The organism is Streptomyces aurantiaciflavus, assembly GCF_049808595.1.
Taxonomy (GTDB): domain Bacteria; phylum Actinomycetota; class Actinomycetes; order Streptomycetales; family Streptomycetaceae; genus Streptomyces.
This window is the reverse complement of sequence record NZ_JBNCAQ010000002.1, coordinates 181,767-234,475: the sequence shown is the minus strand read 5'-3', so window position 1 is coordinate 234,475 and position 52,709 is coordinate 181,767. Positions and strand designations below refer to the sequence as shown.

Below are 52,709 nucleotides of genomic sequence, written 5' to 3'. Positions count from 1 at the left end.
CCCCCCGGCGGCTGCCCCCCCCCCCCGGCGGGGGGGGGGGGGGGGCCCCCCCCCCCCCCCCCCCCCCCCCGCCGGTCGGATCAGCCCCGGTACAGCACGAGCGTGCTGCGCGGGCCCAGCTTCGGGCGTACGCCGGCGCCGATCGTCTTCCCCGTGGCGAGGTCGCGGGCCGGGCCGAAGTCCTGGCGGGCGGGCAGGGTGACCGTCTTGTCGGTGCTGGTGTTCATGGCGACGAGGTAGTCGCCGTACTCGCACAGGTAGAAGGGCGCACGGCCGACGAGCATGGTCTCGACGCCGTCGAAGTAAACACCGAGGGTGGGGTCGGGGATGTCGTCGGGGACGGGGGCGAGGCGGTAGACGTCGCCCGCCAGGGCCTGGTGGAGGGTGTCGCCGGGCGGCGGGAAGCCGCCGGGCGGGATGTGGGAGGCGCCGGGGTCGTTGATGGCGTAGTCCCACAGGACCCAGTCGCGGGCCGTGAAGGTGTTGTCGGTGGTTCCGGCGGAGCGCTCCCGGATGGTGGCCGAGCGCTGGTCGACGGGGGTGACGTGGTGGACGCGGGCGTAGTTGTTCACGCCCTGACGGGAGCGGAAGTAGAGGGAGGCGAACAGGAGTTCCTTGCCGTTCTTGACGGCCACGCAGCCGTTCTCCTCGTCGGTGAGGACGAAGTCGGGCTGGTCCCAGTCGGTGGGGATGCGGCCGGGGCGGGCGGCCAGGGACCGGAACTCGTCCCAGTCGCGGGAGAGGAACCGCAGGGCGTTCAGGCCCACGCGGGTCCAGGTGTGGGTGGCCTGGAGGTGGAGCTGCGGGTAGAGCTGGCCGTCGGCGACCATCTCCTGCGTCCAGCCGACGATGTCGGGGTCCTTGAAGACGGCGGCGGACATCACGGGGTTGGAGTCCCAGGCGGTGCGGGAGGCGTAGGCGGTCTCGCCGGGGTAGACCTCGTTGCGCCAGCCGATGACGGTCTCGATGCGGGAGATCCGGCAGTGGTCCCGGTCGACGTCGATGACCCGGAACTTCCCGCGCGCCTTGGTCATCCTGACCATGTGGTCGCGCAGTTCGGGGGCTTCCTGGCCGCCGTATCCCCTGGTGACGGACTCGTACATCATCACCAGCCAGTCGATGACCTCGCCGTAGCTGCCGACGTAGCCGAGTTCGCGGGTCAGGCCCGCCCTGGTGACCTGGTAGTAGTCGTCGCCGAGCGGCTTGGTGGGGTTGCCGTCGGCGTCCTCCGGACCGAGGTAGGGCACCATGCCGATCGACTGGTACAGGTAGTCGCGGGCCCTGTCCTCGGGCAGGGCCAACTCCGGGGCGAGGAGCCTCAGGCCGCGGTTGGTCTGGTAGAGGCCGATGGCGCAGATCTGTGCCTGGTTGCTGTAGTGCGGGAAGTGCTGCCGCCAGTAGTCCCGGCTGGACTTCAGCATGTCGACGTACGCGTCCTTGCGCACCGGCGGCACGGGGGTGGTCGTGTCGGCGGGGGCCACGAGGGTGACGTCGTCGAACCAGGCGGTGCCGGGGCCGTTGAGCCGCAGGTGCATCTCCATCTGGGTCGCGCCGGCCGGGGTGTCGAAGACGAACCTGACGAACTCCCAGTCGTGGGTGCCCTTGCTCGCGTACACCTTGTGGTCGCTGCCGACCAGCTTGCCGTTCGCGTCGTAGAACAGCGGGTCGATGTGGGCGCCGAGACCGGTGACACCGTCGGTCCTGATCCAGGCTCCGTAGGTGTAGGTGCCGGAGCCGATCCGCACCCTGACGCCGGAGTTGACGTAGCTGTAACCGTTCGTGGTGGCGACCTGGAGCTTGAGGGAGGCGGAGCCGGAGCGGGAGACGGTGGTGTCGCGGGCCCAGGTGCCGCCGCCGGCGGTGGCCCAGCCGGGCATCTGCCAGGCGGTGGGCGTGTCGGCGCCCGCCTCGAAGCCGGGGTTGGCGATGGCGTACGGCGAGCCGGTGACCCGCTCGTTCAGGCGGTCGCCGAGATGCTCCCACAGCAGGGCCAGTACGAGGCCGACCCGGCCGAAGCCCTGCCACTGCTGGTCGGAGCCGGTCATCACGGTGGAGTCGGACTTCCAGGCCATGTACCGGCCGTCGATGGCCTGCAGCACCCGGTCCACCGCCTGCGGGTTCCGGTAGGCGGGGCTGCCGGACCAGAGGTAGCCCTCGGCCAGCGACTGCATCGCCCAGCCGTCCAGGGTGGACGGGTTCGCGGTGGTGAGGAGGTTCTTCTGGTCCTTCTGCACCCGCGCCTTGATGGCGTCGAGGACCTCCTCGCCGCCCGTGCGGGCCTTGGCCTCGGGCGCGGTGCCCTGGACCTCGCCCTTGGGCGGCACGAAGTAGGGGTCGGTGTGGGTGTAGAGGCGGTAGATGCCGCGCGACGGCGTGGTCATGTTGTAGTACAGCTGGGCCTGGTTCTGGCCGTAGGACCAGATGCGGCCCATGGCACGGATCTCCAGCGTCACCTTGTCCTTGCCGGCGGTCGTCTTCTCCGGCAGCGGCAGGGTGTGGAAGAAGAAGCGGCCCGGGGTGCGCGGGGCGGTGTCGAGGATGTCGAGGCTGTCGACGGCGCCCTGGTCCTGGTAGCCGACCTGCTTGCCCTCGCAGAAGAGCTGCAGCCGCCACATGCCGGTGCCGGACGCGGCCTCCTCGGAGGTGTCGTCGTGGTCGTCGCCCCACAGCCGGACGGTGACGTACGTGGTGCCGGTCGGGCAGACGGCGACGTCGAACTTCAGCGTGCCGCCCCAGTACGACGCCGGAGTGGTCGGGTTGAGGACCCGGGCGCTCTGGCCGAGTCCGCCGGTGACCGTGTCGGAGAGGGTGGCGGTGAGGCGGTGCGCGGCCTCGGAGTCCGCGTCGCCGAAGACAACGATGTCCAGGGGGGCCGGTTCGCGTCTTCCGGGAGAGTCCTCGGCGGCGACGGCCGACGGCGCGGACGGCAGGCCGAGGACGGCGACGGCGGCACCGGCCGTCCCGGCGTACTTGAGCACGTCACGGCGTGCGGGGGCGTGGGACACGGCTCTGAGTCCTTTACTTGAGGCTGCCCATGAGGATTCCGCTGCGCCAGTACTTCTGGAGCGCGAACATGAAGACCGCGAGAGGAACGATCGACAGCAGTGATCCGGTGAGGACGAGGGTGTTCATGTCGCGCGAGGTCTGCGCCTGCTGCACCCAGGAGAAGAGCCCCAGGGTCACGGGGAAGCTGCGCTCGCCGTTGAGCATGAACAGCGGCAGGAAGAAGTTGTTCCAGATGTTGATGAAGTCGAGCATGAAGATCGTGACGCCGCCGGTGCGCATCAGCCGCAGCGCGATCGAGGCGAAGATCCGCAGCTCGGTGGCGCCGTCGATGCGGGCCGCCTCGATCAGCTCGGCCGGTACCGAGGTGTCGGCGTAGACCTTGCCGAGATAGACCCCGAACGGGTTGATGAAGTACGGGACCAGCACGGCCCAGACGGTGTTCGTCAGGCCGATCTCGGCGAAGACCAGGTACAGCGGGAACGCCAGCAGGGTGCTCGGCAGCAGTGAGGCGCCGACGATGACCCCGAACAGGGCGCCGCGGCCGCGGAACTCGTACTTGGCGAGGCCGTACCCGGCGGCGAGGGAGATCAGTGTGGAACCCGCGGCGCCGACGGTCGAGTAGAGGACGGAATTGAGGATCCAGCGGCCGAAGACACCGTCGTGGTAGTCCCAGACCGCCCGCATGTTGCCGGCGAAGTGGTTCGAGGAGAACCACAGGCCGAACGTGGAGTACAGGTCGCTCTGGCTCTTGGTCGACGCGACGAGCAGGAACCAGGTGGGGGCCAGGGAGTAGAGCAGGAAGACGATCAGCAGGCCGGTGGTCAGGGCGATCGCGCGGCGGCTCGGGCGCACACCGCCTCCCGAGGCGCCGGTGGCCTTGGTGGGGCGTGCGGATGTGGTGGCGCTGCTCATGACATCTTCCTGTTCGTGACGCGGTAGAAGACGAAGGCGAGGATGCCGGTGACCACCGCGAGGACCAGCGACTCGGCGGCGGCGTACTGGTAGTCGCCGGTCTTGAACGCCCGGTCGAAGATCTCCAGCATCGGCGTGAAGTTCGTGCTGATCGACTCCGGTGCCACATACCGAAGGAACAGCGGCTCGGCGAACAGCTGGAGCCGGCCGATGAGGGAGAACATGCCGGTCAGCACCAGGATCCCGGTGATGTTCGGCACCTTGATCGACCAGGCGATCCGCCACTCCTTCGCCCCGTCGAGGCGGGCCGCCTCGTACAGCTCGCGGGGCAGCGCCTGCAGGGAGGCGGAGATCAGGATCATGTTGAAGCCGATGCCCTGCCAGGTGAGCAGATTGCCCAGCGAGAGGTAGGTGTTGAGGCCGCCGAAGAAGGTGAAGTGCGCGCCTGCCCTGTCGGCCACGTCCAGGATCGGGCTGGCGGTCGGGCTGTACAGGAACAGCCAGATCAGCGTCGCGACCACACCCGGAATGACGTACGGGACGAGGAGACCCGCGCGGAAGAAGCGGACCGCCCGTGCCGCGACGCCGTCCAGCAGCAGGGCCAGCAGCAGCGAGATGCCGAGCATGACCACGATCTGCACACCGCCGAAGAGCAGTGTGCGCAGCACGCCGGCCCAGAAGGTGTCGTCCGAGAGGATCGCCGAGAAGTTGGCGAAGCCCGTGAAGACGACCTTGGTCGGACCGAAGCCGATACCGCTGCTCTTCTTCTCGTGCAGGCTCTGGCCGAAGGCGTAGGCGATCGGCAGGACGTAGGTGGCCAGGAAGCCGATCAGGAAGGGCAGCATGAACAGCAGGCCCTTGTAGGCTCCCCGCTTCCCGGCCCGGCGGGGGGAGGTCCGCCGGGCCGGGGCGTCGGTGGCGACCGCGGGCGGTCGCGTCAGGGTGGACACGGGTGTCTCTCCAGGTGGGGTGCTGGGCGGGTCCGCGGCTGGGTGTGGGGCGGGTCCCCGGGCACGCGGGGCGGATCCCCTGCCGGGCAGGGGACGGATCACCACCGGACGCGGGGCGGATCACCGCCGCACGCGGGTCGGATCCGGGGGCGCGGGGCGGATCCCCTCCCGGGCAAGGGACGGATCACCACCGCACGCGGGTCGGGTCACCGCCGGACGCGGGTCGGGTCAGCCGGCGGCGACGGCCTTGACGCCCTTCTTCTTCAGGTCGGCGAGCACCCAGTCCTGAAGGTGCGTCAGCATCTCCTTGACGGTGAGCTGCTTCTTCATGACCTGGCCCCACTGCTTCTGCATCTCGGAGTACATGGCCGCGTAGTCCGGCCCGTACTGCCACTGGTCACCGACCCGGGAGGCAGCGGTCGTGATCACCTGGGCGCTGTCGGACTTCCCGTTGAACATCTCGGTCGGGATGATCTTGTCGACGTACGGCGACACGTCCTTGACCGCCGGGAAGAGACCGGACTTGGACTTGGGGTCGGTGAGCGCGGTCAGCGACTCCTTGCTGCTGGACAGCCAGGCGGCGAACTGGGCGGCGCGGTCGGGGTACTCGCAGCCCTTGAGTACGGCGGTGACGTCGAAGTTGCTGGAGGTCTGCGGCTTGGCCGGGTCGAAGACCGGGGCGTCGGCCAGCTGCCACCGGCCCTTGGACTTCGGGAAGTTGGTGTCGTAGATCGGCAGCTGCCAGGTCGACGTCGTCATCATGATCGTCTTGCCGAGGTCCCAGGTCTTGAAGACGCCCGGGTCCTGGTAGGAGGCGTTCGAGGCGAGGTCATTGTCGACGAGCTGCTGCACGATGTCGCCCGCCTCGAGCGCCTCGGGCGAGGTGAAGCCGATCTCCCAGTGGTCGCCGGCCATCCGGTACCACTGGGCTCCGGCCTGCCAGGACAGGTCGACGAGGGTGCTGGGGTCCTCACCGGCCATGTTGAAGATCTTGACCTTCTTGTCCTTCTTCTGCACGGCCTTGCCGGCGGCGATCACGTCGTCCCAGGTCTTGGGCGCCTGGATGCCGTACTTCTGGAACAGGTCGGCTCGGTAGGCGGTGAACAGCGGCGAGGAACCGGTGGGGATGCCGTAGGTGAGGCCGCCGGGGCTCACGGAGTTCCAGGCGGGGGTGGTGTAGCGGGACCTGTACGGGGCGGCGACCTTCGTGATGTCGGTGAGCAGGCCGTCGGCGGCGAAGTTCGCCAGGTTCATCCCGTCCATCTTGGACAGACAGGGAGCGTTGCCGGAGGTGATCGCGGCGCGCAGCTTCTGGTAGACGGTGTCGCCGGCCGCGTTGACGAACTTCACCTGGGTCTCGGGGTGTTCCTTGTTCCACACCGCGACCTGGTCCGAGATGCCCTCGGTCCAGCTCCAGAACTCCAGGGTGACGTCGCCCTTCCTGGTCCTGCCCGCCGAGTCGGTGTCGTCACCGCCGCCGCAGGCTGCCAGGACGAGGGACAGGGAGAGGGCGGCAGCCGCGCCGGCCAGGGCTCTCTTGGGGATGGTGCTCATCGGTCCTCCGGAAAAGGCGGGACAGCGCCTGCGGTGGGGAGAAGCGCGCGGGCGGCAGGAGTGAGGAAGCGAGGGGACGGTCATCTGTTGTGTAACCGTTTGCTGTGGGACCGTAGGACTCCGGGGCTGCTTTCCGCAAGAGGGACGGAGTCGCGTGTTTCCGCAAGCTTTCGCCGACGTAACCGGCCCCCGCCGTCTACCTGGGTTTTTCCGTATGTGTCGATTTGAGGGAGCCGAGGACGACAGACAGGTTCACCTTGCGAGAGCATTGACCGGCCGACAGGACAGTCCTTAGCGTGGAATACGGTTACTGAGCTTTTTCCTCCTCAGTTGGAGATCACCGCCCATGCCGCAGCCGCCCCGCGCCGTGTTCGCCATGAACCCGGTGCACCTTCCCGAACTCTTCCCGCCCCCGCTCATGACCCGGCTCCGGTCGCTGGCCCGGATCGATCCCGCGCTGGTCGTACGGGACTTCGCCGATCCAGGAGTGGCCGAGGTCCTGGCGGAGGCGGAGGTGCTGATCACCGGCTGGGGCTGCCCTCGCGTCGACACGGACGCGCTGACGGCCGCGCCCGGGCTGCGGGCCCTGCTGCACGCCGGCGGCAGCGTGCGCGGCTGGGTCGGCGACGCGGTCTGGGAGCGCGGGATCGCCGTCTCCAGCGCGGTCGACGCCAACGCGCTGCCGGTCGCGGAGTACACGCTCGCCGCGATCCTGTTCGCCGGCAAGGACGTGTTCGGCCTCAGGGAGCGGTTCCGGAACGAGCGCACCTTCCCGACCCCCGGCGACTACGCGACCGTCGGCAACCTCGGCCGACGGGTCGGGATCATCGGCGCCTCCCGGGTCGGCCGGCGGGTCCTGGAGCTGCTGCGCCCCTTCGACTTCACGGTCACGCTGCACGACCCCTACGTCGACGACGCCGAGGCCGCCGCGCTGGGCGCCGCGCCCCTGCCGTTGGACGAGTTGCTGCGCACCGCCGACATCGTCAGCCTGCACGCGCCCGACACCCCCGAGACCTACCGCATGCTCGACCGCCGGCGGCTCGCGCTGATCCCGGACGGCGGGGTCCTCGTCAACACATCGCGGGGCGCGCTCGTCGAACACGGCGCGCTCCAGGACGAGTTGGTCGGCGGGCGGATCAGCGCGGTGCTCGACGTGACGGAACCGGAGCCGCTGCCCGCGACCTCGCCCCTGTACGCACTGCCCAACGTCTTCCTGACCCCGCACCTCGCCGGCTCGCTCGGCAACGAGCTGGAGCGGCTCGGACGCACCGTCGTGGACGAGCTGACGCTGCTCCGCGCGGGATCACCGCTCACCCATACCGTGCGCCAGGCCGATCTGGTCAACAGCGCCTGATCCGGGCCGGGCGCGGTGGCACCGGTCGGCGGCCGGGCGACCACAAGGGCGCCGCTTCTCGTGTTCAGCGGTCTGTGGCCTCTGACCTGCGCCCATGGCCTGCTCCGGCCGACCACGGGCGGGGGTACGGGCCTCGCTACGGCGCCGGGGTGAACGTTGTGGCAGCAGCGTCTGCCGCGCAGCGGGAGGCGAGGGCAGAAATCGTTTACTGAGCGGGTAGCCCGCGTTTCTCACCCGCGGGCTCGCAGGACAGACTCGATGCAGTAACGTCGTGGCCGTGACAGACGAGGAAGAAGGCCCGTCCGGCGGGCCAGCCGTGAAGAGGGCGAGGAGGAAGGGAAGGGCGGCCGACCGGCCGAGCACCATCCGCGACGTCGCCGCGAAGGCCGGTGTCTCCGTAGCAACCGTTTCCCGGACTCTGGCGGGCAACTACCCGGTGTCCGCGGAAACGAGGGAGCGGGTCATGGCCGCCGTCGACTCCCTCCACTACGTCGTGAACGTCCATGCCAAGGCGCTCTCCGGGCGCGTCGCCGGCCCCGTCGCCCTCGTCCTCAGGGACATCACGGGCCCGTCGCTCGCCCACGTGGCCGCGGGAGTGGAGCAGGAGGCCGGCAGCCGGGGTCGCCTCAGCCTGGTCTGCTCCACCCAGGGCGACACGGAGCGGGAGGACGATCTCGTCCAGCTCATGCGGGAACAGCACGCGGCGGCGGTCATCCTCGTCGGCGGCACCGTGACGGACGACGCCTACCACCGCCGGATGGCCGGCTACGCCACGGCTCTGGACTCCGCGGGATCCCGGCTGGTGCTGTGCGGTCGGCCGCCACTGCCCGGCGGCGTCCCGGCGACGGTCGTGGACTACGACAACCGCGGCGGCGCCTTCCAGGCCACCGCGCACCTGCTGACGGCCGGACACCGGCGCGTCCTCTTCCTCGGCGGCTCCCCCGGCTTCAGCAGCGCGGAGGAGCGCCGCCTCGGCCACCGTGACGCCCTGCGCGCCCACGGCACGCCGTACGAGCAGGAGCTGGACACCTTCGGGGACTACACCCGGAAGTCGGGCTACCTGCGCACCCGGGAGGCGCTGCACGCCGGAGTGGAGTTCACGGCGGTCTTCGCGGGGTCCGACATGGTCGCCCTGGGGGCGCTGGCCGCCCTGCGCGAGGCCGGTCTGCGCGTCCCGCGCGACGTGTCCCTGGTCGGCTTCGACGACGTCCCGTTCGCCGCCGACCTGACTCCGGCCCTCACCACGATCCGCGTCCCGTACGAGGAGCTGGGCCGCACCGCCGTACGCCTGGCCCTGGAACGGGAGGTGGGTTTCGCCTCCGACGACCACGTCGTGCTGAGCACGCAGCTCGTGATCCGGGATTCGGTGCGTCCGGTGAACGCGTGACGCGGCTCCGTCGGTTTCCAGGGGCTTTTCCGGGACCTTCTGCACGGCGCCACGGGGTCGGAACACGGCGTGGCCGGCGTCGGCGCGCAGGCGAGTGAGGACGGCGAAACCGCCCACCGAAGTCGCCGCTCGCCGTAGTACGAGGCGCGAGGGGCAGGCCGGTCCGCCCGTCCGCGGTGTCGCCCTGGCCGCGCAGGTCTCTCCCCCCGTCGCCAGGGCCTTCGCCTCCGTGGCCCATCTGGCGAAGCCGCCGACGCCGCTCTTCCGCTCTTCCGCTCTTCCACCGTCGACGGTCGCGCGCGTCGCGGTGGCGGCCTCCGCTCCCGGACGTGGTGCATGCGGCGCCGGCAGGGCGCCGTTCAGTCGGCGGCACGGGTACGGGCGCCGCGCCCGCTCCTGCCGACGAAGAAACTCAGGAGTGCGGTGACCTCGCTCGCCACCGCCAACCGAACGCTCCACTCGCCCACGAACCCCCGGCCGACCTCGGCGAGTCCGGGCAGGCCGAGGAGCGCGGTGCTGAGCGGATAGGTGGCCAGACAGACGATCAGCACCATCCAGAACGGCGGCTCATTGGACATCGACAAGGCCGAGGAGGCGAAGATCACGACGATGCTGAGCGCGATGACGAGTGAGGTGAAGGTCATGACCACCAGCATTCCGGCGGCCGTGCGCCCCCTCATCGGCCGTCGGCAGGAAAGGCGTCTCTACCCGAAGGTGGACCCCGGTGCCGATCCGCGCCGAACCGGGCTCGCTTTCGGGTGGGTACACCCGCACCGGCGGGAGGTCGGCAGAGCGCGGGAGCCCGCTCACGAGATTTCCTGACAATACGAAGAGGTCGCAGTACGGTCGCTGACCGCTACACGACCGATACGCTCTGTCGATGTCGAGCCGGCGCATCGCCGATGTGCTGGGCCGCACCGTGCCGGGAGGGGAAACCGGTGGTCACCGATGAGGCCGACCCGCTGCGGGTGGCGACCCGGACGGCGGCGGGCACACCGCGCGGGCAGGGTGTGCGGAAGCTGCCGAGGACTCTGGAGCGGGACGCGGAACTGGCCACCGCCCAGGCCGCGTTGGATGCCGTGATCGGTCGCTCGACGGCGCGGACGGCGATTCCCTCGGAGCGGTGCGGCGGACTGCTGGCCTTCACGGGACCCGCCGGAGGGGGCAAGACGACCCTGCTGAACGAGGTGCGCCGCCGCGCGGCCGAACGGGAGTGCACGGGACTGTCCGCCAAGGGCGTCGAGCAGGAACAGAGCCTCGCGTTCCATGTGGTGCGCCAGTTGTTCCAGCCGCTGCTGGCCTCGTACTCCGAGAGCGAGCGCCGCGAGGCGCTGGGCGACTGGTACGGCATCGTGGGCCCGTGTGTCGGGCTGTGCCCTCCCGCGACGGAGGGTGCGGCGCCCGATCCGCAGGGTGTGCGGGACGGCCTGGACTGGATCGTCACCCATGTCGCCGTCCAGCGCGGGCCGTTGGTCCTCACCGTGGACGACCTCCACTGGGCGGACGCGGAATCGGTGGCGTGGCTCACCTCCTTCGCGAGGCGGGTGGAGGAGCTGCCGGTGCTGATGGTGGTCGCCTACCGCCCGGACGAACTCGGCGAGGAGGCGGCCGAGTTCATCGAGACGGCCGAGCGGAGCCGGGTCCGTCCGCTGGACCTGGCGCCGCTCAGCCCCAGCGCCGTCGCGGACCTCCTGCGCAAGGGCCTGGACACGGAGGTCGAGGACGACTTCTGCCAGGAGGCCTGGCTGGTGACCGGCGGCAACCCGTTCGAGACGGTGGAGCTGGTGGCGATGGTCGGCGACCGCCGTCTGGCTCCGGTCCGGGAGAACGCGCACGCGTTGCGGGATCTCGCCGCCGAGACCTGGGGCGGCGGCCTGGTGGACCGGCTGCACGATCTGGGCCAGGCCGCGATCCGGCTGTCCTGGGCGGTGGCCGTCCTCGGTTCGGAGGCGACCGGATGCCTCGCCGCGTCTCTGGCGGCGCTCGGCCAGGCCGAGTTCACCCAGGCCGCGGACGTACTGCGGGCCGAGCGGATCCTGACGTACGGCCCGACGCTGGAGTTCGTGCATCCGCTCATCGCGACGGCGATCTACCGGGGCATTCCCACCCCGACGCGCGTGGCCCTGCACGGCAAGGCCGCCTGGGAGCTCGTCGAGGCGGGGCAGGGCCCGGCCGCGGCGGCGCGGCATCTGCTGGAGACGCAGCCGGAGGGGGACACCTGGGCCGCGGAGCAACTGCACGAAGCGGCACGGGAGTACCTGCGCCGTGGCGCTCCGGACGCCGCCCGGCGCTGTCTGGTCCGCGCCCTGTGCGAGCCTCCGCCCGCGGAGCTGCGGGCCACCGTGCTGTACGAACTCGGCTCCCCGGCGCTGATGCAGGACCCGACCACGACGGTGAACCATCTGCGGGCCGCGCTGGAGGAGCCCGATCTGCCGTCGGCTCTGCGGCAGAGCATCGTGATCCGCCTCATGCGGGCGCTGGCCCACTGCGACCGGCTGACCGAGGCGTCGGACGCGGCGACCCGGGAGGCCGGCAGGGCCACCGACTCGCGTATGCGGCTGCGCATGTTCATGGAGCACTTCATGGTGGCGGGGATCACCTCGCACAGCCGGGAAGTCCCCGTCCTGTCCCGGCGGCTCGCCCAGCTCACCCGGCGGTTGTCCGGCCGCAGCCGGACCGAGCGCTACCTGTTCGGGCTGCGGGCGTGGAACGCGATGGTGCGCGGCGAGCCGGCGGAGACCGCCGTGCGGTACGCCGAACGGGCGCTGGGGTCCGAGGGGATGCACTGGACGGACGAGGAGTGGGGCTTCGAGGTCCCGTCGCTGGTGGCTCTCACCTTCCTGTACTGCGACCGGCCGCATCGGGCCGAGGAGCTGTACGCGGGTGCCATCGCTGAGTACGAGCACCAGGGCTGGCGCGGGGTGCACCTCGCGCTCGGCTACAGCCTGCTGGGCTACATCCGGTTCCGGACGGGCCGGCTCACCGACGCCGAGGACTTCGTGCGTGCCGGGCTTCAGCTGGCCGAACGGCTGGGACCGGCGGGTGTCCACGCGCAGTGGTACGCGCTCGCGGGCCTGATCGAGATCCTGATCGCGCGGGGCGATTCCGCGGCCGCCGAGGAGCTGGCCGTGAGCCGCCGGTTCGGCAAGCCGTTCCCGTCGGTGGTGACGCTTCCCGACGTCCAGGCCGTCCACGGCGAGCTGCTGCTGGCACGCGGCAGGGAGAAGGAGGCGGCCGAGGAGCTGACCGAGGTGGGACACCGCCTCGACCTGCGCGGCATGCGCAACCCGGCGTGGTGTCCGTGGCTGCCCCAGCTGGCGCTCGCCTCGCGCCGGACGGAGCCCGCCCAGGCGCTGGAACTCGCCCGGGACGCGCTCAGGCGCGCCGAGCGGTTCGGTACGGCGACAGCGGTCGGACAGGCGATGCGTGTGCTCGCCAGGGTGACCGAGGGGCCCGAGGGCATCGCCCTGCTGGGGCGGGCCGCCGGCGTGCTGGAGACGGCGCCGTCGTCGTACGAGCGCGCGAGCGCCCTGGTCGAACTCGGAACGGCGCTGCGTCGCGCCGGGCATGTCACGGAGGCCGCGGGACCGCTGTACCGGGGTGTGGAACTCGCCGGCCGGTGCGGCGCCGGAGGCGTGGCGGCGCAGGCCCGTGACGAACTCGTCGCGGCCGGGCTGAGTCCGCGCCGCCTGGACGTGCCGCCGCACGAGGCGCCGTAGCCGGAAGAACCCGGAAGAAGCCGGAAGAAGCCGGAAGAACCGGGAAGAAGCCCGAAGAAGCCGAAGAACGCGGAAGAACACCGTCCGCCGTAGCGGAAGGCAGCCCTCCCGGGAGTGAACGGCGCACGTGCGGACGTGCGCGCGGGACCGTGCGCCAGTTGGTGGGGCCTGACGTGCCGTGGGCCGCCGTGTTCGGTTTCTTCGAGCGGCGAGCCGCGCAGTATCCCTCACGCGCGACAGTCACGGGAGCGTCCGCTCCCCACCCCCCATGGTCCTGGTCTCGCTCCCCGGGAGGGGAAATGCTCATCGCTGCGACGGGTACGGACGGCTGCTGCCCGCCCGCCCTCACCGACACCGCACCGGCCCTTCGGGACGTCCGGCAGGCGGTCGACGCGGTACTCGCGGAAACACTCGCGGTCAAACGGCACTCGGCGGCACCCGCCTTGCGAGAACTCATCGACACCCTGCACGGATTCCTCTTCGCCGGCGGCAAACGCATCCGGCCGCTGATGTGTCTGTGCGGTTGGTACGCCGCGGGCGGCCGGGGAGACCCGGAGCCGGTGGTACGGGCGGCGGCGTCGCTCGAGCTGTTCCACACCTTCGCCCTCGTCCATGACGACGTCATGGACGACAGCGATCTGCGCCGGGGGCGTCCGACCGTCCACCGGTCGCTGGCGGACCTTCACCGAAGCCGCGGCGGCCCCGGCGACGCCGACCGGTTCGGGCGCAACGCGGCCGTCCTGCTCGGCGACCTCGCCCTGACCCTGTCCGACGAACTGCTGCACACGTCGCTCACGCCCGAGCAGATGCGGGCGGCCCTCCCGGTGATCGACACGATGCGTACGGAGGTCGTGTTCGGCCAGTACCTGGACCTCCTCGGCATCGGCAGGCCGGTCGGCGATCTCGCCCACGCCCTGCGGCTCATCCGCTTCAAGACGGCGAAGTACACCGTCGAGCGCCCGCTGCACCTCGGCGGCGCGCTGGCGGGCGGCTCCACCGCGGTCGCCGACGCCTGCACCGCCTACGCCCTCCCGGTCGGGGAGGCCTTCCAGCTGCGCGACGACCTGCTGGGAGCCTTCGGCGACCCGGCGACGACGGGGAAGCCGGCCATCGACGACTTCCGGGAAGGGAAGTGCACCGTTCTGCTGGCGCTCGCCGTCGCACGGGCCGATCAGGGGCAACTGCGGCTGCTGCGGTCTCTGGTGGGCCGCCCCGACCTCACCGAGGAGCAGGCCGACGCCGTGCGGGGCGTGCTGGAGGCCACGGGCGCCCGCGCAGCGGTCGAGCGCATGATCGCCCGCCGCTGCCGCCGTGCGCTGGCCGCCCTCGACCGCGCCGCCTTCCCCGAGGCCGCCACCGCGGTTCTGCGCCGGCTCACCTTCGCACTCTCGGCGAGGACGTCATGACCGAGTTCTATCTGCCCGAGCTGCCCCGGCTGCTCCCCGTGGCCTACCACCCCAAGGCCGCCCAGATCGAGTTCCGGTCCAACGGCTGGGTGCGCCGCCTGCTCGGCGGCTGCTTCGTCGGCGAGGACGATCTGCTCTCCTTCCTCCGTCAACGCAACGGTCTGTACGGGCCCCTGACCGTGCCGGACGCCGACGAGCGGCGGGCGCTGGACGTCACCGACTGGTACCAGTACGTCACCGTCATAGACAGTGCCGTGTCGGACCGTTCGGCGCTGGGAGCCGACGAGTCCGGCGCCCGCGCGGTGTTCGCCGGCATCATGACCGACTTCCACGGAGGCCGGGGCGGCGGCGAGCGGCTCCCGTACGCTCGCGCGGGCCAGGAGCTCTGGCGGCGCATCGGTCCGGGGCTCTCCCCCGCGCAGGTCCGGCGGTTCGCCGACGCGCTGGAGGCGTTTCTGCACGGGTGCGCCACCGAGATCGGTTTCAAGCTGACGGACCGCGTGCCGGACTACGAGACCTGTATGGCCGTGCGCCTGGACAGTTTCGGCTGCGACTTCATCCGGCTGATGACCGAGTACGCGGCCGAGGTCGACATGACCGCCCACGACGGGCTGCTCGGGGACGTCCACACGCACGCGATGCGGCAGATGATCATCGTCAACGATCTGCTGTCGTGGCGCAAGGAGCATGCCCAGGGGGACAAGATGACGCTGGTCCGCGTGCTCATCGAGCGTGAGGGGCTCGGTCTGCAGCAGTCGGTGGACCAGCTGTGCGGGTGGGTCGAGCACCATGAGAAGGCGTATCTCGCGGCACGGGACCGGCTGCTGGACGGGCCGCACGGCTCCCGCCCGGACCTCCGCGCCTACCTGCGGGCACTGGACCACTGCATCGGTGGCAGCCAGGAGTTCGAGTACCTCACGCCCCGCTACTTCGGCGACGGCTACGTCTGGGACGGCTCCACGTCGGGCTGGCTCAGCCTCACCGCGCCCGTGACCCGGTTCCGGCCGCACCGCGGCCCTGCCCCCGATGCCGACGCCTCGCTCGCGGGCGGCACCCGGCGGTCCGCGCCGTCCATGACGAGGAGCTGAAGTGACAGCGATCCGACACCCCTGGCCGGGCTCCCGGCGGCGGGCCCGGGCCGGCGCCGCGCCGACGACGGCCGCCACCGCGCCCGGCCCGCTCCCCCTTCTCGGCCACGCGATCCCCCTCCTGCGCCGGCCGCTGCGGTTCCTCACCTCCCTGCCGGCCCACGGCGACCTGGTCGAGGTGCGTCTCGGCCCGCTGCGGGCGTACCTGGTCTGCCGGCCCGAGCTCGTCCAGCAGGTCCTGCTGGACCCGCGGACGTTCGACAAGGGCGGCCCGCTGTTCGACGCGGCCCGGCTGCTGGTGGGCAACGGCCTGGTCACCTCGGGCTGGGCGGAGCACCGCGTCCAGCGCCGGCTCGTGCAACCCGCCTTCCACCCCGGCCGGATGGCGTCGTACGCCCGTGTGATGTGCGAGGAGGTCGACGCCGTGCTCTCGGCGTGGAAGGAGGACCGCGTCGTCGACCTCAATGCCGCGCTGCACGCCCTCACGATCCGCGTCACCATGCGCACGCTGCTCTCCACGACGATGGACAGCCGGGCCGTCGCCGAGGTGCAGCACTGTCTGCCCGTCATCTTCGAAGGCGTCTACCGGCGCATGATCGCGCCGATCGGGCCGCTGCACCGGCTCCCCACCCCGGAGAACAGGCGGTTCGACCACGCGCGTGCGAGGCTGTGCGCGGTCATCGACGAGACCGTCCGGGCCCGCCGCAGCGCCGGGGCGGAGTACGACGACGTCCTGTCGATCCTGCTCGGCGCCCGGGACGACGAGAGCAGCAGGCGCTTCACCGACGACGAGATCCGCGACCAGGTCATGACGATGCTGATCGGCGGAACGGAGACGACCGCCAACGCCCTGGGCTGGGCCCTGCATCTGCTGAGCCGGCACCCGCAGGCGGAACGGGCGGTGCAGGAAGAGGTCGACCGTGTCCTCGACGGACGGCTGATGCCCGCCTTCCCCGACCTGCCCGAGCTCGACTGCGCCCGGCGCGCCGTCACCGAGGCGCTGCGTCTGTATCCGCCCGCCTGGATCCTCACCCGGACGACCACCGCCGCGACCGAGCTGGCCGGACAGCCGCTCGCCCCCGGCACGATCGTCCTGTTCAGCCCCTACGTCCTCGGCCGCGACCCCGGTGTGTTCCGCGCCCCGGGGCGCTTCGACCCCGACCGCTGGCTGCCCGAGCGTGTGTCGCCGGCGCAGCGCTCCGCGCTGCTGCCCTTCAGCGCGGGAAGCCGCAAATGCATCGGTGACGCCTTCGGCATGGCCGAGGCGACACTCGCGCTGGCCGCCGTCTGCGCGCGCTGGCAGCTGCGGCCCGTGCCCGGCACGACGATCCGGCCGACGCCGAAGGCGTCCCTGGGCCCCGGCCCGCTCCTCATGCTCCCCCGGCGACGTCAGCCGACATCGGGCTCCTCCGGGAGGCCCGAGTCGGAGGCCTCTCGGGACGCCAGGTGATGGTCCACGGTGGCGATCGCCGTCAGGACCGCCGCCACCATGGTCATCGGGTGTGAGTAGTTGCGGTACAGGAAATCCCGGTGGCAGAGCCGAACCAGGCCGGATCAGCACGTCCTCACCCCGCATGCTGGTACCGGTCCACGACCGGGCGGCGCTGCTCCGAGTCCGCCCACACCTCGGCAGGCTGACAGCGGCGTGCCGTCGGTACGGGCTCCTCGGCTGTTTCGTGTACGTACCGCCGGTGGGCGACCGACCGGGTGCGGCGCGGATGTTCGCGCCGGCGATCGGTGTCGACGAGGACGTCGCCAACGCCAACAGCACCGGCTGCCTGGCCGCCCACCTGCTCGACACGACAGGGGCGCAGACGGTCGCGATCGAGGTGGAGCAGGGTGACACCCTCGGTCGACCGGCCAGCGTGCTCGCTTCGGCCCGACGCGGGCCGGCGGGCATCACGACCCGGGTCGGCGGGTTGGCGGTGGTCCGCGACGGACACTGAGGCGACGACTGGACCGTCCTCTTCTGCGATCCGCGCATGGGGCTGGGGCTGTCCGCTGCGGTCAAGCCGACGAGTCGAGTGTCCCTGCGGCTCCGGCGCCGTCGAGGAACTCGGCGATGAGCGGCGGTTCCGGGGAGGTGCTCCTTGCCGGGGCGAGCCGGTGCTACCGGACGGAGTCGCTGTACTCCGCCTCGCGGTCCTGCGCCGCCGGCTCCTGCGGCCGCTGCTCGCCGGCGCCGCGGCGGCCGGGCAGTACGGCGAGGACGATCAGCGTCCCGACGGCCATGATGATCCCGCCGACGAGGCTGGTCCGGGCGACGCCGTGGGCGAAGGACTCGTGCACCGCGTCGATCAGGGCCTGTGCCTGCTGGGCACCGCCGGCGGGGTTCTTCGCGACCTCCTCGGCGACCGCGAGGCCGCCGCCCACCGAGTCCTTGGCCGTTTCCAGCGCGGCGGCCGGGAGGTTGCCTCCGACCAGGCCGGTGAGCTTGTCGCGGTAGGCGGTGCCCAGCAGTGAGCCGAGGATCGCGATGCCGAGGGCGCCGCCCAGCTCCAGCGCGGTGTCGTTGGCGCCGCCGCCCACACCCAGCTCGGACTCGGGGAAGGAGCCCATGATGGTGTCCGTGGCCGGGGACACGCTCAGCCCGATCGCGAAGCCCAGCATCATCAGCGGCGCCAGGAAGTCGGTGTAGGTGGAGCCCTTGTCGATCTGTGTGAGGAGGAGGACGCCGGCGGTGCCGATCACCATTCCGGCGCCGACCATGGCCCGCACGCCGAGCTTCGGGGTCAGCCGGCCGGTGACGGCGGCGCCGGCGAAGACCGCGCCGGCCAGCGGCAGCAGTCGTATGCCGGTCTCCAGCGGACCGTAGCCGAGGACGAACTGCAGGTACTGGGTGGCGTAGTAGAGCGCGCCGAAGGTGCCGAAGAAGAAGAACAGCACCGCGAGCATGGAGCCGCCGAACGGCCGCTGGGCGAACCTGCGCACGTCCAGCATGGGGTGCGGATGGCGCAGCTCCCAGGCGACGAAGGCCAGCAGGCCGGCGCCGGCGACGACGGCGGCGGCGATCGGGCCGGCGTCCCAGCCGAAGTGCGGGCCCTCGATCGTCGCGTAGACCAGGGAGCCGACGGAGACGATGGACAGCAGGCCGCCGGCGTAGTCGATCCGGCCCATGCCCGCCGCCCTGGACGGCGGCACCAGGGCCAGTGCGCCGACGACGGCCAGGACGGCGATGGGGACGTTGATCAGGAAGGTCGTGCCCCAGGCGTGGTCCTCCAGCAGCCAGCCGGCGACCAGCGGGCCGACCGCGATGGCGAGACCGGAGGTGGCGGTCCAGGCCGTGATGGCCCTGGCGCGCTCCGCCCTCGGGAAGATGGCGACCAGCAGCGACAGCGTGGCCGGCATGACCACGGCCGCGCCGACGCCCATGATCGCGCGTGCCGTGATGACCAGCGCGGTCTCCTCGACCAGGCTGCCCATCACCGAGCCGCCCGCGAAGATCACCAGTCCCGTGACGAGCGCGCCGCGACGGCTGTACTTGTCGCCGATCGAGCCCAGCACCAGCATCAGCGCGGCGTACGGGACGGTGTAGCCGTCGATGACCCACTGCAGGTCACTGCTGCTCAGGCCCAGGTCCTTGGTCATGTCGGGCGCGGCCACGATCAGCGAGGTGTTCGCCATGACGACGATCAGCAGGCTCAGGCAGAGCACGAGCAGGGCGAACCAGCGGCGTGAGTACGGGCCGGTCATCTTCTCGACGGGTGTGTTCGCGAGCAAGGGCATCGCAGGCTCCAGGGGGATACGAAGGACGAGTTAATTGCCCATCGATGTGCAGAGTAGTTTGTTGCTCAGCGGTGTGCAAATATCTCGGCTCTCCCTTCCAGCCCGGCCCCTCGGCGTCATGAGCCCCGGTGTCCCGCTCGTCCCCGTCCCGCTCGTTCCGGCCACAGGGTCCCCAGGTAACCCGGGGAGGAGGGTTCACGCTCCGCGCGCCCGCTGCCCGGCGGAACGGCAGAAAAAAGACCCCGGCGCCTCGCGCCGGGGTCCTGTCGTGGCCCTTGTGGCGGGCCGCGCCGTGCCACGGGTCAACCGTCGGCGGCGGTCCCCTCGGCAACCGTGGAGACGACGGCGTCGACCACGGCGCACGCCTGCTGCTCGGGCACACCGGCCGCGATGAGCGTGGCGACGGCCGCCCGGGTCCCGTCGTCCTCCAGCGCCCCGGTGTTGACCTCCTCCAGCAGGGCGATCGTCATCGCCTCGAGGCCGGCGCTGAGCACCACGGGCGGCAGGTGCGTGTGGAAGACGCCGTCGCGCTGGCCTCGCTCCAGGATGGCCGTGACCTCGTTTCGGGCCGGCTCGATGATCTCGGCGACGCGTTCCGCGCCCAGGTCGTGCCGGGCCAGCGCCAGGAGCATCCGGTAGCGGTCGCCCACGGGCCAGATCGACAACGAGAAGTACGCGAGGGCCCGCTCGGCCGGCTCCGACGGCTTCACCCCGGCCGCCACCGCGCCCCGCAGGCTCTCGGAGGCCTCCTCGGCCAGCGCCTCCAGCAGCGCCGCCCGTCCGGGGAAGTGCCCGAAGAGGGTGCGCCGCACGACACCGGAGGCCCGCGCCAGCTCTTTCAGGGTGATGTCCGGGTTCCGCCCCAGTTCCCGGCGGGCCGTGGCCAGGATGCGCGCCCGGTTGGAGCGCGAATTGCGTCGCTGCGGCTCGCGGGCGACGGGCTTGGTCACGGACGTACCTCGATGGATCACGACGGCGAACGACAGTACGGAACGCTCGGCGTCCCCATTCTGACACGCGGGACCACCGCGCTGTCCGGAGCCGGACGGGCCTCGCAGGCAGGCGTCATCGCGGTGCCGGTGCCCGGTCGTCGGGGACGCCCGCGCCGCTGAGGGCGGGGACGGTCCGCTCCGGGCGGGCGAGGGAGCGGGCGCCGAGGCGGAACTGGTCGAGTTTGTCGATGATCGTCCGGCCGACCGGCCGGTGGCCCCAGACGCTGATGCCCTGGTGGGTGCTGGGCTCCCAGGTGCTCTCGTCGATGACGACGGGGTTCCAGCCGACCTCCCACTCGAAGCCCGAGGGGGTGCGGGCGTAGTACGACAGCTCCCTGTCGTTGGTGTGCTGCCCCACGGACAGGGCCATGTCGAAGCCGAGTTCGTGCACGCGCTCGTAGCTGCGGGCGAGGTCGTCCAGCGTGGCCGTCTGGATGTTGAGGTGCTGGACGCGGGTGCGGACCGGGTCGATCGGCAGGCCTCGGACGGCGGCGACGGCGACGGAGTGGTGGCGTTCGTTGACGCGCAGGAAGCGGATCCTGAGCTTGACGCCGCTGATGGTCTCGTCGATGTAGTCGGTGAGGCGGGCGTCGAAGACCGTGGTGAAGTAGCCGTGCGTCAGGGCCGGCTTCGCCGTGGTGATCGCGACATGGCCCAGGCCGAAGTCGCCGGTGACCCATCCGGAGGCGAGCATCCGCAGGGGTTCGGGCGAGACGGCCGGGGTGGCGCAGATCTCCTGGGCGATGCCCTTGGGGCCGGGGAAGCGCAGCAGGCGTTCGACGCCGCGCGTCCGCGCCTCCTCGGCCGTGCCCTCGACGACGGGAACGCCGTGGGCGCGGACGCGCGCCTCGATCTGCTCGAAGGTGGCGTGGTCGTCGACGTGCCAGCCGGTCGCGACGACGTCCTCGGCGGGTCCGCGCCGCAGCAGGAAGCGGCATTCCCGGTCGTCGAGACGGAAGCGCATCAGGCCGGTGTCGAGGTCGTCGTGGTGCATGCCGACGGCGTCGGTGCCGAAGCGGCGCCAGTCGGTGAAGCGGTTGGTCTCGATGACGATGTGGCCGAGGTGGACGGCGCCGAAGACCGATGCGTTCTCGAACGTGGTCATCGGCGGCCTGCCAGGAAGTCCGCGCACAGCCGGTTGAACAGCCCGGCTCGCTCGAACTGGACCCAGTGCCCGGTGTTGGCGACCTCGTACAGGTCGCAGTTGGGCATGCGCCGGGCGAGCATCCGTCCGCCGGACGGCCGGTTGACCTTGTCGGCGGCGCCCCACAGCACCAGGGTCGGCACGGGCAGACGGGACAGCCGCGCATCGCGGGTGAAGTCCATCCTCCACAGCGTGCGCAGCGCGTTCGGGCCGGACGGGCGGCGCAGCGGCGGAGCCGCGACGACCTCCGGGTCGATGCTCGCCTCGTAACGGGCGTCGATCACCGAGTCGGGGACGTCGGCGGCGTTGAAGACGAGGTGGGTGCGGATGAACTTCTCCAGCTTCAGCCTCGAAGGGCCGTCCCCGGAGTAGTAGCCGAGCAGGCTGTTGAGACCCGGGGTGGGCAGCGCCCGGGTGGTTCCGATGCCGCCGGGGCCCATCAGCACCATGCGGTCGACCCGGCCGGGCGTGTCCAGGGCGAGGCGCAGGGCGCAGGCACCGCCGTAGGAGTTGCCGACCAGGTGGGCCTTGTCCAGGCCGAGTACGTCGAGCAGGCCGCGGATGGCGTCGGCGAGGTACCCGAACGGGTCGGCGCCGTCGACGCCCTTGGTGCTGCGGCCGTAGCCGGGCAGGTCGGGGACGACGACCCGGTACTCCTTCGCCAGCTCGGCGATGTTCCTGGAGTAGTTGGAGACGCCGGAAGCGCCGGGGCCGCCGCCGTGCAGCAGCAGGACGGGCGGGCCGTCGCCGGTCTCCGCGACGAAGATCCTCTTGCCGGCGACGTCGAGCAGCGACTCCCGCATCGGCGGGGGTGCGATGTGCGTGGTCATGGTGGTCCTCACGAGGTGATCGAGACGGCTTCGCGCGGCGCGGGGGCGAACCCGGGCGGGGGCGGCGGCAGGGGGGCGCCCTGGGGCGCGGCGGCGTACACATAGGCGTCCGGGCGCAGGGCGAGGGCGGCCGCGCGGTGTTCGGCCAGCCAGGCCAGGAGCACGCCGTCGCTGTCGACGACCGCGCCCTCGGCCGGGGGTGCGCCCGCCGGCAGAACGGCCAGCGAGGGGACGCCGGCGCGGGCCCACGCGGGCTGCGGGGTGGGCGGTCCGCCGTGCAGGAGCAGCCAGCGGCCGTCGAGTACGTCGTCCAGGCGGACCCGGGTGCCGTCGGGGCCGGTCACCCAGGGCTGGGGGATCTGGTGTCCGGACGCCCTGGTGCGCGGGCGGGCCTGCAGGCCGTCGGCGTAGTGGGCGACGGGTATCCAGTTCGCGTCCTGCAGCCACGTGCCGAAACCCGGTATGCGGTTGAGGACCGGCAGTACGGAGTCACGGACCCGGGTGACCGCCCGCCGTCGTTCGGTGATGATCCGCCCGACGAACACCGCCCGCCTGGTGACCTCCTTGACGTGCGGCTTGCGCTCGGCCTCGTAGGAGTCCAGGACCGACTCGGGCAGCTCCCCGCGCACCACGGCGGCGAGCTTCCAGCACAGGTTGGCCGCGTCGCGCACCCCGGCGGCCATGCCCTGTCCGATCCACGGCGGCATCGCGTGGGCGGCGTCCCCGGCCAGGAAGACCCGGCCCACGCGGAAACGGGCGGCGAAGCGGACGTGGTGGCTGTAGACCGTGGCCCGCAGGATCTCGATGCTGTCCCTGCCGATGCCGTACCGGGACACCATCGCGTGGATCGCGTCGTCGGTGGTCAGCTGTTTCTCGTCGTCGCCCGGGAGGATCGGGAACTCCCACCGGTGGTGCCCCAGCGGGGTCGGGCAGTCCACCGCCGGCCGCTTCGGGTCGCAGCGGAAGCGCAGCCGGTCGTGGTCCGGCCAGGGCTTGAGCATCTTGGTGTCGACGACCACCCAGCGGTCCTCGTACGTCCGTCCCTCGTAGCCCACGTTGAGCTGCGCACGGGTGAGGCTGGAGCCGCCGTCGGCCGCGACGACGTACGCCGCGCGCAGTCGTCGTACGCGGTCGTCGGCGGCGCCGGCCACCGTCAGTTCCACCCCGTCGGCGTCCTGGCGCAGCCGCAGGCACTCGTGCCGCAGCAGCACCTCCACGTTCGGGTAACGGCCGGCCCCGTCGCGCAGGACCTGCTCCAGCGCGGGCTGGTAGATGAACATCTGCGGCGGATGGCCGTGACCGCGCGGGGTGGGGCACGCGCTGAGGAAGGTGCGGCCGTGCGCGTCGACGAAGTCGAGCGGCCGCTCGGCCAGCATGTCCCGCTTGAGGCGGTCGGCCAGGCCCACGCGCTGCCAGATCCGTACCACCTCCTCGTCCGTGGAGATCGCCCGGGCGCGGGAGAAGACCTCCGCGTCGCGTTCGATCACCACGACCCGAAGGCCCAGCGCGCCCAGCAGGTTCGCGGCGGTCACCCCGGTGGGCCCGTAGCCGATCACCGCCACGTCATAGGCGCTGTCCCCGGCTCTGCCCTGGGCTCCGACCTCGGCACTGTCTTCACTCACCAGGCCACCTCGTCTGTCGTCCCGGTCGTCTTCGACGCTTGCTGTAGCGTTCACTCCAATTGGAATGGCCGCTACGGTAAGCTCGGGTCCGGAGACGGTCAAGTGCCGGCACGACAGGAGGGCGGATCGGATGACCAGGCCGCAGACGACGCGGAAGAAGCGCGCGAACGGAGTGGAGTCGCGGCAGCGCATCCTCGACGCCGCCGTGGAGATCGCGGGCGAGCGCGGGTACGAGGGCACCTCCATCGCGGCCGTCAGCGCCAAGTGCGGGCTGCCCGCCAGCTCGATCTACTGGCACTTCAAGGACAAGGACGACCTGATCGCCGCGGTCATCGAGCGCAGCTTCGAGACCTGGCTGGCGGCCGTCGAGCTGCCGGGCGAGGAGAGCGGCACACCCCTGGAGCGGACCGTCGCCATGGCGGCGAACGTCGCGAAGTCCCTGGTCGACGCGCCGGACTTCCTGCGCCTCGGCCTCATGCTCGCGCTGGAGCGGCGGCCCGCCGAGCCCCGGGGCCGCACGGTGTTCCTCCAGGTCCGCGACATCACCCACCAGAAGATCACCGAGACGATCCGGGTCCTGTTCCCCGACCTGGACGACGAGGCCGTGCGCACCCTCACCACCTACGCGATCGCGGGCGCCGACGGCCTGTTCGTGCACCGGGAGATCCACGGTGACGCCGTCGACCTGGTGTCGATGTTCGAGCTCCACGCCCGACTGGTCTTCGACGCGGCCACGCGCATGGCGGCGGGGAGCGGGGCATGACCCCGACCGCCGCACCGCGCCGGATCGACGTCCACCAGCATCTCGTCCCCTCCTTCTACCGGGGCCTCCTCGCCAAGGCGGGCATCGCCGAGGCCGGCGGCCGGGAACTGCCCGACTGGAGCCCCGAGGCGGCGCTGGAGCTGATGGACCTGCTGGGTACCGCCACCGCGATCGTCTCCGTCTCCACTCCCGGCACCGGTTTCCTCACCGACCCGGGCGAGGCCGCCGGCCTGGCCCGCCGGCTCAACGACTTCTCCGCCGGCCTCGCCGCCGAACACCCGGGCCGCTTCGGGTACTTCGCCACCCTGCCCATGCCCGACACCGCCGCCTCGGCCGCCGAGGCGCGGCGGGCGCTGGTCGAACTGGGCGCCGACGGGATCACCCTGCTGGCCAACAACCAAGGGGTCTACCTGGGCGCGGACGGCCAGGACACCCTGTGGCGGACCCTGAACGAACACGCAGCGGTCGTCCTCGTCCACCCGGCCGACCTCCCGGCGCCGCCCGTCGAGGGCATCCCGCCGTTCGCCGCCGACTTCCTCCTCGACACCACCCGGGCCGCCTACCTCCTCGTCCGCAACGGCGTCGTGCGCACGTACCCGGACATCCGGTTCATCCTCAGCCACGCCGGCGGCTTCGTCCCCTACGCCTCCCACCGCATGGCCGTCGCCATCGCCGGCGACACCGGGCGCAGCCCCCTCGACGTCCTGGACGACTTCCGCTCCTTCTACTTCGACACCGCCCTCTCCTCCAGCCCGGCCGCCCTGCCCACCCTGCTCGCCTTCGCCCGCCCCGGGCACGTCCTGTTCGGCAGCGACTGGCCCTTCGCTCCCACGGTCGCCGGCCAGTACTTCGCGAACGGCCTCGACACCGGCGTCGACCCGGCCGCCCTCCAGGCCGTCAACCGCAGCAACGCCGAAGCCCTCTTCCCCCGCCTGGGCGGGACCCCCGTCCCGGCCCCTCCCCTCCGTCTGCGGCAGTCCGCCCGGCGGGCCGCCGCCCGTCTCCTCTTCCGACTGGTCCAGCCCGGCACCGGCTGAGGGACCCCATGGCCACCACGCAGGGCAGGACCTTCGTCAGCCGCCTTTGCGCAGAACGCGGGACAGTCCCAGGGCCGCCGTCCGGACGGCGGGGGCGAGCTGGGCGGGGCTGAAGCGTGAGCGCGGGACGGCCACCGAGAGGGCGGCGACCGCGGCGCCGCCGGCGAACACGGGAGCCGCGATACAGCTCACGCCGAGCGCCGCCTCCTGCTCCTCGTAGGCGAGGCCCGAGACCTGGATCTTCTCCAGGGCCATGCGCAGGCGCGCCGGGTCGGTGATCGAGTGGGGCGTGAGGCTCGGCAGCGGGCCGGACAGCGCCGCCTCGGTCAGCTCGGGGCCCGAGAAGGCGAGCAGCGCCTTGCCCACGGCGGTGCAGCTCAGCGGGAGGCTGCCGCCGATACGGGAGGGCAGCTGGAGGGCCTCATGGCCGTGGATGCGTTCGAGGTAGACGACCTGCGTGCCCTCGCGCACGCCGAGGTGGACGGTCTCACGCGTGGCCTCGAACAGGTCCTGCAGGAAGGGCAGGGCCGTCTCGCGCAGATCGAGCCGGTGCGGGACGAGCGAGCCGAGCTCGAACAGCTTCGCGCCGAGCCGGTACCGGGGGCCCGAGCGCTCCAGCCAGCCGAGCCGGACCAGGTCCGCCGCCAGGCGGTGCACCGTCGGCTTGGGCAGGCCGGTGCGCTCCGAAAGTTCCGCGAGGCGGAACAGCCCGCCGGCCGGCTTGAAGGATTCGAGGATGAGAGCCGCCTTGTCCAGCATGCTGGCGCGGGGGTTGTTCCGTGTCACGGAACAAACTTTGTCGCCTTGAGGGCTCGGCGTCTATACCGGAGTCGGGCGGCGCCTCGCGAGCCGCCGCTCCCCTCACTCCCCCGTGGGACTCCCCCCTTGCCCCCCGTTGAACTCCCCTTTGGAGGCAATCCGTGTCGACCGTGCTCGACGGCGCCCGCCCGGACGCCGTTCCACCGGCCGTGGTCAGGGCCGCCGACCTGCTGGCGGAGGCGGCCCGCACCGGGGCCCCCTGCCCGCCGGTGCGTGACCTGTTCGACGACGGCGGCGACCTGGCGACGGCGTACGCCGTGCAGCAGCTGAACGTCCGGCGCGGCCTGGAGGCGGGCCGCCGGATCGTCGGCCGCAAGATCGGCCTGACCTCGCCGGCCGTGCAGCGCCAACTCCGTGTGGACCAGCCCGACTTCGGCGCGCTGTTCGCCGACATGGCCGTGCCGGACGGCGGCGAGGCGCCCGCCGGGCGGCTGCTGCAGCCGAAGGTGGAGGCCGAGGTCGCGCTCGTCCTCGGGCGGGATCTGCCGCACCGCGCGTGCACGGTCGTCGACGTCCTGCGCGCCGTCGACTTCGCGCTGCCCGCGCTGGAGATCGTCGACAGCCGGGTGCGGGGATGGGACATCTCCCTCGTCGACACCGTCGCCGACAACGCCTCCTGCGGCCTGTACGTCCTGGGCGGCACGCCCGTACCGCTCACCGCCGTCGACCTGCGGACCGTGACGATGACCATGACCCGGGGCGGCGAGACCGTCTCCGAGGGCAGCGGCGCCGACTGCCTCGGCAGCCCCCTCAACGCGGCGGTCTGGCTCGCCTCGGCGCTCGCCGAGCGGGGCGACCCGCTTCGTGCCGGCGACCTCGTGCTGACCGGGGCCTTGGGACCGATGGCCGTGGCCACCCCGGGAGACGTGTTCGAGGCCCGTATCTCCGGTCTGGGCTCCGTGCGGGTCGGCTTCGCGAAGGAAGGGAGCGAGCTGTGAGCACCAAGGTCGCCGTCATCGGCTCCGGCAACATCGGAACCGACCTCATGATCAAGATCCTGCGGTTGTCGGAGAGCCTGGAGATCGTCGCGATGGCCGGCATCGACCCGGACTCCGACGGCCTGGCCCGCGCCCGCCGCCTGAAGGTGGCCACGACCCACGAGGGCGTCGAGGGGCTGGTCGCCCTGGAGGAGTTCGCCGACATCGGCATCGTCTTCGACGCGACCTCCGCCGGCGCCCACCGCCACCACGACGAGGTGCTGCGCCCGCTCGGCCGCACCCTCGTCGACCTCACCCCGGCCGCCCTCGGCCCGTACGTCGTCCCACCGGTCAACGGCGACACCCACCTCGGCGCCCCCAACGTCAACATGGTCACCTGCGGCGGCCAGGCGACCATCCCGATCGTCGCCGCCGTCAACGCCGTCACCCCGGTCCACCACGGCGAGATCGTCGCCTCCATCGCCTCCCGATCCGCCGGCCCAGGCACCCGCGCGAACATCGACGAGTTCACCGAGACCACCTCCTCCGCCGTCGAGCGGGTCGGCGGCGCCGCCCACGGCAAGGCGATCATCATCCTCAACCCGGCCGAACCCCCGCTGATCATGCGGGACACCGTGCACTGCCTGGTCTCCGACTGCGCCACCGAAGCCGTCACCGCCTCGGTCGAGGAGATGGTCGCCCGGGTCCAGGCGTACGTGCCCGGCTACCGCCTCAAGCAGAAGGTGCAGTACGAGAAGGTGGCAGCCGACGACCCGCTGCGCACCCTCGCCCCCAGCCCGGGTGAGGCACTGAAGGTCTCCGTCTTCCTCGAGGTCGAGGGCGCCGCCCACTACCTCCCGGCCTACGCCGGAAACCTCGACATCATGACCTCGGCCGCGCTGCGCACCGCGGAACGCATGGCCTCGAGCGGGGGGACCCCTATGAGCGGGGGGACCCCCATCGCCACGGAGGTGGCCTCCCGATGACCCGTCTCCACGTCCAGGACGTGACCCTCCGGGATGGCATGCACGCCGTCCGCCACCGCTACACCGTCGAGCAGGCCCGCGCCGTCGCAGCGGCCCTGGACGCCGCCGGCGCCGCCGCGATCGAGATCGCCCACGGCGACGGGCTGGCCGGCTCCAGCATCACCTACGGCGTCGGCGCCCACACCGACTGGGAATGGATCGAGGCCGTGGTGGACGCCACCCGGCACGCCGTCCCCACCACACTGCTGCTGCCCGGCATCGGCACCCTGCACGACCTCAGGCAGGCCCACACCCTGGGCATCCGCTCGGTCCGCGTCGCCACCCACTGCACCGAGGCCGACATCTCCGCCCAGCACATCGCCGCCGCCCGCGAGCTCGGCATGGACGTCGCCGGGTTCCTGATGATGTCCCACATGGCCGAGCCGGCCGAACTCGCCCGCCAGGCCAAGCTGATGGAGTCCTACGGCGCCACGTGCGTCTACGTCACCGACTCCGGCGGCCGCCTCACCATGGACGGCGTCCGTGACCGCTTCCGCGCCTACCGCGACGTCCTCGACCCGGCCACCGAACTCGGCATCCACGCCCACCACAACCTCGCCCTCGGCGTCGCCAACACCGTCGTGGCCGTCGAGAACGGCGTCACCCGTGTCGACGCCTCCCTGGCCGGGCAGGGCGCGGGCGCCGGGAACTGCCCGCTGGAGGCGTTCGTCGCGGTCGCCGACCTCATGGGCTGGCAGCACGGCTGCGACCTGTTCCCGCTGATGGACGCCGCCGACGATCTCGTACGACCGCTGCAGGACCGTGCGGTGCGCGTGGACCGCGAGACGCTCAGCCTCGGCTACGCGGGCGTGTACTCCAGCTTCCTGCGCCACGCCGAGACCGCCGCTGCCCGGTACGGCCTGGACACCCGCACCATCCTGGTCGAGGTCGGCCGCCGGGGCCTGGTCGGCGGTCAGGAGGACATGATCACCGACATCGCGCTGGACCTGACCGCCCGCGCGTAGCGGGGGCCGGCGGGCGGGTCACGCCTTCGCCGCGTCGTACGCCTCGCGTGCCTTCTGGACCGCCGCCATCCGCTGCTCCACCCACAGCGCGAGACCGCGGACCTGTTCGGCGGCCTCCCGGCCGAGGTCGGTGAGGGAGTAGTCCACGCGGGGCGGGATGACGGGCTTGGCGTCGCGGTGGACCAGGCCGTCGCGCTCCAGGGTCTGCAGGGTCTGGGTCAGCATCTTCTCGCTGACCGTGCCGATCTGCCGGCGCAGTTCACTGAAGCGGTACGAGCGGTCCAGCAGCGTGATCAGGACGAGGGCGCCCCAGCGACTGGTGACGTGCTCCAGGACCAGGCGCTCGGGGCACATCGCGTCACTGCCGGTGCCGCTGTTCCCCACGCGGTCCACGAGCGTCGTGTCACTTACTCCCATGCCAGTACCTTACAGAGAAGGGGGCACTTTCGGTGAGTCAGCGCACGTCCGCGCCGGTGCGCTGCGGGGCTCAGCTCCGGGCCGGGGTGAGCACCACGAAGTCGGCGTCCGACGGGTCGAGGCAGACGGCCAGCCGGCCGATGCCCTCCGCGTCGTCCGGTCCCATCTGCACCCTGCCGCCGTTCTCGGTGACCGCGGCGACCGCGGCGTCGCAGTCGGTGACGTCGAAGACCGGGTGCCAGTACGGCCGCCCGTCCGCCAGGGCGAGGGCCTCCTCGGGGACCTCCATGAGGCCGCCCTGCATGCGCTCCTCGGACAGGCCGGCGGGGGTGATGAGGGTGTACGTGCCCCCGCCGCCCGGCAGCTCCATGTCGCTGAACTGCCAGCCGAAGACCCCGCCGTAGAACTCCTTCGCGGCAGCGGCGTCACTCGTGTACAGCTCGGTCCAGGACAGTGAGCCGGGCTCGTCGACCAGTTCGACGCCCGTGTCCGTCCCCGGCTGCCAAGCGGCGAACTGGCCTCCCAGCGGGTCGGTGTACTGCGCCATGCGGCCCCATTCGCCGAGGTCTCTCGGCGCCACCCGCACCGTGCCGCCGGCGCGCTCCACGGCCTGCGTCGTGGCGTCCGCGTCGGTGACGGTGTAGTAGATCATCCAGGCCGAGCGCGCGCCCTCCTCGGTGAGTCTGCCGAGCCCGGCGACGGTCTTGCCGTCCTTGCGGAACATCCCGCCTTCCATGTCCTCGGCGTCCTCGGCCTCGCCCATGGGCTCGTACTCCCAGCCGAGCACCGCGCCGTAGAAGGACGCGGCGGCCCGGACGTCGGGGGCGCCGAGGTCGAGCCAGCAGGGGGAGCCGGGAGTGGGGTCAGTGGTGATCACGGCGCGTCCCTTCGCAGGTCCATTGACATCAGCGTGACACCCGGCACGGACAATCGCGCGTCGGCCGGGCCCGAGCCCGGTGTCACGCCGAGAGGTTGTCCTCGTTGACGACCGCTTCCTGGGTGATCGGCTGCATGGAGTTGAAGGCGTGCCGCCTGGTCTCGGGAGACAGGCTGTCGTCGCGGTAGACCCCCACCAGCTCTTCCTGGAGCGCCGGCCTGAGCGCGGGTTCGCGGGCCAGGCGCACACCCAGGTTGACCAGGATCTCCTGCTCCGACCGCAGGAGCGTGCTGATGAACTGCACGCCGTCGTGCCGGTTGCGGACCCGGTCGAGGATCGTGGTCAGCCAGTAGTGGTACATGTCGGCGACCTTGTCGAGCAGCAGATCCTGCTCCTTGTACTGCCGGTTGTCGAAGTCCGCCACCTCCCGCAGGGCCGAGGCGGCGTCCAGGAAGGACTGCCACGTCAGGAGCTCGACCACGCCGTCCTGGAGGTCGGTGGACTCGGACTTCCTGGACGGCTGGGGCGCGAGGGACGCCGTCGCGTCGCGGCGCGCCTCCTGGGTGCGTTCCTCATGGTTGCGCTGGATGCGCGACAGCCTGTCGCGCACGCTCACGATGTCGCCGGACATCTCGTAGGTCAGCTTGAAGCGCCTGTCCTGCAGGCTCGCGAGCAGTTCGACGGTCGGTCCGCCGCTGCGGATCCGGTCGGTGGGCGTGAGGTTGACGGACAGCCAGCTGTCCTTGGTCCTGAGGTTCAGCTCGGGATCCGGCACGCTCTTCTTCCGGTGCTCCCGTTCTTCGACCTGACGATATTGCATCGCTGTCTCCTACGGCCGCGGGGTGGCGGGCCCGAGATCGAAGTCAGGTGGATTGTCGTCGTCGGGGGATTCGACGTCCTCGGGTGGGTTGTCCTCTTCTCGACGATGCACAGGTCCGAGATCGAAGTCCAGCGGAACCTCGGCATTGGTCATGCGGTTCGCCGCCTCGTCCCAGAGCCGTAGGAGATCGGCGTAGGTCAGCAGGGGCTGTCGGTCGGTGTCCGTGTTCTCGGAGGCCCGGGCGGCGATCTCCGAAACGATCATCCTTCGCCACAGGTCCAGCGCGTCGTGCAGCCAGTCCAGGGGTGCCGCGCTGTCGGCCCTGCACTGGTCGATCATCCGCTCCGCCAGATCCATCACGTCGACCGGGGTGAACTCGGCCAGGGGCGGGCCGGCCGTCGTGTGCACGTACTTGACGACGGTCTTCTGGTCCAGATGGCTGTCGGCGAATACGGACATGATGCAGGTTTCGTCGTAGGGAGGCAGGGCGCCCTGAAGTTCTCCCGCCGCCTGCGCCGGAAGGAACAGCACGATGTGCGACGTGGGATCACCCGACGGGTTCCGCGGTTGCGTGCCGGGGCCGTTCCAGCGCTGGGAGTACGACAACAGACTGCTCAGCCACGTCCGGTCGGCCGTTCCGTCACCGTTGAGCTGGCCGACGAACCAGACATGGTCGTCGAGCGCGGACATCGTGGTGGCCAGTCGGCCCAGGACCGAGATGTCGCTGTCGGTGCGTACGAAGACGTCGCGGCCCTTTCCGCTCAGTTCGGCCGTGAGCCACTCGAAGCAGCGCCGCCGGGTCAGTTCGCCGTCGACCCCGATGTAACTGATCCGGTGCTGCTGGACGTTGGCGACCAACTGTTTGAGGAGTTCGTCGGAGAGCAACGGACGGGGCGCCGCGGTCGGCGCGGGCACCCGGGCCGGTTCGGCCCCGGACGGTCGGGGGGCGGCCGGAAGCGGGGCCTTCTCGTCGTCGAAGAGCTCCTCGGCCAGCCGGTGGAGTATGTCGGTGGTCGCCTCCTCGAGCGGACCGTCGCACTCGACGACGTCGTAGTCGGTGGTGATCTTGAGGGCGTCCTCCGTGGTGTCGTACCAGCCCAGGACCTTGAGGGTCTCGTTGGTGTTGGAGAAGACCGAGTCGAGCTGGTGGTTGATGTTGCTCCAGCCCCAGCAGTACACGGCGTCGAACTCGTCCAGATACGACTTGAGAGCCTTGTGCATCCTGCCGATGTGCTCGGCGTCGTTGCCGCGGACGTCCGGCTCGCAGCCGTAGAGCAGGAACTCCCCGGCGTTGATGAAGAGGGGATCGGCGCCCTTGGCCTTGGCCGGCAGCACGTTGGGCAGGTTCTCGCTGCACTCGTACTTCGCCATCTTCACGCCGAGCTGGCCCAGGGACTCGTAGAAGACGCCCGCGTTGTCCGTGGCGACGATCGAGTGGACGTATCCGTCCCGGACCAGCCGCGCGATGCACCACAGGGCCTCGAGGTCCGGCTCCCCGTCCGGCGGCGAGGTGTGTTCGATCATCCACTGGCTCCGGTGGCTGTCGTCCGGCAGGACGCTGCGCCAGGCCGCGTTGACCTTGCGGTACACCCGAAGCAGCAGGTCGTTCTTGAAGACCTGGGGTCGCTTGTGGTTGAGGAGGGCGGCGCCTCCGTCGAATCCGACGACGAGCGCCGTCCGCCACGTGTTGCCCTTCCGGTTGTGCAGCTTCATGATCATGCCGAGCTGCGCGACCTTGATGTCGCTCATGGCATGAGTCCCTCCTCCAACGCGGCGACGAACCCGCCGAAGGAGCCGAGGTCGCCGTCGACGAACCACGCCGACTTCGGGTTCCTGGCCGACATGAGCGACAGCACCATGGGCGCGTCCGGGAACCGCAGGTTGGCGTACACCATGTAGGAGCCCGTGCGGCTGAACGCCTCCAGGACGTTGAGGTGGAAGAAGGAGTAGCCGCACACCACCGCGGGCTGTCCGGACCAGGTCTCCACGGCCTTGCGGATGGCCTCCGGGTACTGGGTGATCTCGGTGCTGGTCATGAAGTTGACGCCCCAGCGGTAGTCGCCGTGCAGTTTCACGATCCGCAGACGCGGACCGTACCGCGGGGAGATCCGGCGGGCGACGACGTCCGGTACCAGCTCCGGTACCAGGACCACCTCGTAGTCCTCCCGCTCGCGCAACCCGGCCGCCTGGAAGGCCTGTTCCAGCAGGTCGTCGATGTTGAAGGTGAAGACCACGTCGGCGTATCCGGCCCGCATCAGCCGGGTGAGACCGTGGTAGGGCGAGTCGGGGCGCAGGGTCCGTCTGACGTGCGGGGCGAGGAAGTCGGCCCGGTCCGCGCCGAGGTTGTCGCAGAAGACGTCGAACCGGTACTGGGGGCTGCCCCAGGTGCCCCGGTCCTCGGGCATGGCCAGGCGCAGCAGTTCGGCGTTGAGGGGAACGCCGTCGTGGGCCGAGCAGCCGGCGCCCAGCCAGAACACCGGCTTGCCCTCGCGGGGCTGGTCGGAACGGGCCGCCTTCAGGTGATCGACGAGGAAGCCGACCGTGTCCTGTGAACTCACTGTCATCTCCGGATTTCGCGCATGAGGCTGAGGTCGAAGTGGGGCTGTTCGGTCCAGGCGTCCTCCGGTACGAACCGCCAGGCGGGCGTCCCCGAGCCCGTGTCCTGCACCAGCGCGTCGAAGTCGGCGACGAACGGGCCGTACGTCCGCTCGACCTGCTCCGCCATGGCGTCGAGGTGGTTGCTGCGCAGCGCGGCGACCGACTGGCGCACCCACTCCTGGACGTGCATGGGCTGGCTGTACGCGCGCAGCACCCGCACCAGGGATTCCTGGGTGAGCCGCTGCGCGCCGTCGCCCTGGCCCAGCAGTTCCTGGGAGGCGCGGTTGACCACCTGCTGGATGTCCCCGGGGGTCAGTCCGTGCGACCGTTCCGCCAGGAGTTGCAGGTCGACCGACTCGGGCCGCACCCGGGCGCTGAGCCGGCCGAGGTAGAGCTCGAAGACCTGGGAGCGCACCTCGGGGCCGGGGAGTTCCACCGGCAGCTTCTGGTCGAAGCGGCGCAGCATCGCCGGGTCGATGCCCCAGATGCGGTTGGTGCAGCCGAAGAACAGGACCGCGGCACCGGACTCGCGGAGCCGGTCGACCTCCTGGATCCAGTGCGCCGCCAGATGGATGCGCCAGTCCTGGCTGTCCTCGCGGGACATGCCGATGGCGTCCACCTCGTCGGCGAAGAGAATGGCCGGCTGGACGTCAATGACCTGGTCGATCAGGTTCGTCAGGGCCTTCTGGTCGTCGCCGACGTACCGGTTGAGGACCTCGTTGAGGCGGATCCGGACGATGGGCAGGTCCAGGTGGTGCCGGGCCCGGTACTCCCCGGCGAGGGCCCGGATGATGTGCGTCTTGCCGCACCCCGACGGGCCGAACATCAGCAGGGACTGGGTCGGTGACTGCCCGTACTCCGCGAGCCTGCGGCGCAGGGCCTCGATGTCGGGTGAGGCGAAGTAGGTCTCGAACAGCTGCTTGACGGTGCTGGTGAAGCTGCCCGGATGGTCCAGGCCGCCCACCGCGGCGAAGGTCGGTTCGGAGGTGACGGGCTTCGGCGCGACGGAACCCGTGGACGTGCCCTTGGCGTTGCCGTCGGCGGCCATGGGATGGTCCGGCGCGAGCCGGGCGAGGGTGTCGACGTCCGCCTGGTAGTCCTGGAGGCGCCCCGCCGCGCGGTGGCAGTGGGCCCGGGTGGCGATCACCTCGGCCAGCAGCTCGTCGGCGCGCTTCGCCGGCAGGGGCGCGGCCTGCACCAGCCGTACCAGCCGCTCGCAGCTGTCGAGCGCGGTCTCCGTCTCGGTCTCGGCCTCCAGATCGTCCAGCAGGATCGCCAGTTCCTCGCAGATCCCCTGCTCGACGAGGCTGGGCCTGCTGCTGCGGCCGAGGGCGTGCAGATAGTGCTCGAGGGCCTGTTCGTGGTGGTCGCGGCGTGCCGCGATCTCCCCGCGCAACGCGGTGGCGTCGGCCCCGGCTCCGAACTCCTCCACGGCGCGCGTGAGATCGTCCTCCGCCTGGTCCAGCAGGGGATCGGCTCCGCCCCGCGCGGACCTCACCGTGACCCAGGCACGGGCGTAGTACGCCTCCCAGCGGTCGGCGCCGGCCTCGACGGCCTTGTCGAAGAGCGCCCGCGCCTCCTCCGACCGCTCCTCCCGCAGCGCCTCGACGCCCTGCTCGTAGTGGATCCGCCAGTCGTGCGAGTGCGGCATGGTCATCCCTCCCTTCCGATCGCGGTACGGGGCCACAGCACCAGCCGTGCGGAGCGGGCGGCTCCCGGGCCGGCGCACCGCACCAGGCAGGCGTCGGTGTCCTCGGCGCCGGCCGCGGGCGGCAGCCGGACACCGGCGCCCACCTCGAACGCCGTACGCAGCTCCGCGTCGCGGTGGAGGGACTCGCCCACCAGGAACGTGCCGTAGCGCGCCGCCGTCCGCAGTTCGACGGGTGCGACGGAGGCGCTCGCGACGACCAGGCCGTGTTCGTGTGCCGCCCCGTCGGCACAGAACCAGTCGAGGAGCGGGGCCGGTACGGTCGCCAGGCTCCCGGACACCAGTACGCACACCGGTCGCCAGTCGTGCGGAAGGATCATCCGCCGCTCCTCCCAGGCCGAGGGGAGTTCGGCGCGGGCGGCGTAGTCGGTGGCGTCGTCGGGCGGCCGGTCGAACCAGGGGGCGGTGTCCTGGGGCGCCTCGGGCGCGGCGGCCGGAGACTGTGACGGGGTGGTGGTGTCGGGGGTGTCGCCTGCGGTGTCCGTCCCGGTCTCCCCTGTCTCCCCGGTCTCGTCCGTGGTGTCCCGCGGCTGGATGACGAGGTCGAGTCCCTCCGGCCAGACGTCGGTCGCGGCGGCCGGGGCGCTGTCGCCGCCCCGTACGGCCTCGGCGGTCCGGATCAGGGATCCCGTGACCAGGGCGAGTGCCACGGCCGCGGCGGTCGGGTCGTCCTTGGGGAGTTCCAGGAGCACCGCGCGCGGCGCGGTCGGCGCCGGGCGGCGGGGTTCCTCCCAGCTCATGGAGATGGCCTCGCGCAGGGACTCGGCGGCCCTGGTGGTGCGTTCCAGGAGCAGGGCCGTGCGCCGGAGCGCGTCGGGGCCGGAGTAACTGATGCGGGCCCGGGCCTCGACCACCCGGGCGGCGAGCCGGCGCAGGGTCTGGCTGCCGCCCTCGGACAGTTCGTCCGCCCCCTCGTCGTAGCAGACCGCGTCGAGCAGTCCGCTCAGGCAGTCGTCGCCCGCCGGGTCGGGGCACGGGCCCGCACCGGCGATCAGGCGGTCGAGGACCGCGGCACGGGTGCCGGGGTTCTTGATCTCGGTCGTCCAGGAGTGCGCTCGCCGCCCCCAGTAGCCGCCGTCGGCGAGCCGGTGCCAGCTGTCGGTGACGCCCTGCGCGGGGTCCTCGGGCCCGGGCAGCCGGGCCCACAGCACCGGGATGCCGGCGGCCACCAGTTCGGCCGCGAGGTGTCCGGTCAGCTGCGGGTCGCCGGCGCTGCCGAGCAGCAACGCGGGGCTGCCCGGTGTGATCTCCAGAACCTGGTCGCCGCCGTCCGGCCCGAGGCCGACCACCGTACGCAGCAGTGCGGGGTCCGGGGGCGCGGGGAGAAGCCGGGCCGGAGCCTCGCGTAGTTCCGGGAGCAGGGTCTCGGGCCGGTCCAGTGGCAGGGTCTCGCGCAGGTCCGGGCGCAGGGTCTCGGGCAGGTTCGGGGGCGGGGTCTTCGGCGGGTGCTGGGGCAGGGTCTCGGACAGGTCCGGTGGCGGGGTCTTCGGCGGGTGCGGCGGCAGGTCCTCGGACAGGGTCTCGGGCAGGTCCGGTGGCGGGCTCTTCGGCGGGTGCGGCGGCAGGTCCTCGGACAGGGTCTCGGACAGGTTCGGTGGCGGGCTCTTCGGCGGGTGCGGCGGCAGGTCCTCGGACAGGGTCTCGGACAGGTTCGGGGGCGGGCTCTTCGGCGGGTGCGGGGGCAGGTCCTCGGGGGCGGGTCGGGTGTGTCCGGGGGCGGTGCCCGCGCCGGCGCGTGTCTGTCCCCGCAGGGCGCGGACGCCGCCGCGGAGGGAGGCCCGCGGCGGGGCCGCGGTGACCGGCGCCGCCGTGTCCGGCAGGTCCGGGACGGAAGCCATCGGGTCGGTCAGGGGCAGGAACCACCGGTTGCGCCGGGCGATGCCTTCGAGCTGACGGCGCAGCGTGCGGTGCCGGCCGCGCATCGGCCCGGCGCACAGGTTCCGCACGTGCGGACCGGCCAGCAGTTCTTCCTGCAGGCCCTCCCGCTCCAGCCATTCGGCGAGTGCCGAACCCCGGACGTGGTGGCCCGACGGCGCCGGCTCGCCGAGCCGGTCCGCCAGACCGGGCGAGCGGTTCAGATAGGTGTGCGCGTACCTCACATGGGGATCGCCGGGGTTGTCGTCGCCGAACTCCGTGGTGGGCTCACCGTGCACGGACACCACCAGGCTGAAGCAGGCGTAGGCCGAGACGCGGTCGCCGAGCGCGTGCAGGGCACGGCCGCAGCGCACCAGGTCCTCGGTGTCGATGTACAGCCAGTGCTCCAGTGGCCTGAGCGCGGCCTCGGCGAGCAGGTCCTCCACGATCAGCCAGTAGCGTCCCTCGCGGTGCCACCGCCGCTTGACGTCCGCGTCGAGGACGAACCGGTCGCGGGCCCGCTGGTCGAGGAGCCTTTCGTACTTGGCGTAGGCGCCCTCGGGTTCGGCGGGTCCGGTGGGGTCCTCGGCCGGGGCGCCGACCGCCGGGAGTGCCGACCGCGCCGCCGCGTCCGTCTCGCTGAGCCGGCGGACCAGTCCGGGAGCGGCCCGTGTCCCCTGGTTGAGCAGGTGCCGGGCGCGCAGGGTGCAGGAGACCGCCGTGGCGGCCATGCGCAGAGCGAGCCAGAGTTCCGCTGCCCGCGCCCACCACTGCGCGTCCTCGGGTCGCTCCTCGCGCACCGCGTCGGCCAGTTCGCGGACGGCGTCGCTGTCGACGGCGGCCGCCCGTGGCGCCTCCGGCGGTACGGCCAGTCCGTGGGCCGTGGCGAACGCGCGGGCCGCCCGTACCGGGTCCCCGTCGAGCAGACACTCGGCCACCGTCGGTTCGGTCATCCGCTCCCCCTCTCCGTCCTCTCCCCCGCCGGTCACGGTCCGCCGTGCCCCCTCAGACCCTGACCCGGTACAGCGACTCGGCGGCCCGGACGTAGACGCGCCCGGTGCGGTCCGCGCACAGTCCCGTGGGACCGACCGGGTCGGTGCTGTCCGAGTCGAGGAAGTGGCAGAGCAATTTCAGCGTCTGCCTTTCGAAGAGGGCGAGTTGGTTCCCCGTGCGGTGTTCGAACAGGACGTGGAGGCCCTGTCCCCCGCGGCAGGCCTGGACGATCGGTGCGTCGTGGAACGGCTGCGGCAGCTCGCACGTGCTCTGGGCCACCCATGTCCCGGCCTCCCACCGCCAGGTGCCGAGCGAGCCGTTCCGGGAGGTGAGCAGGAAGGGCGCGGAGGCGGACTCCGACACCGGTTCCTCCAGGACGAAATGCTGGTCGGCGGCGGGAAGCGGCCCCGATTCCAGTGGGCTGACGCCCTCGATGCGCTGGGGGTAGGGGTAGCGGTACCAGCGGTCGTCGTCGGTGAGGACCCAGATCTCGTCCTGGGCGGCGAGGAGTTGCCGGCAGGCGCCCTCGAGCCCTCTCAGCACCATGGTGTGGAACTCGTACTGGTAGCCGGCCTCGTCCTGCTTGACGGTCGGGGGCAGCTTGTACAGCCGCTGGTCGTCCGCCGTGAGGTAGAGATCGTCGTCGGGGCCGAAGGAGAGGGTGTTCAGGCGGACGCCCAGGGACACGTGCACCGCCATGCCGCGGGCGATGTCGTAGCGGCGCACCGTCCCCTCGTCCGGGTCCAGCATGCAGCAGACGCCGCGCTGGACGGCCATGAGGTCGCTGAAGTCGTCGTCGAGCAGGGAGCGTTGCAGGACGTCCCGCAGGGGGCGGGTGAGCAGGAGCCGGTCCCTGGCGCGCGCCAGTTCGGCCGCGGCGCTCGTGTCCTCGGCGGCGGCGCTCGCGAGCCCGACGACGAGCTGGAGTTCCGAGCCGCTCCCCAGCAGCCACCGCCGGCCCCCCGACAGCTGCTTCGGCGGCAGCAGGGCCCGTCCCAGCGGGCCGCGGGGATCGATGCCGAGGGCCGGGAACAGGCTCAGGGCCCGCAGGGCGGAGGCCTCGCTCGGGTCCTCCGGCATGCCACAGGCCCGCAGGGACCGCCGGTGGTTCTCCAGCACCGCGTGCGGGGGGACGGCCCGGGTCGTGACGCAGTACTCGTCGACGGCGCGCAGCCGGCCGTCGACCCACCGCCAGAAGCCCACCGGCACGCCCCACTCCCCGGCTCCCACCACGCAGGACACGTACCAGGGGTCGGTGAAGTGGCGCCGGTGGGTGCGCCGGTCGATCGTGGACATGAACGGGGCGCCCGCCACATGCGAGTGGTACCAGCCGACGACGTACTCGTCGCCGTCCTCCAGGCGGGCGAAGATGGCGTCCATCGAGGTGGCGTCGAAGTCGAAGTGCACCTGGCTCCGGCTCTCGCTGGGCACCGCGAGCGAGTCGGTGATCCGCACCGCGTACCTGTCGTCGGAGCGGTAGTGCCGTCCCAGCAGGACGCCTCCGCACTCCTGTTCCGGGTCGAGTGCGGCGTGACTGCGCAGGGCGGCCAGCACGTGGTCGGCGACCTCCAGCCGGAAGCCGTCGGCGCCCAGCGGCAGTTCGGCGATGCTCGGGGGCGTGTCCTTCAGGGAGACCCTCGGCACCGGGTCGATCGAGAAGTCCGGCTCGGCATCGGTCATGAACGGACCCCGGCCGGTGTGTCGGGCTGCGAGGCGGTGACACCGGCGCGCGCCTCGGCCGACATGACCAGGGTGTGACCGGCGGTGACCTGGGCGGCGCGCAGGGTCTCGCCCTCCAGCAGGTAGCGGTTGCCCTCCTGCCACCGGAGCCGGTAGGGGATGCGCAGTCCGCTGCTGTCCTGTTCGGTGAAACCCAGGTCCGGGCGGCTGACGAGTTTCTTGATGATGGCCGCGACATTGACGTCCAGGGGCAGGGAGATGTCCCAGGAGCCGGTACCGAAACTCGCGCGGAGAATGATGGGAACGGTTTCCGGAGCGGGGGCTGCCATGCTTTACCTCGCAGCGGTTGAAGGGGCGGGGACGGCTGCGGACGACGACGTGGGATTCACCACGAGATCGAAGTCGAAGTCCAGTTCTTCGGCCGTGAGGCCCCGGCCGGCGGTGGGCGAGTAGTCGTTCTCCCGAGCGGCTTCGACCGCTTCGTAGAGTTCGGAGGCGGCGGGGTTCGTGGCGAGAACGGAGACTTCCACCCCGACGAGTTCGCTGTACCGGCACACGGCGGACAGCGCGTCACGGAATGCGCCGAAATGACACTGCACGGCGGCGATTTCGGCCTGCACGACGACGCAGTCGTCGACCAGCAGCAGACGGGCCTGATGGCACCGCTGGTTCCAGCGGGAGAGGAACCGCAGCACGGTCACGCGCCGGGCGGGCAGGACGTCGCGCTGCAGCAGGACCCGCAGGTACACCCAGCGTTCGGTGGTGCGCACCTCCAGCGCCGCCCGGTAGTCGTAGCAGGGGACGAGACACCGTACGCCGGTGAGCACGGTGTTGTTGTCGACGATGCGGTAGTGCCAGCCGAGCTGGTCGAAGTGGCCGGCGACACTGTGCGCGTCGAGTCGGGGCATGGCGGCTCATTCCTCCCCTGGCTCGGGGCGCGGAGTGGCGATGATCTCGAATTCCGGGCTGATGGCCGGACGGGGGTCGATCGGTACGATCGTTTCGTCCACGTTCAGCTGCTCCCAGAGCCACAGGGCGGCTTTTCCGTCGAGCGGGTCGTAGATGTTGAAGGACTTGTACTGGACGAGTTCGCACAGCGCCACGCACAGTTCGGCGAGGGAGAGCCCCGGATACCAGATGTCGCCCATGCACACGTCCGGGGGTTTGAAGTTCGGGTGGAAGATGGCCGTTCTCCACACCACGACGGGCGGCAGCACCGGAAACTTCTCGCCCAGCACGAGATCGAATTCGTGCTCCTCCGACTGGACCAGGACGTCCTTGATCTGGACGAGGCCGAGGCAGCGCAGCGTGACGGTGTATTTCGTGGGCGGATTTCCGAGGCTGTGGAAGCTGATCAGTTCGCTCGACTGGGCGAGGTCGAGCATTCCCGCGTAGTCGTTCGCGAGGCGCCGGTGCCGTGGTGATGTCATCCGCGCCGCCTCGGGTCCAGTCCCGCCAGTTCCGACTCGGCGGGATATCCGGGGAGTTCCAGGTGTACGGCGGCGCCGGCGTCCGCGGTGCCTCCGGGGCCGGTCTCGACCCAGCTCCACGGGGGGAAGCCGGTCTCCCCGGGGGAGAGCCCGATCCAGGGTTCGTCGCCGGTCACCACGTTGGACAGGTCGGGGACGGTTCTTCCGCCGCAGTCGGCGCAGCGGCCGTACCCGTCCTCGGGGCCGCCCGTGCTCGCCTGGACGCGGTTGACCGGGCGGGTGCCGCCGCAGGCCGGGCAGGTCGTGCGCGCGTTGATCTCCATCGGCAGGCGCAGCACCGCGTCGGGGTCGTTCGCGGCGTGCCGCCAGGAGCCGAGGAGACCGGCCCAGTCGGTGGCGGCGCGAGCCCATTCGGCCGGGGCGGCGGCCGGGGCGGCGGCCTGTGGATGCAGCCAGCAGTCCTCGCGTCGCGGGAGCGTGGTGCGGACGTACTGGTCGTGGGCGAGGTCGAGGCGTATCTCCTCGCCGAGACGGACGGGCAGGGCGTCCGGGTCGTGGTGGATCCACTTCACCGCCTGCTGCACCATGAGCGCCGCCACCACGGACGCCCCGAGGGCGGTGGTGGGCACGCCCTGTCCGTACTGGGCGCGCCGGGCGTAGGCGAGGCAGGAATGGCGCAGGGTCAGGTCGCCGAGGTCCTCCTCGGTCAGCGTGCACACATAGCAGGGGCGGGTGTCGTCCGGGGCGTAGAGGCGCACCGCCCCCTCCCACGAGGTGAGTCCGCCGTCGACGAACAGACAGTCCGCCAGTCCCGCGAGCTGCCCGAGGGCGACCCGGGCGGCCGCGTTGTCGACGCAGCCGAAGGCGACGTCCATCCGGGCGAACAGCCCGGCGCCGGCCACGGTGCGCAGTTCCCCGTCCAGGGCGACGACCGCGCAGCCGGGGTTGAGCCGGGCGGCGGCCGACCGGGCGACCTCGACCTTGGGGCGCCCGACGTCCTTGTCCGTGAACAGCACGGACTTGCCGAGGTTGCCGCTCTCCACGCGGTCGAAGTCGATCAGGACGACCGTCCCCCAGCCGAGCAGGGCGAGGTTCTTGACCACCTCGTTCCCCAGGGCGCCGGCCCCGACCACGACGGCCCTGGCGTCCGCCAGCAGATCCTCGCGCCACCACCGGACCGACGCCGGCGGGGCGTGGCGCTCACTGGTCATGCGTCCCCTGACTGTCCGGAGAGAAGTGGCAGTTGCGTGAGCAGCAGCGGCTCCCCACCAAGTGCTCCCAGCAGTCCGGGCAGTAGCCCTCTCCGCACAGCGGGCAGCGGACGACCTCGGTCCCGGCCGCGAAGGTGGTGAAGCAGTGCGGGCAGTGACGGCCGGTCAGGGCGTCGCCCGGGGCGAGGGTCAGTCGCTGGACCTCTTCGTAGACGGCGAGCCGGCCGCCGAATTCCAGGGTGTCCCCCTGGTGCAGAACGGCCATTCCGGTGACCGCGGTGCCGTTGCGGATGACCTCCATGCCGTCCGGCACCAGCACGCCGAGCCCCGACTCGGTGCGCAGCACCCATAAACCGGACTTGCGTTCGGAGACCTCGGCATTCAGTGGTTCCCGAGGATTTTCGGCGGGCAGCAGGAAGTGACGGCCTCGCTCCGGCAGAACTATGCACCAACCCCGGAAGTCCAGTCTGGGGAAGGATGGAACGGTCGAACCCATGGGCAATCCGCCTGATTTTCGCGGCTGTGTAGGGCCGCCCATTATCAACACGGAATGGGCGGGTGGGCAAGATGGTGACAGGGGCATAAAAGCGGAATCCCCCATGTCTGCCGGTCAGTTGGCGGGCGTCCGGCCCAGGGACCAAAGATGTTCGAATTGGTCGATCCAGTAGTCGTGCCAGCGAATGCTGCTCGCCCGTGTCAGAGCGATGTGCATACGGGTGCCGGTGTGACGCCCGTGAACGGCGTGAAATTCGACGATCAGCGATCCGTTGTCGGTGCCGGGATCAACGGTGAACATGCTGAATCCGGGACTGAAGTCGATGAGCCGGTATTCGAAGCTTCCCGGGACATTCCAGTTCCGCATCATTTCCATACGGGACACCACCGTCCGCAGTGACGGGGCCAGCGACTCCACCGAGAACTCCTGCCCGTCGTCCAGCTGCCGGGCGGCCACGCGCACCGCCTCCGTCGCCGACGGATCGAGCAGGAGTACGCGCACCTTCCCGTCGGCGCGGGCCAGCACCTGGCTGCGCAGCGCCTCGCAGGTGCTCGAACTGAGCAGGTTGATGCCCGAGGGGGCGAACACGGCGACCTCGCGCGCCCCGGCCAGCCGGCCGGCGACGGGGACCGAGTCGAAGTCGGTGCGGTCGTGCAGGACCGCGTCCACGTCCGAGGCGCCCCGCTCGGGCAGCGTGATCCGGAAGACCAACAGGCCCACACCGGCCAGCAGGGCGGTCAGCAGCAGCCGCTCGGACAGGACGTCACCGATCAGGGACAGCACGCAGAAGACGAGGGCGCACGCGGAGACCACGTAGGCGTCCAGATGCGTGCGCGTCCGGAGATCGCCGAGCACGCGCTGCCAGGTCCGTCGCATGGATGCCCCCCGTTGCTCGCTCCCGGTACGAGGCGCGGTGCGCCGAAGAGCTCACAGTAGGGATGCCATCACGCCCCCGGCCAGGCCGTGTCTTCGCGTGATCTCGGGTGGTCGATCACGCTCGTGTGCTAAGGAATGCCGATCCAGGTCTTCCCGGCGCGTTCGGCGGCGCCGGCGAAGGCCTGCTGGGCCTGGTGCAGCGGGAAGTGGGCCTCGACGACGGCTCCGGGCCGGGCCTGGGGGAGTTCGGCGATCGCGGTGGCGAAGTCGGCGGGGTGGTCGTAGATCATCGAGCCGTGCAGCACCAGCTGACGGCGGACCAGGTCGTCGGTGCTGAGCGGCAGTCGCGCGTGGTTGAGGCCGATCAGGACGACCGTGGCGCCGGGGGCGGCGCGGTCCACGGCCGGGCGCAGGGCGGGCGCGTGGCCGGAGGTCTCGAAGACGTAGGTGAAGCCGGTGCGGCCGTCGTCGGGGGTCGCGCCCAGCCGGGCGGCGCGGGCGAGCCGCAGCGGATGGGGTTCGGTGACGACGGGTTCGATGCCGAGGCGGGACAGGATGAGGCAGACCAGCAGGCCCTGGGCGCCCGCGCCGACGACCAGGCAGCGGTCGGCGGCCGTGACGCCGCTGCGGCGTACGGCGGCCCGGGCCACGGTGTAGGGCTCGGTGGCGGCGAGGTCGGCGTCGCCGACGCCGTCCGGGACCGGGTGGGCGAAGGGAGCGGGGACCGCCGCCCGTCGGGCCAGGACGCCCGGGGCGTTCAGGCCGACGATGGCCCGGTGCGGGCAGGCGGAGGTCAGGCCGGTGAGGCAGTCCGCGCACGTCAGGCAGGCGTAGTTGGGTTCGATGACGACCCGCTGGCCCACCTGGCGGTCCCGTACGTCGCTGCCGACGGCGGCGATCCGTCCGAAGCCCTCGTGGCCCATGACCCAGGGCATCGCGGGCGGTCGGCGCCTGCCGTGGAAGACCGCGAGGTCGCTGCCGCACAGGCCCACGCCGTCCAGCTGCACGATGACGTCGCGCGGGCCGCAGACCGGGGCGGGCCAGTCGTCGACGGTCTCGATCCGGCCCGGGGCCGTGAGGACAGCTGCTATCACCGGAACTCCAACGATCAAGGTCCACTAGACGGATCAGTCAATCCACTCTGCGGTCAGAGTAGGGCGCGAGTGGTCTCCCGACAAGAACGCCGGGGCCCCGGTACCAGCGGGGCCCCGGCGGGGGCGGCTCGGTCAGGCGGCCGCGTCCGCGGCCTCCACGCGCTGCCGCCCCTGCTCCGGGGCCCCGGTCTCCCGGTCGCCCCGCATGCGCAGCGCGACGAGGAAGGAGACGGCGCACCCGAGGGCGATGTACGCGGCGACCAGCGTCCAGCCGCCGTCCGCCCAGAGCACCAGGGAGCCGGCGACGAAGGGGGTGAAGCCACCGCCGATCGCGCTGGCGAGCTGGTAGCCGACGCCGGCGCCGCTGTAGCGGTACTCGGGGCCGAACATGTCGGTGAACAGGGACTGCTGGACGGAGACCGCCATGTCGTGCGCGATGTTCACCAGCAGGACGGCGCAGGCGACGATCAGCACGAGCGAGCCGGACTCCATCGCCCAGAAGTACGGCACCGCGCTCACCGCACCGGCCAGCGCGCCCCAGCAGTAGACGCGGCGGCGGCCGAAGCGGTCGGCGAGATAGGCGAAGGCCGGGATGGTGAGGACGGCGAGTCCGCCGACGGCCAGGTTGACGTTGAGCAGGCTGTCGCGGTCCAGGCCGAGTTCGTCGGTGCCGTAGGCGAGTCCGAAGGTGGTGACGCCGTAGAAGGTGAACAGCTCCACGAAGCGCAGGCCGATGATGGCGAAGAAGCCCTTGGGGTTGGACCGGACGGCGGCGATCAGCGGCACCCGGGGCTTCTTGTCCTCGCCCATCGCGGCGACCCTCCTGGTGAAGACCTCGGACTCCTCGACCTTGGCGCGGACGACCAGGCCGACGATCACCAGGGCCGCGCTGGCCAGGAACGGCACCCGCCAGCCCCAGTCGCGGAAGGCCGCGTCCGACGTGGCGCCCGACATGACCTTGGTGATGAGGGTGGCGAGCAGCAGACCGACCGAGGCGCCGACCTGGACGCCGCTGCTGTAGAGGGAGCGCCACTTGGCGGGGGCGTTCTCCACCGCCATCAGCGCGGCCCCGCCCCACTCGCCGCCGACCGCGAAGCCCTGCGCGGCCCGCAGGAACACGAGCAGGACGGGCGCCCAGACTCCGGCCGTCGCGTAGGTGGGCAGGACACCGATCAGGGTGCTGGCCACACCCATGATCAGCATGGTGAGGACGAGCATCCGCTTGCGGCCCAGCCGGTCGCCGAAGTGGCCGAAGACGATGCCGCCGAGCGGACGGAAGAGGAAGCCGACGCCGAAGGTGGCCCAGGCGGCCAGGGTGCCCACGGCCGGCGAGGCGTCGGGGAAGAACAGGTCGCCGAAGAGCAGACCGGCGACGATGCCGTAGAGGAAGAAGTCGTACCAGTCGACCACGGCTCCCATGAAGCTCGCGATCGCCGCTCTCCTCGCCACGCCGGACGCTCCGGCGCCGCCGGTCGTGGCCGGGTTCTGGGTACTGCTCATCTCACACACTCCATGCGATGCTGCGGCTGCGGTCGGGGACTGACGCTCGGACGACGGCGGGGCTCCCGGGTGCGGAGCGGGCCGTCACCGGCACACCGGGCCATCGCCACAGCGGTGGGGGCGGCGACCCTCAGGACCAGGTCCGCTCAACGGACCGATCGAACCAAGTGGCGGAAACATATGGGCGCCGAAGAGGTGCATCAAGGGGTTACGCCAAAGTTTCTTCGGCTTTACGGTTCCATCGGTCCACCTGGCGGACTAACGTCGGGGGTACGCACGAGTAGGGACGGGTACGGGGAGGATCCGCGTGGACGACAGGGACCCATCGGTGGAGCTGGGGAGAGAGCAGGCCGGTACGGGGGGCGTGCGCAGTGTGCGGCGCGCCCTGGACATCCTCGGCCTGCTGAGCGAGGACCGGCCCGTCATCACCCTGCGCGAGATCACCGACGCCACCGGGCTGGCCAAGACCACCGTGCTGCGGCTGGTGCAGACCCTGGAGGAGAGCGGCCTGCTGTGGTCGCACCCGAACGGCTACACCGCCGGTCCCGGGCTGTGGCGCTGGGCCTACCTGGCGCGCAGCCAGTGGGAGGTGCCGCGCGAGACGCGCAAGGTCATGCGGGACCTCGCCGACCGGCTCGGCGAGACCGTCAACCTCTTCGTCGCCCGCGACACCCACCGCGTCTGCGTCGCCCACGAGGAGAGCCCCCACCCCCTGCGCCACGTCGTCGACGTCGGCGACGAACAGCCCCTGTGGGCCGGCGCCTCCTCCAAGGTCCTCCTGCGGGACGCCTCCGAGGCGCTGCTGCGCCGGGTCGCCGCCGCCTCCCCCCAGGGCGAGGCGCACGCGGACCGGCTGCGCGCCTGGGCACGGGAGGCGGCCCAGCGCGGTTACGCCGTCAGCAGCAGCGAGTGGGACGAGGGCCTGACCGCCGTCGCCGTCCCGGTCACCGGCCGCACGGGCACGGTCATCGCCTCGCTCTCCCTCAGCGGCCCCAGCCAGCGCTTCCCCTACGAGGCCGTGGAACGCTTCGCCACCGACCTCGCCGACGCGGCCGGCCTGATCTCCGCACAGGGGTTCAGCCATCCGCTGAGCGCGGGCCGTTGAGCTCGCCGCGCGACGTCACGCGCGCGACGGCCCGACGGCGGCAGGGGCCGGCTCCGGGTGGCCGGGGCCGCCGCCCCGGTGGATCAGCCGGCCGGCCGCGCGGCCTCACCCGTCTCGGCGGCTGCCGTCGCGTCCTCGGTGCGTCAGGTCGCGGTGTAGCCGAGCTGGCGCCTCATGTACGGGGTCATGAGGGTCTTCGCCTTGGCCAGGACGGCGGTGCGGCCGCCGAGGACCGCGGTCTCGCCGCCGGGGACGGGCAGCATGGTCAGCCCGTCGGCCGCGCCGAACGGCACGATGAGCGGGGTGCGGTGGACGGGCCGGTAGAGGCGGGGCTCCTTGCGGTGTCTGCCGGCGCTGTTCAGGTAGGTGCGGATGTTCCAGGCGGCGAGGTCCGCCTGGGCGAGCGCGACAGGGGTGATCTTGAGCTCGGTGGCGTCGTTGACGTCGCCCACCGCGAACACGTCGAGCCGCCCCTCGACCCGCAGGGTGCGGTCGACCTTCACATGCCCGCTCGGGTTCAGCCAGTCGCCGTGCCCGGCCAGACGCAGCCAGAGCGTGTTGGGGGTGGTGCCCGTCGCCCAGAAGGAGAGGTCGGCTTCGAGGACGGTGCCGCGGGCGTCGCGGTAGGTGCCGAAGTCGTGGCCGGGGGACATGAAGGAGTCGAGCCGCACCTCCACGTCGTGCGCCTCCAGCCAGGCCTGCGCCTTGCGTGCGGCACGTGTGCTGCCCGTGGCGTGGAGCAGGGTCGGCCCGGAGTGGGCGAGGGTGATCCGGACGTCCGGTCTGGCCAGGCGGATCTCGGCGCTGAGCTCGACTCCGGAGGGGCCGCCGCCGACGACGAGGACGTGTTCGGCGGTGGCGACGCTCCGCTGGTGGGCGGCGAACGCCTTGGCCGCCTCCTCCGTGGTGGTGCCCGTGAAGCGGGCCGGTTCGGGATAGTCGGCGCCGGTGGCGATGACCAGCACGTCGTAGGGCAGCCGCTCCCCCGTCGCCAGCACCACCTGCCGTTCGCCCGTGTCGATGCGGACCGCCTTGCCCGCGACGACACGGCCGTGGCGCAGCAGTCGGTCGTACGGGATGAAGGGGGTCACCGTCCACTCCGGGCGCACGCCGGCGCGCAGGGAGGCGATGCGGTGGAAGAAGATCTCCTTGCGGTCCACCAGGGTGACCCGCGCCGTCGCGTCCAGCCGTTTCGCCAGACGGACGCCCGCGTAGCCGCCGCCGATCACCACTACGTCGCCGTCACGCACACCGGACTCCTGAGCTTTGTGGGGGGAGCCGAGTACCGTGGCGCCTGGGCTCTCCCGGCCACTCGGATGGCGACGAGCGTAGCCCTTGAACTCTAAAGCTTCACTGGACTCCTGTGCGGATTGTGTGAAGCGTACGGACCGCCACGGCTCCGGCGCGACCAGTACCCGCCCCAGGACGCGGACCGGGCGGACCGCCCCTGCCCCTGCCCGGCGCCCTTGGGGCCGGCGCACGCCTGCGGCGTCGGGCACGGTCGGCACCGTCGGCACGTCCAGCCATCTCAGGTCGTCCGCGCGGGCACCGGCCCAGGCACTCACCCCGCCGAAGAGCAGGGTCGACTGACGGGGCGGCAGGGCCGGATCGCCGACCCGGCCGCGTTCCGCCTCGGCGGGGAGCCTCCTTGGTCGAAACCATTGACGGAGACATGCCCGACCCCTATGTTTCGGCCGAAGTTACGAACTACGTTCGAAATTACGGACAAGGGACGGTCTCGTATGCCTCGGATGTCTCACCGGCCCCCGACGAAACGCCGGAGATCACTGATCCTCTGTGTGCTCGCCGCCCTCCTCGCGCTGGTGGCGACCACACAGCCGGCGTCCGCGGCGGACGGGCGCCCGTACACCAACCCGCTGAAGTCGTTCAAGGGCGCCGACCCGTGGCTGCAGTACCACGACGGCAACTACTACCTGATCACCACGACGTTCACCGGCATCCTCGGCATCCGCAAGTCCCCCACCCTGGCGGGCCTCGCCACCGCGCCCAACGTACAGGTGTGGTCGGACACCACCTCGACGCGGAACACCAACATCTGGGCGCCGGAGATGCACCTCTTCAACGGCCACTGGTACGTGTACTACTCGGCCGGGCAGAGCGGTGTCTCCTGCTGCGACTCCCAGCGCACCCACGTGCTGGAGAGCGCCGGCACCGACCCCATGGGGCCGTACACCTACAAGGGTTCGCTCACCGGGTCGAATCTGACTCCGGGCGGCTGGCTGATCGACGCGACCGTGCTGGAGCACGACAGCAAGCTCTACCTGGTGGGCAGCGGCTTCATCAACGGCAGCAAGCAGAGCCTGGTCATCGCGCCGATGAGCAACCCGTACACGCTCAGCAGCTCCACCTTCACGATCATCTCCAGCCCCACCCTGAGCTGGGAGACCTCCGGCGGCGCGGTCAACGAGGGACCCGAGCCGCTGTATCACGACGGCCGCACGTTCCTGACCTTCTCCGCAAGCTTCTGCGGAACCCCCGACTACAAGCTGGGCCAGCTGGAGCTGACCGGCGACGACCCACTGAACCCGGCGTCCTGGACCAAGAAGCAGACGCCGGTCTTCCAGCGCAGTGACGCCAACAGCGTGTACGGGCCCGGCCACAACGGCTTCTTCACCTCGCCCGACGGCACCGAGAACTGGATCGTCTACCACGCCAACTCCGCGGCGAACGGCGGCTGCGGCAACGGTCGGACCACCCGCGCCCAGGAGTTCACCTGGAACGCCGACGGCACCCCGAACTTCGGTACGCCCGTCGCGCTCGGCACGACGCTTCCCGGCCCGTCCGGCGAGACGGCCACCACGCCGACGTCGTACACCCTCGTCAACCGCAACAGCGGCAAGTGCCTGGACGTGAACGGCGGCGGCACGGCCGACGGAACCAACATCTTCCAGTGGACCTGCAACGGCGGGGCCAACCAGAAGTGGAGGCTCGAGGACCTCGGCGACGACACCAACCGGCTGGTCAACGTCGCCACCGGCAAGGTGATGGACACCGCCGACTGCTCCGCCGCCGACGGCGCCGACATCCGGCAGTGGTCCTGGCTGAACAACAAGTGCCAGCGCTACCGCCTCGTCCTCACCGCGAGCGGCGACTACGTCCGCGTCGTCAACGAGAGCACCGGCAAGGTCGCCGACGTCGCCGACTGCGGCACCGCGAACGGCACCGACGTACGGCAGTGGACGTGGCTGAACAACAACTGCCAGCAGTGGAAGCTCGTCCCCACCACCTGATCGTCCCCCTCTGATCTGGAGAACCCCCTTGAGACGCAACGCCGTTCGGCTGCTCATGGCCGTCCTGGTGGCCCTCGCCGCCGCCCTCGTCGGCCCGGCCTCCCCCGCCCAGGCCGCCGTCCCCGACTCCCCCGCCGTGACGTACACCAACCCCATCGCCGAGAAGCGCGCCGACCCGCACATCTTCAAACACACCGACGGCTACTACTACTTCACCGCCACGGTCCCCGAGTACGACCGCATCGTGCTGCGCCGGGCGACGACCATCCAGGGCCTGTCGACGGCCCAGGAGGTCACCATCTGGACCAAGCACACCAGCGGCGTCATGGGCGCCCACATCTGGGCACCGGAGATCCACTTCATCGACGGCAAGTGGTACGTGTACTTCGCGGCCGGCGCCACCAACGACATCTGGGCGATCCGGATGTACGTCCTGGAGGGCACCGGCAGCAACCCGCTCACCGCGACCTGGACCGAGAAGGGCCAGATCAAGACCACCTGGGAGACCTTCTCCCTCGACGCCACCACCTTCGTCGTGAACGGCGTGCGCTACCTCGCCTGGGCGCAGCGCAACCCGGCCGAGAACAACAACACCAGCCTGTTCCTCGCGAAGATGGCCAACCCCTGGACGATCACCGGGACTCCGGCGGAGCTCTCGCAGCCGACGCTGTCGTGGGAGACGATCGGCTACAAGGTCAACGAGGGTCCGGCCGTCATCCAACACGGCGGCAAGGTCTTCATGACGTACTCGGCGAGCGCGACCGACGCCAACTACTGCCTGGGCATGCTGACCGCGTCCGCGAGCGCCGACCTCACCAACCCGGCGTCCTGGTCGAAGGGTTCGCAGCCGGTCTTCAAGTCCAGTGACGCGACCTCGCAGTACGGCCCCGGCCACAACTCGTTCACCGTCTCCGAGGACGGCAGGTCCGACGTCCTCGTCTACCACGACCGCAGCTACAAGGACATCACCGGCGACCCGCTGAACGACCCCAACCGCCGCACCCGCGTGCAGAAGGTGTACTGGAAGGCCGACGGCACGCCCGACTTCGGCATCCCGGTCGCGGACGGGGTCACCCCGCAGCGGTTCTCCTCCTACAACTTCGCGGACCGCTTCATCCGGCACTGGGAGTACCGGGCCCGGATCGAGGCCAACGTGAGCCCGCTCGCGGACTCGCAGTTCCGGGTGGTGACCGGTCTGGCGGGCAGCGGGACGGTGTCGCTGGAGTCGGCCAACTTCCCCGGCTACTACCTGCGGCACAAGAACTTCGAGGTGTGGGTGGAGAAGAACGACGGCACGGCGCAGTTCGCGTCCGACGCCACGTTCTCCCAGCGGGCCGGCCTCGCCGACTCGGCGGGCGTCTCCTACGAGTCGTACAACTTCCCGGGCCGTTACATCCGGCACTACAACTACCTGCTGTACGTGCAGGCGTTGAGCACGGCGACGGACCGCGGGGACGCGACGTACTACGCCCAGTGACACGCCCCCACTGACCCACGGGATCCGGTGGCGGGCCCCCCCCCCCGGGGCCCCCCCCCCGGGCCCCGCCGGCACGACCCCCCCCGACCCCCTACTATAGCGGAGG

Annotated in this window: 43 protein-coding genes; 15 read left to right on the top strand and 28 right to left on the bottom strand. The window is 71.4% G+C overall.

The window, feature by feature from the left end:
• Positions 1–80 precede the first annotated feature (80 nt).
• The 4 genes from ACPT94_RS02825 to ACPT94_RS02810 form a co-directional block, all read right to left on the bottom strand.
• Positions 81–3,005, bottom strand: coding sequence for a Tat pathway signal sequence domain protein (locus ACPT94_RS02825; RefSeq protein ID WP_425244991.1), 2,925 nt, complete (start codon positions 3,003–3,005; stop codon positions 81–83).
• Positions 3,006–3,018: 13 nt separating this feature from the next.
• Complete coding sequence (locus ACPT94_RS02820; RefSeq protein WP_425244990.1) at positions 3,019–3,918, bottom strand: carbohydrate ABC transporter permease; 900 nt, start codon at positions 3,916–3,918, stop codon at positions 3,019–3,021.
• Entirely contained in the window at positions 3,915–4,868 is a 954-nt protein-coding gene (locus ACPT94_RS02815; RefSeq protein WP_425244989.1) for a carbohydrate ABC transporter permease, read from the bottom strand. The genes ACPT94_RS02820 and ACPT94_RS02815 overlap by 4 nt, the downstream gene beginning before the upstream one ends.
• Before the next feature lie 228 nt (positions 4,869–5,096).
• Positions 5,097–6,422 (bottom strand): ABC transporter substrate-binding protein, encoded by a 1,326-nt coding sequence (locus tag ACPT94_RS02810; protein ID WP_425244988.1) that lies wholly within the window; start codon positions 6,420–6,422, stop codon positions 5,097–5,099.
• Between the two features lie 346 nt (positions 6,423–6,768).
• Between ACPT94_RS02810 and ACPT94_RS02805 the strand changes: the two genes are divergently transcribed.
• Positions 6,769–7,776: a hydroxyacid dehydrogenase gene (locus tag ACPT94_RS02805; RefSeq protein WP_425244987.1), complete on the top strand. Its 1,008-nt coding sequence runs from the start codon at positions 6,769–6,771 to the stop codon at positions 7,774–7,776.
• 364 nt (positions 7,777–8,140) lie between these two features.
• Positions 8,141–9,163, top strand: a complete 1,023-nt coding sequence (locus tag ACPT94_RS02800) for a LacI family DNA-binding transcriptional regulator (protein ID WP_360331134.1) — start codon at positions 8,141–8,143, stop codon at positions 9,161–9,163.
• 359 nt (positions 9,164–9,522) lie between these two features.
• On the opposite strand, the gene ACPT94_RS02795 is transcribed toward ACPT94_RS02800, so the two are convergent.
• Positions 9,523–9,807, bottom strand: a complete 285-nt coding sequence (locus tag ACPT94_RS02795; RefSeq protein ID WP_360330527.1) for a hypothetical protein — start codon at positions 9,805–9,807, stop codon at positions 9,523–9,525.
• A 294-nt stretch (positions 9,808–10,101) separates the two neighbouring features.
• Here ACPT94_RS02795 and ACPT94_RS02790 point away from each other — a divergent pair, with 294 nt between their 5' ends.
• The 5 genes from ACPT94_RS02790 to ACPT94_RS02770 all read left to right on the top strand — a co-directional run bounded on the left by ACPT94_RS02790 (position 10,102) and on the right by ACPT94_RS02770 (position 17,322).
• Positions 10,102–12,882, top strand: a complete 2,781-nt coding sequence (locus tag ACPT94_RS02790) for an ATP-binding protein (RefSeq protein ID WP_360330530.1) — start codon at positions 10,102–10,104, stop codon at positions 12,880–12,882.
• Positions 12,883–13,181: 299 nt separating this feature from the next.
• Positions 13,182–14,288 carry a polyprenyl synthetase family protein gene (locus ACPT94_RS02785; RefSeq protein ID WP_360330533.1) on the top strand — a complete coding sequence of 369 codons (1,107 nt, stop codon included), beginning with the start codon at positions 13,182–13,184 and terminating at the stop codon, positions 14,286–14,288.
• Positions 14,285–15,376, top strand: a complete 1,092-nt coding sequence (locus ACPT94_RS02780) for a terpene synthase family protein (RefSeq protein WP_425244986.1) — start codon at positions 14,285–14,287, stop codon at positions 15,374–15,376. Before ACPT94_RS02785 ends, ACPT94_RS02780 begins: the two co-directional genes overlap by 4 nt.
• Before the next feature lies 1 nt (position 15,377).
• A complete protein-coding gene (locus tag ACPT94_RS02775) occupies positions 15,378–16,826 on the top strand; it encodes a cytochrome P450 (RefSeq protein ID WP_360330539.1) in 1,449 nt (482 codons plus the stop codon).
• A 52-nt stretch (positions 16,827–16,878) separates the two neighbouring features.
• Positions 16,879–17,322 carry a PhzF family phenazine biosynthesis protein gene (locus ACPT94_RS02770; protein ID WP_425244985.1) on the top strand — a complete coding sequence of 148 codons (444 nt, stop codon included), beginning with the start codon at positions 16,879–16,881 and terminating at the stop codon, positions 17,320–17,322.
• Between the two features lie 163 nt (positions 17,323–17,485).
• On the opposite strand, the gene ACPT94_RS02765 is transcribed toward ACPT94_RS02770, so the two are convergent.
• The 5 genes from ACPT94_RS02765 to ACPT94_RS02745 form a co-directional block, all read right to left on the bottom strand.
• Positions 17,486–19,102, bottom strand: a complete 1,617-nt coding sequence (locus ACPT94_RS02765; protein ID WP_425244984.1) for an MFS transporter — start codon at positions 19,100–19,102, stop codon at positions 17,486–17,488.
• Positions 19,103–19,404: 302 nt separating this feature from the next.
• Positions 19,405–20,052 carry a TetR/AcrR family transcriptional regulator gene (locus ACPT94_RS02760; protein ID WP_425244983.1) on the bottom strand — a complete coding sequence of 216 codons (648 nt, stop codon included), beginning with the start codon at positions 20,050–20,052 and terminating at the stop codon, positions 19,405–19,407.
• Positions 20,053–20,167: 115 nt separating this feature from the next.
• Positions 20,168–21,199, bottom strand: coding sequence for a VOC family protein (locus ACPT94_RS02755; RefSeq protein WP_425244982.1), 1,032 nt, complete (start codon positions 21,197–21,199; stop codon positions 20,168–20,170).
• A complete protein-coding gene (locus ACPT94_RS02750) occupies positions 21,196–22,068 on the bottom strand; it encodes an alpha/beta fold hydrolase (protein ID WP_360330554.1) in 873 nt (290 codons plus the stop codon). Before ACPT94_RS02750 ends, ACPT94_RS02755 begins: the two co-directional genes overlap by 4 nt.
• Before the next feature lie 8 nt (positions 22,069–22,076).
• Positions 22,077–23,690, bottom strand: coding sequence for a bifunctional 3-(3-hydroxy-phenyl)propionate/3-hydroxycinnamic acid hydroxylase (locus ACPT94_RS02745; protein ID WP_360330557.1), 1,614 nt, complete (start codon positions 23,688–23,690; stop codon positions 22,077–22,079).
• A gap of 130 nt (positions 23,691–23,820) precedes the next feature.
• On the opposite strand from ACPT94_RS02745, the gene ACPT94_RS02740 reads away from it, so the two are divergent.
• Positions 23,821–24,453, top strand: a complete 633-nt coding sequence (locus ACPT94_RS02740; protein ID WP_360330560.1) for a TetR family transcriptional regulator — start codon at positions 23,821–23,823, stop codon at positions 24,451–24,453.
• A complete protein-coding gene (locus tag ACPT94_RS02735) occupies positions 24,450–25,490 on the top strand; it encodes an amidohydrolase family protein (RefSeq protein WP_360330562.1) in 1,041 nt (346 codons plus the stop codon). Before ACPT94_RS02740 ends, ACPT94_RS02735 begins: the two co-directional genes overlap by 4 nt.
• 36 nt (positions 25,491–25,526) lie before the next feature.
• Here the strand turns inward: ACPT94_RS02735 and ACPT94_RS02730 are convergent, their stop codons facing one another.
• Positions 25,527–26,249 (bottom strand): IclR family transcriptional regulator, encoded by a 723-nt coding sequence (locus tag ACPT94_RS02730; RefSeq protein WP_360331137.1) that lies wholly within the window; start codon positions 26,247–26,249, stop codon positions 25,527–25,529.
• Positions 26,250–26,410: 161 nt separating this feature from the next.
• Here ACPT94_RS02730 and ACPT94_RS02725 point away from each other — a divergent pair, with 161 nt between their 5' ends.
• Genes ACPT94_RS02725 through dmpG form a run of 3 tightly spaced genes read left to right on the top strand, consistent with a single transcriptional unit; the run spans position 26,411 to position 29,216 of the window.
• Positions 26,411–27,247: a 2-keto-4-pentenoate hydratase gene (locus ACPT94_RS02725; RefSeq protein WP_360330565.1), complete on the top strand. Its 837-nt coding sequence runs from the start codon at positions 26,411–26,413 to the stop codon at positions 27,245–27,247.
• Positions 27,244–28,212 carry an acetaldehyde dehydrogenase (acetylating) gene (locus ACPT94_RS02720; RefSeq protein WP_360330568.1) on the top strand — a complete coding sequence of 323 codons (969 nt, stop codon included), beginning with the start codon at positions 27,244–27,246 and terminating at the stop codon, positions 28,210–28,212. The genes ACPT94_RS02725 and ACPT94_RS02720 overlap by 4 nt, the downstream gene beginning before the upstream one ends.
• On the top strand, positions 28,209–29,216 hold the full coding sequence (dmpG, locus tag ACPT94_RS02715) for a 4-hydroxy-2-oxovalerate aldolase (RefSeq protein ID WP_360330571.1): 1,008 nt from the start codon (positions 28,209–28,211) through the stop codon (positions 29,214–29,216). Before ACPT94_RS02720 ends, dmpG begins: the two co-directional genes overlap by 4 nt.
• A gap of 18 nt (positions 29,217–29,234) precedes the next feature.
• Here dmpG and ACPT94_RS02710 read toward each other — a convergent pair whose 3' ends face one another.
• The 16 genes from ACPT94_RS02710 to shiA all read right to left on the bottom strand — a co-directional run bounded on the left by ACPT94_RS02710 (position 29,235) and on the right by shiA (position 46,770).
• Positions 29,235–29,633, bottom strand: a complete 399-nt coding sequence (locus ACPT94_RS02710; protein WP_360330574.1) for a winged helix-turn-helix transcriptional regulator — start codon at positions 29,631–29,633, stop codon at positions 29,235–29,237.
• Between the two features lie 70 nt (positions 29,634–29,703).
• Positions 29,704–30,510 carry a VOC family protein gene (locus tag ACPT94_RS02705; protein WP_360330577.1) on the bottom strand — a complete coding sequence of 269 codons (807 nt, stop codon included), beginning with the start codon at positions 30,508–30,510 and terminating at the stop codon, positions 29,704–29,706.
• A gap of 82 nt (positions 30,511–30,592) precedes the next feature.
• Positions 30,593–31,330, bottom strand: a complete 738-nt coding sequence (locus ACPT94_RS02700) for a hypothetical protein (protein WP_360330580.1) — start codon at positions 31,328–31,330, stop codon at positions 30,593–30,595.
• 9 nt (positions 31,331–31,339) lie between these two features.
• Entirely contained in the window at positions 31,340–33,079 is a 1,740-nt protein-coding gene (locus ACPT94_RS02695; protein ID WP_360330583.1) for a hypothetical protein, read from the bottom strand.
• Positions 33,076–33,888 carry an SIR2 family protein gene (locus ACPT94_RS02690; protein ID WP_360330586.1) on the bottom strand — a complete coding sequence of 271 codons (813 nt, stop codon included), beginning with the start codon at positions 33,886–33,888 and terminating at the stop codon, positions 33,076–33,078. The genes ACPT94_RS02695 and ACPT94_RS02690 overlap by 4 nt, the downstream gene beginning before the upstream one ends.
• Before the next feature lie 2 nt (positions 33,889–33,890).
• Positions 33,891–35,579 (bottom strand): AAA family ATPase, encoded by a 1,689-nt coding sequence (locus tag ACPT94_RS02685; RefSeq protein WP_425244981.1) that lies wholly within the window; start codon positions 35,577–35,579, stop codon positions 33,891–33,893.
• 2 nt (positions 35,580–35,581) lie between these two features.
• A complete protein-coding gene (locus ACPT94_RS02680; protein ID WP_425244980.1) occupies positions 35,582–38,443 on the bottom strand; it encodes a hypothetical protein in 2,862 nt (953 codons plus the stop codon).
• A gap of 52 nt (positions 38,444–38,495) precedes the next feature.
• Complete coding sequence (locus ACPT94_RS02675) at positions 38,496–40,163, bottom strand: M67 family metallopeptidase (RefSeq protein ID WP_360330595.1); 1,668 nt, start codon at positions 40,161–40,163, stop codon at positions 38,496–38,498.
• Positions 40,160–40,492: an EsaB/YukD family protein gene (locus ACPT94_RS02670; RefSeq protein ID WP_360330598.1), complete on the bottom strand. Its 333-nt coding sequence runs from the start codon at positions 40,490–40,492 to the stop codon at positions 40,160–40,162. The genes ACPT94_RS02675 and ACPT94_RS02670 overlap by 4 nt, the downstream gene beginning before the upstream one ends.
• A 3-nt stretch (positions 40,493–40,495) precedes the next feature.
• The gene (locus ACPT94_RS02665) at positions 40,496–41,071 is read right to left on the bottom strand and encodes a hypothetical protein (protein ID WP_360330601.1); all 576 of its coding nucleotides are present in this window, start codon (positions 41,069–41,071) and stop codon (positions 40,496–40,498) included.
• A gap of 6 nt (positions 41,072–41,077) precedes the next feature.
• Positions 41,078–41,593, bottom strand: coding sequence for a ubiquitin-conjugating enzyme E2 (locus ACPT94_RS02660; RefSeq protein WP_360330604.1), 516 nt, complete (start codon positions 41,591–41,593; stop codon positions 41,078–41,080).
• Positions 41,590–42,804 (bottom strand): HesA/MoeB/ThiF family protein, encoded by a 1,215-nt coding sequence (locus tag ACPT94_RS02655; RefSeq protein WP_360330607.1) that lies wholly within the window; start codon positions 42,802–42,804, stop codon positions 41,590–41,592. The genes ACPT94_RS02660 and ACPT94_RS02655 overlap by 4 nt, the downstream gene beginning before the upstream one ends.
• On the bottom strand, positions 42,794–43,150 hold the full coding sequence (locus tag ACPT94_RS02650) for a hypothetical protein (RefSeq protein ID WP_360330610.1): 357 nt from the start codon (positions 43,148–43,150) through the stop codon (positions 42,794–42,796). Before ACPT94_RS02650 ends, ACPT94_RS02655 begins: the two co-directional genes overlap by 11 nt.
• A gap of 264 nt (positions 43,151–43,414) precedes the next feature.
• A complete protein-coding gene (locus ACPT94_RS02645; RefSeq protein WP_360330613.1) occupies positions 43,415–44,176 on the bottom strand; it encodes a DUF5919 domain-containing protein in 762 nt (253 codons plus the stop codon).
• A 128-nt stretch (positions 44,177–44,304) separates the two neighbouring features.
• Positions 44,305–45,270: a zinc-dependent alcohol dehydrogenase gene (locus ACPT94_RS02640; RefSeq protein WP_360330616.1), complete on the bottom strand. Its 966-nt coding sequence runs from the start codon at positions 45,268–45,270 to the stop codon at positions 44,305–44,307.
• 132 nt (positions 45,271–45,402) lie between these two features.
• A complete protein-coding gene (gene shiA, locus ACPT94_RS02635) occupies positions 45,403–46,770 on the bottom strand; it encodes a shikimate transporter (RefSeq protein WP_360330619.1) in 1,368 nt (455 codons plus the stop codon).
• 307 nt (positions 46,771–47,077) lie between these two features.
• On the opposite strand from shiA, the gene ACPT94_RS02630 reads away from it, so the two are divergent.
• Positions 47,078–47,875 (top strand): IclR family transcriptional regulator, encoded by a 798-nt coding sequence (locus ACPT94_RS02630; protein WP_360330622.1) that lies wholly within the window; start codon positions 47,078–47,080, stop codon positions 47,873–47,875.
• A gap of 143 nt (positions 47,876–48,018) precedes the next feature.
• Here the strand turns inward: ACPT94_RS02630 and ACPT94_RS02625 are convergent, their stop codons facing one another.
• Positions 48,019–49,125, bottom strand: a complete 1,107-nt coding sequence (locus ACPT94_RS02625) for an NAD(P)/FAD-dependent oxidoreductase (protein ID WP_425244979.1) — start codon at positions 49,123–49,125, stop codon at positions 48,019–48,021.
• Positions 49,126–49,626: 501 nt separating this feature from the next.
• Between ACPT94_RS02625 and ACPT94_RS02620 the strand changes: the two genes are divergently transcribed.
• Both ACPT94_RS02620 and ACPT94_RS02615 read left to right on the top strand, forming a co-directional pair.
• Positions 49,627–51,126 carry a family 43 glycosylhydrolase gene (locus ACPT94_RS02620; RefSeq protein ID WP_425244978.1) on the top strand — a complete coding sequence of 500 codons (1,500 nt, stop codon included), beginning with the start codon at positions 49,627–49,629 and terminating at the stop codon, positions 51,124–51,126.
• Between the two features lie 55 nt (positions 51,127–51,181).
• Positions 51,182–52,603 (top strand): family 43 glycosylhydrolase, encoded by a 1,422-nt coding sequence (locus ACPT94_RS02615; protein ID WP_425245069.1) that lies wholly within the window; start codon positions 51,182–51,184, stop codon positions 52,601–52,603.
• The last annotated feature ends 106 nt before the right edge of the window (positions 52,604–52,709 follow it).

Excerpts from the sequence above, each read along its gene's own strand:
- ACPT94_RS02820 (WP_425244990.1), bottom strand. The coding sequence starts at position 3,918 with ATGAGCAGCGCCACCACATCCGCACGCCCCACCAAGGCCACCGGCGCC.
- ACPT94_RS02810 (WP_425244988.1), bottom strand. The coding sequence starts at position 6,422 with ATGAGCACCATCCCCAAGAGAGCCCTGGCCGGCGCGGCTGCCGCCCTC.
- ACPT94_RS02805 (WP_425244987.1), top strand. The coding sequence starts at position 6,769 with ATGCCGCAGCCGCCCCGCGCCGTGTTCGCCATGAACCCGGTGCACCTT.
- ACPT94_RS02795 (WP_360330527.1), bottom strand. The coding sequence starts at position 9,807 with ATGACCTTCACCTCACTCGTCATCGCGCTCAGCATCGTCGTGATCTTC.
- ACPT94_RS02785 (WP_360330533.1), top strand. The coding sequence starts at position 13,182 with ATGCTCATCGCTGCGACGGGTACGGACGGCTGCTGCCCGCCCGCCCTC.
- ACPT94_RS02780 (WP_425244986.1), top strand. The coding sequence starts at position 14,285 with ATGACCGAGTTCTATCTGCCCGAGCTGCCCCGGCTGCTCCCCGTGGCC.
- ACPT94_RS02765 (WP_425244984.1), bottom strand. The coding sequence starts at position 19,102 with ATGCCCTTGCTCGCGAACACACCCGTCGAGAAGATGACCGGCCCGTAC.
- ACPT94_RS02755 (WP_425244982.1), bottom strand. The coding sequence starts at position 21,199 with ATGACCACGTTCGAGAACGCATCGGTCTTCGGCGCCGTCCACCTCGGC.
- ACPT94_RS02750 (WP_360330554.1), bottom strand. The coding sequence starts at position 22,068 with ATGACCACGCACATCGCACCCCCGCCGATGCGGGAGTCGCTGCTCGAC.
- ACPT94_RS02740 (WP_360330560.1), top strand. The coding sequence starts at position 23,821 with ATGACCAGGCCGCAGACGACGCGGAAGAAGCGCGCGAACGGAGTGGAG.
- ACPT94_RS02735 (WP_360330562.1), top strand. The coding sequence starts at position 24,450 with ATGACCCCGACCGCCGCACCGCGCCGGATCGACGTCCACCAGCATCTC.
- ACPT94_RS02730 (WP_360331137.1), bottom strand. The coding sequence starts at position 26,249 with ATGCTGGACAAGGCGGCTCTCATCCTCGAATCCTTCAAGCCGGCCGGC.
- dmpG (WP_360330571.1), top strand. The coding sequence starts at position 28,209 with ATGACCCGTCTCCACGTCCAGGACGTGACCCTCCGGGATGGCATGCAC.
- ACPT94_RS02710 (WP_360330574.1), bottom strand. The coding sequence starts at position 29,633 with ATGGGAGTAAGTGACACGACGCTCGTGGACCGCGTGGGGAACAGCGGC.
- ACPT94_RS02700 (WP_360330580.1), bottom strand. The coding sequence starts at position 31,330 with ATGCAATATCGTCAGGTCGAAGAACGGGAGCACCGGAAGAAGAGCGTG.
- ACPT94_RS02695 (WP_360330583.1), bottom strand. The coding sequence starts at position 33,079 with ATGAGCGACATCAAGGTCGCGCAGCTCGGCATGATCATGAAGCTGCAC.
- ACPT94_RS02685 (WP_425244981.1), bottom strand. The coding sequence starts at position 35,579 with ATGCCGCACTCGCACGACTGGCGGATCCACTACGAGCAGGGCGTCGAG.
- ACPT94_RS02680 (WP_425244980.1), bottom strand. The coding sequence starts at position 38,443 with ATGACCGAACCGACGGTGGCCGAGTGTCTGCTCGACGGGGACCCGGTA.
- ACPT94_RS02675 (WP_360330595.1), bottom strand. The coding sequence starts at position 40,163 with ATGACCGATGCCGAGCCGGACTTCTCGATCGACCCGGTGCCGAGGGTC.
- ACPT94_RS02670 (WP_360330598.1), bottom strand. The coding sequence starts at position 40,492 with ATGGCAGCCCCCGCTCCGGAAACCGTTCCCATCATTCTCCGCGCGAGT.
- ACPT94_RS02665 (WP_360330601.1), bottom strand. The coding sequence starts at position 41,071 with ATGCCCCGACTCGACGCGCACAGTGTCGCCGGCCACTTCGACCAGCTC.
- ACPT94_RS02660 (WP_360330604.1), bottom strand. The coding sequence starts at position 41,593 with ATGACATCACCACGGCACCGGCGCCTCGCGAACGACTACGCGGGAATG.
- ACPT94_RS02655 (WP_360330607.1), bottom strand. The coding sequence starts at position 42,804 with ATGACCAGTGAGCGCCACGCCCCGCCGGCGTCGGTCCGGTGGTGGCGC.
- ACPT94_RS02645 (WP_360330613.1), bottom strand. The coding sequence starts at position 44,176 with ATGCGACGGACCTGGCAGCGCGTGCTCGGCGATCTCCGGACGCGCACG.
- shiA (WP_360330619.1), bottom strand. The coding sequence starts at position 46,770 with ATGAGCAGTACCCAGAACCCGGCCACGACCGGCGGCGCCGGAGCGTCC.
- ACPT94_RS02620 (WP_425244978.1), top strand. The coding sequence starts at position 49,627 with ATGTCTCACCGGCCCCCGACGAAACGCCGGAGATCACTGATCCTCTGT.
- ACPT94_RS02615 (WP_425245069.1), top strand. The coding sequence starts at position 51,182 with ATGGCCGTCCTGGTGGCCCTCGCCGCCGCCCTCGTCGGCCCGGCCTCC.